Source organism: Stenotrophomonas sp. YJH_SMC_123 (assembly GCF_059368215.1).
In genome coordinates, this window is record NZ_JCAFRM010000005.1 from 227,683 (window position 1) to 281,708 (window position 54,026).

Here is a 54,026-nt window from a genome sequence, read left to right on the forward strand (position 1 = left end):
CCTGCGGCACCTCGCTGGACAGCATCATCACTGTCGCCAACAAGATCGCGCTGGGCCAGATCGAATCGGGCATCGGCGGCGGTTCGGACACCACCTCCGACGTGCCGATCGTCTACGGCAAGAAGCTGCGCGCGCGCCTGCTGGCCGCCAACCGCGCCAAGAGCACTGGCGACAAGATCCGCGCGCTCACTTCCGGCTTCAAGTTCTCCGAGCTCAAGCCCGAGTTCCCGGGCGTGGCCGAGCCGCGCACCGGCAAGAGCATGGGCGACCACTGCGAGGACATGGCCAAGGAATGGAACATCTCGCGCGACTCGCAGGATGAGTGGGCGGTGTCCTCGCACAAGAAGCTGGCCGCCGCCTATGAGCGTGGCTTCTTCAACGACCTGATCGCACCGTTCCGTGGCGTCGAGCGTGACAACATCCTGCGCCCGGATACCTCGCTGGAAAAGCTGGCCACGCTGAAGCCGGCGTTCGACAGGGTTTCCGGCCGTGGCACGCTGACCGCCGCCAATTCCACCCCGCTGACCGACGGTGCCGCTGCGGTACTGCTGGCCAGCGAAGAGTGGGCGCGCGCGCACGGCCATGAGCCGCAGGCCTACCTGCGCGACGCGCATGTCTCTGCGGTGGACTTCGTGCATGGCGAAGGCCTGCTTATGGCGCCGACCATCGCGGTGCCGGAGATGCTCAAGCGTAATGGCCTGACCCTGCAGGACTTCGACATCTACGAGATCCACGAAGCCTTCGCCGCGCAGGTGCTGTGCACCCTGCGTGCGTGGGAGAGCGAGGATTACTGCCGCAACCGCCTGGGGCTGGACGCACCGCTGGGCCGCATCGACCCGGACAAGATCAACCTGCTGGGTTCGTCGCTGGCCACCGGTCATCCGTTCGCCGCCACCGGCGCCCGCGTCATCGCCACCGCCGCCAAGCAGCTGGCCGAACGCGGCGGTGGTCGCGCGCTGGTGTCGATCTGCACCGCCGGCGGCATGGGCGTGGTGGCGATCGTCGAACGCTGATCGCTGCGACCGCGCGCCAACCAAGGTTGGCGACTACCAGAAATGCGTGCTGGATCTGCTGTGGTAGATGCCGACCTTGGTCGGCCGTGAAACGGCATCGCTCGGAAAGGCCACGCGCCAACCAGGGTTGGCGACTAACGGGTCCCGCACATGAAAACGCCGCCCATTGGGCGGCGTTTTTTGCTCCTGTGGGTGCCGACCGTTGGTCGGCCTATTTCAGCAGCGGTCACGGCAACCGCGGATTACCGAATTCGTCGCGCTCTTCGTTGGCGTCATACACCGGCGGCTGCACCGCGAGCGGCTGTTCTTCCACCGTGGCACGCAGTGGCGTCTCGCCGCCGCGCACCAGCGCCACGCTGTCCTCGCCGCGCTGCAGGCGCAGCGCATTGGCCAGGCACTGCGCGGCCAGCGCGTGTTCGCCACGCTGGGCGAACAGTTCACCCAGCGCTTCCCACGCCGGTGCACCGGCGCCCGCGGCGATGGCCTCGTGCAGGAACGCATCGGCGGCCTCCCACTGCTGCTGGGCCAGGGCCACGCGGCCCTGCGCCAGGCGCAACGCGGCCGAGCCGTCATGCACGTTGCGCCAACGTGCGAGGTTGGCCTGGCGGGTAGCCAGGCGCTCGGCCGGCAGACGGCCATACAGCGCCACCAGTTCGTCATCCCAGCGCTGGTCCAGGGCCTGTTCCAGCGCCAGCAGCGCCGGCTCGTCCCAGTCCAGCGCCACCGCGCGGCTGGCATAGGCGCCAACCACGTCCGGAGTCGGTCGCAGTGCCTTCGGCGTGGCTTCCCACTGCGCGGCCAGTGCGTTGACGTCGGCCGCTTCCAGCAGCGCTTGTGCAGCCAGGCGTGCTTCCAGTTCACTGCTGGCCTCGGCCGGCAGCACCTTGCTCTGGCGCAGTGCACCCAGCTGGCCATACGCCTCGTGGGCGCGGCCGGCCTGTGCCAGTGCCTCGGTGCGCAGCCACAGGCCACGTGGCGGCAGCGGCTGGATCGCCGCTACGTCCAATGCGTTGATCGCATCCACCGGCAGATCGCGCGCCAGCAGCTGTTCGGCGCGCAGCAGCGCCTGCAGGGTGGCATCACTTTCGCCCAGGCGCTGCAGCAGCGCCTCGCCAGCCGGGCCGTCGGCACGTGCCTGCGCGCTGCGCACGGCGTTGGCCAGCGCCACCGCGCTCACTTCCGGATCCTTGGCGGCACCGTCCAGCAGTTTCTCGGCACGCTGCCACTGGCCGTGCTCATAGGCCTGCAGGCCGTCGATCAGGCGCACCCGGCCCTGTTTGCGGCGGTAGCGGCCCCAGGCGCGGAACGGTGCGGCGATCAGGCTCCACAGCAGCCATAGCACCAGCACCGCGATCACTGCCAGCAGCGCCACCTTCGGCAGGTTGCTGTGGTAGTCGTAGCCGCCGTAGCGCAGGGTCACTTCGCCGAAGCGGTTCAGGTCATCGGCGCCGAGCCATTGCGCAGCGACCACGCCGATGGCCACGGCCAGCAACAGCACGACCAGGGATTGCAGGGGTTTCATGCGGGCTTACCTCCGGTCGGTCTGGGTGCGCAGTTGTTGCAGGGTGCTGCCAAGGACAGCGTCGTTGGCCTGCAGCGGCAGTTCGCGCAAGGCCTTCAGTTCAGCACGTTGCGCGCGCAGGGCTGGTGAATCCGGCCAGCGCCGCTGTGCCCAGTGCTCCACGCGGTCCAATGCGGTATTGCGCCCCGCGCGGTCGCCGCGCTCGATTGCCGCACGTGCCAATGTCAGTTCCAGCTGCAGCGCGTCGTCGGCATTGCGCTGTTCGGCGGCGGTCAGCGGGCCGTTCTGGCGGCTCGGGGTGATGTCCACGAACGGCGCCAGAGCTGCCTGCCACCAGGGTTTGGCGGTGCTGCTGCCGGTTGTGCCGGTGATCTGCGAAGGCAGGCCCTGCAGTGCCCTGCCCACAGCATCCAGACGCTGCAGCGACTGCACGCGTGGGCCGCTGCCGAGCGCATCCAGTGCCTCGTGCTCCTGCACCAGCGCCTGACGCAGGTTCAGGCCATCACTGTCGGGCAGTTCGGCCAGTGCCGTCGCGGCCTGGGCGTACAACCGGCGTGCGCCTTCCACATCGTCGGCGTAGTTCAGGCGCTGCGCGGCCTGGGTCAGCAGCAGTTCGGCCTCATCGCGCTGTACCGCCTGGCGGCCCTGGTTGGCGCTGTCGGCCAGCTTGGCCAGGTTCTCTTCCAGCAATGCGCTGCGCTGGGAAAGGCCCAGCATCTCGTCGCGCAGCACGCGGTTGGTGGCGGCCGCGTCCTGCAGGCGCTGGCTGGTCGCGCGCTGGTCACGACGCAGCGCATCCAGCGTGGCCTCCAGGCCCTTCAGCTGGACAGCCGTGGTCTGTGCCTGCGCTGCCTGTTCGTTCTGTTGCTGTTGCCAGACATACCAGCCGGCATAGCCGCCCACGCCGAGCACGACCACACCGGCCAGCGGCAGCAGCCAGCGCACGGGTCGACGGGGCGGGGAAACGGGCGGAGTGTCGTTCATCGGGCTTCCTTGTCGGCAACGTCGCCGGTCGGGGGCCGGCAGGCCGCGTTGTGCACAGCATCACTGTTGCCGACGACAGCGGCAAGCGTGACCCGCGTCCCTGTTCAGGTCGCTGCCGGGACGGTGAGCGTGGCGTGTGCGGCCGCCACCAGCTGCGCGCTGGTGGGGCCTGCCGCGCGCACGACATGCTGCAGGCCCAGTGCCCGGGCCTGTTCGCCGAGGCGATCACTGGCCACCACGGCAGTCGCGTGCGCCTGCAGACGCTGCTGCAAGGGCGGCGGAAGCTGCTGCCAGAAATGCTGCAGCGCTTCGCCACTGCTCACCGCCAGCATCCACGGCTGCGCTGAATGCGCCAATCGAGCCAGCGCACGGGGCGGCAGGTGCAGCAGGCGACGCTGGTAGATGTCGGCACGTTCGATTGTGGCGCCGGCCGCCTGCAGCCGCGCGGCAATCAGGCCACGCCCGCCGGGCGCGGTCACCAGGCCGATGCGCAGGCCCTGTACGTCAGCCAGCACCGGCAGCGCCAGCAGGCCTTCACTGTCCATCCGCTGCGGCGCATGCACCTCGGTGATGCCGTGTGCCCGCAATGCGCGCGCGGTGCCTTCGCCGACGGTCAGCCACGGGCTGCGCTGCGCCTCGGCCAGCGGCAGCAGGGTGGCGGCCGCGGTCACGGCGGCCGGGCTGGTGAACACCACCCGATCGCAGTTCAGCGCGCGTTGCAGCTGACGCACCACAGGCGTGCCATGCAGGCGCTGCAGGCGCCAGGGCGCCAGGGCCAGGACATCCCCGCCCAGCCCAGCAACGGCGCGGCGCAGCGCCACATTCTGGCCCCGCGGGCGCAGCGAGATCAGGGTCCAGCGCGCGCCGGAACGGGTGGCGCCAGTGGGTATCGTATGGTCGGCCATTGCCTGCATTATGCGGGCCCTTCGTTGTCGTGGTCGCTGCTCCGATGTCCGTTGATGCCCTGACTTCCTCGTTGGCCGCCCTGCAGGACGTGCTGGACTGCATGCCGGCGGTGCGCGCCATGCAGATCCAGCTCGACGGCTATGCCGATGGCGTGCTGCGCATCACCGCGCCGCTGGCCGCCAACGTCAACGACAAGGGCAACGCCTTCGGCGGCAGCCTGGCCTCGGTGCTGACCCTGTCCGGCTGGGCGCTGGTCAGCCTGCGCCTGCGCCTGGCCGGCCACGATGCCGAGGTCTACGTGGCCGACAGCAACCTGCGCTACCTGGCCCCGGTCTACGAAGACCTGCACGCCCACGCCGAAGCGGCCGAGGCCACCGGCTGGGATGCCTTCCTGAACACCTTCCGGCAGCGCCGCAAGGCCCGCATCAGCATCATCGCCACCCAGCCCGGCGCCGATGGCAAGCCCGCCGCCGAATTCAGCGGTCGCTTCGTTGCCTTCGCCAAAGGGTAGGATGGCAGGCTGACGTTCTGGGGAAACCACTGATGCGCCGCCTGATCCAGTTCCTGATCTGTTCCCTGCTGCTGGCCAGTGCCGTGGCCTCGGCCGACGACCTCAGCCGCAAGCAGCGCAAGCTGCTGGAAGAGACCCAGATCGCCTACGGGGCGACCATCCGCTGGGGCAGCATGGACGATGCCATCGGCTACCTCGACCCCAAGCTGCGCAAGGAAAAGCCGCCCACCGAGTTCGAGCTCAACCGTTACGCGCAGCTGCGCGTGTCGTCCTACCGCGAGCGCAGCAGTGCCTCACTGGACGGGGGACTGGTCGAGCGGCGGGTCGAAATCGGGGTGATCAACCAGAACACCCAGGCCGAGCGCACGGTGGTCGTGGTCGAGCGCTGGCGCTGGGACCCGGAAGCCAAGCGCTGGTGGCAGACCGCCGGCCTGCCGGACCTGTGGAAGGGGCAGTGACGGGCCGCGTCCGGCTTGTGCGACAATCGGCGCCCGCTTAATCGACCCGTGACCTGAGTGAATTACGAAGAGTTGCTGGCCTTTGCAGGCCGAAACCCGATGCTGTCCGCGGCCCTGGTCGGCCTGACCGTGGCCATCATCGTCACCGAGATCCGCCGCCTGTTCCGGGGCTTCAAGGGCATCAAGCCCGCCGAACTGACCCAGCTGATCAACGCGGGCGGCACGGTGGTGGTCGACCTGTCGGCCAGCGGTGACTTCGAGAAGGGCCACATTGCCGGCAGCCGCAACGCCCAGGCCAGTGCCTTCGGCCCGGACCACAAGCTGGTGGCCAACGCCAAGCAGTCGCCGGTGGTGCTGGTGTGCCGCAGCGGCAACGCCTCGGAAACCGCCGCCAAGGCGCTGAAGAAGGCCGGCTTCGAGAAGGTCTACGTGCTCGACGGCGGCATTCCCGCCTGGCAGCAGGCCGAGCTGCCGCTGGTCAAGGGCCGCAACTGATTGCCGCAGGTGGCGGATCCGGCCTTGTATGGGCCTGATCCCGCCCCCATCGCAGTAATTCGACCATCGTTTTCATTGCATTCATTGGAGTTACTGGAAATGTCCGAAGAGATCACCAACGGCGCTGCTGCGCCGGTCGATGCCGCCACCGGCCCCGCTTTCACCGTCGAGAAGATCTACGTCAAGGACGTCTCCTTCGAGTCGCCGAACGCCCCGACCATCTTCAATGACCAGGTGCAGCCGGAGCTGCAGCTGAACCTGAACCAGCAGGTGCAGCGCCTGGGTGAGAACGCCTTCGAAGTCGTGCTGGCCGTGACCCTGACCTGCCAGGCCGGTGAGCGCACCGCCTACGTGGCCGAAGTGAAGCAGGCCGGCGTGTTCGGCCTGGTCGGCCTGGACCCGCAGTCGATCGACGTGCTGCTTGGCACCCAGTGCCCGAACATCCTGTTCCCGTACGTGCGCCAGCTGATCAGCGACCTGATCCAGGCCGGCGGCTTCCCGCCGTTCTTCCTGCAGCCGATCAACTTCGAAGGCCTGTACGCAGAAACCCTGCGCCAGCGCCAGGAGCAGGGCGACGCACCGTCGCTGGCTGACTCCGAGCCGGCTGGCAACGCCTGATTCCTGCCGCGACGTCACGGATGAGCACTCCCGCTGACAAGATCGCCGTGCTGGGCGCCGGTTCCTGGGGAACCGCGCTGGCCAGCCTGCTCGCACGGCACGGTCATCCGACCGTGCTGTGGGGGCGCGACGCTGCCGTGGTCGAGGCCATCGACCAGCGCCACGAGAACCCGCGCTACCTGCCGGGCATCCCGCTGCCGGACAGCCTGCGTGCCACCACCGACCTGGCGTCGGCGGTGGAAGGCGCGGCCTGGATCCTGGTGGTGACCCCGTCGCATGCCTTCGGTGAAACCGTGCGTGCGCTGGCGCCGCTGCGTCCGGCCGGTGCCGGCGTGGCCTGGGCCACCAAGGGCTTCGAACCCGGTTCGGGCCGTTTCCTGCATGAAGTGGCGCGCGAAGTGCTGGGCGAGGACGTGCCGCTGGCCGTCGTCACCGGGCCATCGTTCGCCAAGGAAGTAACCCAGGGCCTGCCCACCGCGATCACCGTGCACGGCGACGTGCCCGAGTTCGCGCAGACGGTGGCCGAGGCGATGCATGGCCCGGCGTTCCGCGCCTACACCGGCGACGACATGGTCGGTGCCGAGCTGGGCGGTGCGATGAAGAACGTGCTGGCGGTGGCCACCGGCGTGGCCGATGGCATGCAGCTGGGCCTCAACGCCCGTGCCGGCCTGATCACCCGCGGTCTCAATGAAATGCTGCGCCTGGCTGCGGCGATCGGCGCCAAGCCGGAAACGCTGATGGGCCTGGCCGGCCTGGGCGATCTGGTGCTGACCTGCACCGGCGATCTGTCGCGCAACCGTCGCCTGGGCCTGGCCCTGGGCCGTGGCCAGACGCTGCAGGATGCCGTGCGCGAAATCGGCCAGGTGGTCGAGTCGGTGCAGACCGCCGACGAAGTGATGCGACAGGCACGCCGCCATGGCATCGACCTGCCGATCTCCGACGGCGTGCGTGCCGTGCTGCACGGCGAGCAGACTCCGGAAGAAGGCCTGCGCGCACTGCTGGCGCGGGAACAGAAACCGGAATACCCGGACACGCTGTTCAAGTGAATCGAAAAACCCCGGCCACGTGCCGGGGTTTTTTATGTGCGCGAGCCATCCACGCATGGCGTGGATCTACTGCCGAACCCGCTTCTGGTAGCTGCCAACCTTGGTCGGCGCCCGACGGCGGCAATCACCGCGCCCGTGGCGGCGCGCTGGTGTTGTCCATGTCCGAGAAGATCAACCACGGCCCGTCGCCCACGCGCTTCAGCGTCAGCGTGAACTTGCCGGTGTCCCCCTCGTTGCTGCCGTAGCGATACGCACCAATGATGTAGCCCCTGTTGCCCTCCACCGAGTGAGCCAACGCCCGCAGCCGCAACGGACTGCCGCCCTGGCCGGCATACGCGGCCTCGATCGCAGTACGCCCGCGCACCGGCGGCTGGTTGCTCTGCAGTACAAGACCATCCTCGGCAAGCAGCGCAGCCAATGCCCTGGCATCAGCCGAGCGCCACGCCCGCTCGTAATCGCGTAGTACGCGCTCCAGCGGTGCGGGCAGGGCTGCGCCCGGGAGAGGCCGTGCAGGCTTCGCGTTTTCTGCATCGTGGGCAATTGCCGGCGATGCCAGCCGCAGGGCACTGCAGAAGATCTTGGCGAGTCGTGTACGGCGCATGCGTCCGGCTCCAGGCGATGACGGGACGCTACGAACGCATCCTGGCACGGTGCTGGTTAGAATCACGCGGCTGCCGATTTGCTGGATGCAGCGCAGATCAGACAAGGACAGGGAATGAAGATTCGAATCACAGGGATGGCACTGACGGTCGCATTGCTGGCCGCCTGCGGGCAGGCACCGGCACCCGATGCAGCACCAGCCGCACCAGCACCGGCCACAGAAGCACCTGCGGCCACGGCAACGGTGGGCGAGAAGGCGCCATCCATCGAAGGTGGCGTGGATCCCTCGGTGTGGGACAACGAAGGCGAACCGGAAGACCCGAGTGCCGGCGGCGAACTCACCTGCGCGGACAACCCGCTGGCGACGCATTTCTTCACCCTGGTGGGCGGCAATACCGTGGACGACTGCGGCCGCAAGGACCCGAAGGTGCTGGCCGCGTTCAACGCCCTGATGAAGAACACAGCCGCAGCCGAATCCGCTGACAGGGAGATTCCATCGCTGCGCGAACGCCTGTTGAGCGGGCCCAGCGGTCCTGGTGAGCTGCTGGTGCTGCAGGGCGAGCCGTGGTGGTTCTATACCGCCTGCCAGGCCCACGACTGCCCCGGCACCGCGTTGGCGATGCTGTATTCGCCGACGGAGGCGAAGATGGTCGGCCGTCTTACCGCGCGCTGTCGTGTGTGGTGGCTGGGCGAGCCGACGGCGGAACAACGTGCGCAGATTGAACAACGCCAGCCACTGCAGGATGCCGCGTTGAAGGAAGACAGCGCGCTCTGCGAGTGATGTGGTGCCCGCCTCATCCTTCCGGCTGCATGCGCGCGCTGGCCTGTGCGTTCATGGTCAGGCACGCCAGGATCAGCCCTTCCATCACCCGGTCGCCCACGTACTCGGCCTCCGTGCCGTTCTGACGCACGCGCTCGGCCGCCAGCAGCAGCTCCAGCGTCACGCGTTGGCCGGCCAGTGCACAGTCCGCATCGGCCAGCGCCATGCAGCGGCCCGGCATCTGGTGACGCTCTGGCCAGGGCTGGCCGTCGGCGGCCGCGCCTTTGCCGATGCGGTGAAGCGTGGCGATGAAGGCATTCGGATCGGTCGCAGCCGCGTGCTCTGGCGGCCCGGATGAGCGATGCGGATGCAGGCGTGGGAAGTCCGGTGATGTCATGGCAGTGCCCCGTGCAGGACAGACGGTAGCCGCCACGCAAAGGTGGCGGGCGGAGACGTGGCTCGAAAACCGGGACAGTGCGTACAAGGCCGGCAGGCACAAGGCCTCCACGCTCCGCCCGCCATAGTCGGCAGACGAATTGCCCGCCGGCGCCACACTGGGTGACGCCGACGGGCAGGCGCATACAACGTACGCATTGCCACGGGTTTTCGAGGCCCGGCCACCTTTTTCCGGTGGCACGCCATCTGTACCGCCGTCGCTGCGAAACGCCAATCAGACGAGTTGCAAACAGCGTTTGATCGAAGACGCTTTCAGCATTCTTGCATGCTGTTAAGTCGTCGCAGACGCAGGCGCCGCAACGGCCGTAGCAGCATGGGGAATATGCGACATGGTTCGAACTTGATGACAGGGATATGGGTACCCCACCAAGCCGATGACGACAGTGCGGAGCGAAGAACGTAAATCGAACTCGCCCCACTCTGGTTGTCAGCGCTCTTGGGGTCTTTCGTACCAGGCCTGAGTACGGTTGACGATGCGCACCACGGACAGCATGACCGGCACCTCGATCAGCACGCCCACCACCGTCGCCAGCGCCGCCCCGGAATGCACGCCGAACAGTCCCACCGCAGTCGCCACCGCCAGTTCGAAGAAGTTGCTGGCACCAATAAGCGCTGACGGGCCGGCCACGCAATGTGCCACGCCCAGCCGACGGTTGAGCAGGTAGGCCAGGCCCGAGGTGAAATAGACCTGGATCAGGATCGGCAGGGCAATCAGCGCGATCACCAGCGGTTGCTTCACGATCTGCTGGCCCTGGAACCCGAACAGCACCACCAGCGTCAGCAGCAGCGCGGACAGGGACAGCGGCCCCAACCTTCGAAGCGTGAGTTGCAGGCCCGCCTCGCCGCTGCGCAAAAGGATCCAGTGCCGCAGCAGTGCAGCAGCCAGCACCGGCACCACGATGTAGAGACCAACGGACAGCAACAGCGTATCCCACGGTACGGTGATCGCCGACAGGCCGAGCAGCAGTGCAACCACCGGCGCGTAGGCAACCACCATGATCGCGTCGTTCAACGCCACCTGGCTCAGGGTGAAGTTGGCATCACCGCGGCACAGGTTGCTCCACACGAACACCATGGCGGTGCAGGGTGCGGCTGCCAGCAGGATCAGCCCGGCGATGTAGCTGTCGATCTGTGCTGCGGGCAACCAGTCGGCGAAGGCATGGCGCAGGAACAGCCAGCCCAGCAGCGCCATCGAGAACGGCTTCACGGCCCAGTTGATGAACAGTGTTACCCCGATGCCCTTCCAGTGTTGCTGCAACTGGCGCATCGCGCGGAAGTCGACCTTCAGCAGCATCGGGATGATCATCAGCCAGATCAGCACCGCAACCGGCAGATTGACCTTGGCCACTTCGGCGGACGCCAGCACCGCGAAGGCACCGGGCAGGACGTGGCCCAGCAGCGTGCCCATCGCAATGCACAGCACAACCCACAGGGTCAGGTGTCGCTCGAACAGGCTCATGGCAGTGGCACCGCTACTGCGCGCCGTCGGCCGGCAACAGCTGGCCGATCTGGTCCAGCGCGTGCTGCAGCGCTTCGCGTTCGGACCACACCGATTCGGGCAGTGCGAGCAGCGCACGCAGGCGGGTTTTCACGATGGCATGGGCCAGCGCGAAGGCTGCGGCCTTGTCGGCATCGCTGCCTGCCACGGCGGCCGGATCGGGCAGGCCCCAATGGCTGCGGATGAAGTCACCGAACACCACTGGGCAAGCTTCGGCAGCGGCCGCATCACACACGGTGATGACCAGGTCCATGGGCGCTGCATCCACGAACTCGTCCCATGATTTGCTGCGCAGCCCTTCAACGGGCATTCCTTCGGCATGCAGTTGTGCCAGCGCGAACGGATTGACCTGGCCGGTGGGCTGGCTGCCCGCACTGAATGCCCTGAAGCGATCGCTGTCCCAGGCGCGCAGGGTGGCTTCAGCCAGCACGCTGCGCGCGCTGTTGCCGGTGCAGAGGAACAGGACATTGCGGGTCATGTGGCAATCGCTTCGATGGGGTGGGTCGTGTGCGGTATCAGCACTTGCAGGCGGGTTCGGCGGGGACGCACTGGTTGCTGGGTGAGCCCGCGCAACAGTTGTGCGTGAGGTACTCGATCAAGCCGTTCATGGCATCGAAGTTGGCGCGGTAGCAGACGTTGCGGCCCTGGTTCTCGCTCTCCACCAGCCCGGCCTGCACCAGCTCCTTCAGGTGGAAGCTGAGCGTGGCTGGGGGCACCTGCAGGGCCGTAGCGATGTCGCCCGCCATGCGCCCTGCCGGGCCGGCCTCCACCAGCAGGCGGAAGGCAGCCAGCCGGGTGGCATGACCGAGGGCGGTCAGGGCGGAGATTGCATTCGATGTTTCCATGTTTCTAGAATAATCGAATGAATGAGCCTATCACAAGCCTGGACCTGCCCAACCTGGTGGAATCGTCATTGCCCCAGCCCAATCATCACCAGCTCGCCGCGGCAGATCTGGGGCCGCCACGCATTCTCCTGCTCTACGGCTCGTTGCGGCCCCAGTCGTTCAGCCGCAAGCTGGCGCTGGAAGCCGAGCGGCTGCTGCGCCACCTGGGGTGCGAAACCCGGGTGTTCGACCCGCATGCGCTGCCGATGCTGGACAGCGTGGACCCGCACCACCCTGAAGTGCAGCGACTGCGCGAATGGTCGCAGTGGTCGGAAGGCCAGGTATGGGTCAGCCCCGAGCGGCATGGCACGGTCACCGGCGTGTTCAAGAACCAGATCGACTGGTTGCCGCTGGAAGATGGCAGCGTGCGGCCCACGCAGGGCAGGACGCTGGCGGTGATGCAGGTGAGCGGCGGCTCGCAGTCGTTCAACACGGTCAACGCGTTGCGCGTGCTTGGTCGTTGGATGCGCATGCTGACCATCCCCAACCAGTCGTCGGTGGCCAAGGCCTGGCAGGAATTCGATGACGACGGCCGGATGAAGCCCTCGCCGTACTACGATCGGGTGGTGGATGTGATGGAAGAGCTGGTGAAGTTCACCCTGCTGACGCGGGGCCGGTCGGACTACCTGGTAGACCGTTACAGCGAGCGGAAGGGCGACGCCCACGCCGCGGCATTGGCGCGGGCTGCAGAGGCTACGGCTTCCTAATCCTCATTGGTGCCGATGTGAGGCACGCTCACCCAAGCAGCCTCTTCACCCTTGAAGCTGCAAGGCGGATGATCACCACATAGGCCAGCAACATGCCGGTGCCGATGCCCATTACTTCGATTTCCCAGTTGCGGCGGTAGGGAGAAGGGCCCATGAAGGCCCACGCCAGAAGCACCGCCGCAATCAGCAAGGCGCTGCGATTGGCCTTCGAAATGAGCGCATCTTCGGTCGCGTGCCCCATGTTCGGATCCCAGGAACCGAGCAGCCACCCCAAGCCACGCAGGTAGTCGCGCGCCACGAAGAACAGGAAGACGAATACGCCTCCCATCGTGCTCAGCAGAAACTGGAAGAGTGGGTCCACCGGCGGCCTCATGGACGAGGCAGACATTGCCTCGCAGGATCGTCTACGGGCGCAGTATGCCAGCGTGCCGGGCCTCGGGGGCACCACGCCTCACACGCAGGCGACTCTCCATGAGCAGACTGTGCATCGCAGCCGCCCGGCGGGCGGCATGTGCCCACAACGCCCAGGGCGGACGCACAAACGCACTACTCGCCAGCGTGCTGTGCGGTCTTCTTTTGGTTGCCATCTGTGACGGCACGGCTCTGCGCGAACTCCGGGAACGTCTTCGCGATCGAATCCTTGTCCGGCAGGATGTAGAACACGCCGCCCTTCTCGAACGTGGACTGCACGATCTGCTCGTAGAACGCGGGCGAGACATTGATGCAGCCGTGGGTGACGCGGTTGTCGTCCGGCGAGGGCGATGCCAACCGCTCGGCGCGCTTTTCCTTCGGGCTGCCCGGCGGCAGCGGGTGCATCGACACGGCGGAATCGTAGTCCACCCACAGCACGCGTCCGGCATCGTCGGACGGGCCGTAACCGCCAATGAAGCGGCCGGCAGGCGTGGTGCGGTCGTGGCCGGGAATCGCGCTCAGTGCGAGCTTGGCGACGCCCGGTGCGGAATGGTCGCCGATCGCCGACCCAAACAGCGCCGGTGCGGCGCCGCGCAGCTTGCCGTCACCGCCGAAGACCAGAACCTGCGCCGCCGCCTTGTCCATGACCGCAAACGGATAGCCCTGGTTGTCCTTGCTGGCGACCACCCAGCCGGCCAGCTCGATCACTGTCTCGGACACGCTCTGGTCGGGCGGAAGTTCATCAACGGCGGCGACCGATGGTGCAGGTGCGTCCTTGTCCCTGGCGTTGGCTACGCCGCTGCACGCAACGGCCAGTGCCATGGCCAGGGAGGCATGGAGGGCGCGGCGTGCAGGGGAGGGGGAAGTACGAATGGGACGGCTCCTTGCAATGCAATCGTGGGTGGAAGGATGCCAGTGGCCGGCGAAGGCCACTGGGTCCCCGATACACCCGATACAGAGGTGGATCAATTCAAAAGGTGAGGGAGCGATTACCCGCGCGGCTTGCGGCCGGCAGGTGCCCTTTCAAGCTGCTGCACGCGACCTTCGATCTGGTCCAGGCGCTGATTGGCCTGCTGTGCGGACTGGTTGGCGGACTCCGCGCTCTGCGCAGCGCCCTGCACCTTGACGTCGAGCTGATCGAGACGCGAGTTGATGGTGGCAAACTCGTTCTTGTATGACGCGCAGGCGCCAAGGCTGACGGTGGCGATGAGCGCTACAGCAAGTGCGCGGGCCGTCTTCATGTGTTGCGGGTTCAGGTTCATTGCACTCCCTCCTTCGTCTGGGGAAGCTGGAATATAGCGGCGTTTGTTCCCGCCGCTACCAAGCGCTTTCAGCTGGAATTTGAATACGTGGAAGCACTGTGAAGCCGGCCCCTGACCCAACATTAACAAGCGGGATCAGGCGAGCTGATCTACGTCGGCGGCGTGCCTTGTGCCTGTTCAAGGTCGCCAATTCATCAGTATGAAGCGGCTCTCACAGCACTTGCGTTTCCATGCCTTTGGAAGCAGTGCAGGCAGGCGTCCATCCACTCGCCTCGAACACGGTCGCGGCGGTGTCGGGCCGCACATCCAGCAGCGTGGCGATGGCCCTGGTCCTGTCTGGCGCGCGGGAAACATAGCTGCGCGCGATGCGGTAGCCGACCCAGTATCCGAGATCTCCACGTCGTGCTTCATCGCCGGGGCCGTTGTACAGCCACTTCGAAAGATCGGTGCCCCCACTGTCCTGTACGAACGCGCGCTCCAGCGCACATTCGCGGCCCTGGGCCCAGCGACGCAGATGCGCGTTGGCCGGTTGCCCCGAGATCAGTTCACCCACGTACTCGGCGCCGCCTTCAAGCAACGTCTGATAGAGCAGGGTGGGCTGCGCGACATCGACGCTCGCACCGGGCTGTTGCACGTGCACGTACTCATGGGCGATCAGGTGCACGAAACGATCGCCGACGTCAGGCTGCATCCAGTCGGCGTTGCACAGTGCTTCCAGTCCGATCACCACACCATCTTCGGTGGTGACGCCGCCGCTGTTACCCCGCCCGACCAGCACGGTGACCGGAGGAAAACGTGCAGTGGGGAGCAGCGTGCCCAACCGATCGAGTGCGTCGGCAACCCGCGCGCGGATCGCCGGCAATGCCGCTGCACAGGTCCGCGCCCTGGCGAACAACGCCGGCTTGTCCTGGATGGCCCTGGCCAAACGCTCCATTGATCCGATGCGGCTGTCGGTGAAGCTGCGCAATGCCTCCGTGCCGGTGTCCAGATAGCCGCGCTGCAGGTCTTCGGCACTTGGTTTTCCTCCAGTGGCATCCAGCACGCTGAAGAAACGCGTGACATCGTCTGTCTGTACCACGATGCGTGCAGAAGGTTGGGCGCGCTCGGCGGCGTTGGCTGGCAGCTGCATCATCGGAAGGGCGACGAGCAGCAGCACCCGCACCGCGCGGCGCGCATGGGGCGGAAACAGCAGTGACGCGACGGACGCGTGCGGCATGTGGAGTTCCCTGAACGCCAGCCTTATTTATACACCAGTCAGTTCAATATTCAGGGTCGATTAGACCCCCTAACGGATAATTCACACCTGTCGACCGCCTCCTCTCTCTCCCCCTCCCGGGAGGCGGCCGACGAAACCAAAATAATTAAAGGTGTGTCCCGATGAACAAGAATTCGCTGCTCGCCCTGGGTCTCCTGGCTGCCCTGCCGTTCGCTGCATCGGCAACCGACGGCCTGTCGTACAACTACGTTGAAGGCGGCTACGTGAACACCGATGCCAAGGGCGGCGACGCCGATGGCTGGAAGGTCAAGGGTTCCGTGGCGGTGCACCCGAACTTCCACATCTTCGGCGACTACAGCGCGCAGGAGACCGACAAGTTCAAGAATGACGTCGACCAGTGGCGCATCGGTGCCGGCTACAACTACGGCATCGCACCGAACACCGACCTGGTGGCCCGCGTTGCGTACCAGAAGTTCGACATGAAGCATGGCCTGGACTTCAACGGCTATTCGACCGAAGTCGGCGTGCGCACCGCGTTCAACCCGTACGTGGAAGGCTACGTGATGGCCGGCTACGAGGACTACACCAAGAAGCACGGCATCAACCCGGACGGCGAGTTCTACGGCCGTGTCGGCGCCACCGCCAAGTTCAACCAGAACTGGGGCCTGAGCGGCGAAGTGAAGCTGGCCAAGGCCGGCGACCGCGAGTGGTTCGTGGGCCCGCGCTTCACCTGGTAACAAACGCCTGTCGTTAGTGCGTGTTGTGCTGGCGTGTGACTCTCTCTCTCTCTCCCACACGCCAACCGAAGCCCGGCCTCGCGCCGGGCTTCACTTTTATGGGCCCCGTGGCGCCACAATGCGGCATGGGCGACCCTTCCTCTCTTGCAGGCACCGGCACGACCTACCAGGAACATCTGACGCCTGCGCCGCTGCGCGGCCACTTTGGCCAGCTGTGGCAGAGCCAGCTTCCTGCCGATGCCGATGGGCACATCACCGTATTGCCCGATGGCTGCGTGGATATCCTCTGGCGCGACGGTGCGCTGTTCGTCGTCGGCCCGGACCGTGTGGCCGCGCACCCGGCGCTGGCACCCGGTGCGCAGGTGCTGGGCGCACGCTTCCGCCCCGGCCAGGCATTGGCCGCGCTGGGCCTGCCTTTGGCCGGGATCATCGGCCAGGCCGTGCCACTGGCTGATCTGAAGGGCGCGTGGGCGAACAAGGCGGCGGCCTCCATCGGCGACACCGCGCCTGCACAGCGCCTGCAGCGAATGGCGCACTGCCTGCAACAGCACATGGGTGCGGCCGCGCTCGATACGCCGGCGCAGCGCGCCCATGTCCTGTTCCAAGCGCTCGCCGCGGGTAATGCCACGCTGGATACGCTGGCGGCGCAGTTGGGCCTGAGCCCGCGCAGCCTGCGGCGTTTCAGCCAGTCGCAGTTCGGCTACGGCGCCAAGACGCTGGAGCGGATCCTGCGGCTGCAACGTTTCCTGCGCCAGAGTCGCGCGCTGCCACAGCATTCGTTGGCGATGCTGGCCGCTGATGCCGGCTATGCCGACCAGGCCCATCTCAGCCGCGAGGCGCGCGAGCTGACTGGCATGACCGCCAGCGAGCTGCGCCTGGAGTGGGGACAATGATGGCCGTTTTGTTCAAGACCGCCGTGCCGCGCTGACCGAAGCTGGGGTTCCAATCACGGAGCAACCTCATGAGCCACGAAGCTACCCACGAAGCCGAACGCCGCATCGACAACATCGAATTCAACGTCGCCGACATCGCCCGCAGCAAACGCTTCTACGGCGAGGTGTTCGGCTGGCAGTTCACCGACTATGGTCCGTCCTACACCGAGTTCGACGATGGCCGGCTGAAGGGCGGCTTCGTGTCTGACGCGCCGTTGCGTGCTCACGGAGGACCGCTGGTAATCCTGTACTGCGCGGACCTGGCCGACGCACAGCAGCGCGTGGTCGCCGCCGGTGGCGAAGTGGTGCAGGCGGTGTTCGCCTTCCCCGGGGGCCGCCGCTTCCACTTCCGCGATCTGGATGGCTACGAACTGGCGGTCTGGAGTGATGTGGACTGAGGTCTTCGTACCTTCGCCGGTGGACGGAACGAGAACCGCTCCGTCCCCGGTCTGGCGGTTCCGCTATGATCGCCGGCACATCGCCACCGGCGATGCACCCGTCTGAAGCCAGCAGGAACTGCCGTGAATTCCCAGCCCGCACCGATCACCGCCCTTAACCACTCGCTCGACAACGAGCCGCAGCAGATCACTGCGCCGCTCACCCATTCGGCGGCGTTCCTGGTGCTGAAGGTGAAGGATGACGAGGCGTCGATCGTCAAGGCGCGCGAGGTGCTGGCCAGCACCGATGACCTGATCAAGAACACCGCCATCCGCGAGATCGAGCGCACCTTCACCTGCAACGTGGCCATCGGCCATCGCGTGTGGCAGCCGCTGGTGGGCACCACGCCGCCGCGCGAGCTGCAGCCGTTCCGCGAGATCAAGGGCGCGACCCACACTGCCGTGTCCACGCCGGGCGACCTGCTGTACCACATCCGCGCACGCACCATGGACCTGATCGTGGCGTTCGAGCGCAACCTGCTGATGGCGTTCGGCGATGCGGTGGAAGCAGTCGATGACGTGGCCGGCTTCCGCTATTTCGATGGCCGCGACCTGCTCGACTTCGTCGACGGCACCGCCAATCCGGAAGGACTGTCGCTGCCCGAAGCCACGATTGTTGGTGACGAGGATCCGGACCACGCAGGTGGCAGCTACGTGGTGGTGCAGAAGTACCTGCACAACCTCGATGCGTGGCGCGCGCAGAAGACCGAGGCGCAGGAGGCGATCATCGGCCGCACCAAGCACGACAACATCGAGCTGGACGACGCGCCGGCCGATGCGCAGAAATCGCACAAGACGCTATGCACCATCGAGGATGCCGACGGCGAGCACGAGATCCTGCGCGACAACATGCCGTTCGCCAACCCTGGCCGCGGCGAGTACGGCACCTACTTCATCGGCTACACGCGCCGCCTGTGGGTGATCGAGAAGATGCTCGAGCGCATGTTCATCGGTAATCCTGCACCGCTGCACGACCGCATCCTCGACTTCTCCACCGCCACCACCGGCGTGACCTTCTTCGCGCCCTCGCGCAAAGTGCTGGCCGACCTGGGCGAGTGATCAACGCACGCGTATGCATCTGGAGGACGTATGTCTGTCTTGAGAGCCCCATTCCTGGCGGCATTGTTCATGGGCATCGCCGGCTGCTCGACAGCACCTGGTCTGCTTGAACAAGCACCCGAGTCATTTGCTTCTTCGAAATCGGTACAGCAGGTCACCGTCTGCCTGTCCCAGACGTGGACACAACGCAACAAGGTCGTGCGCGTGCTGCCCACTGAATCCGGGCAGCGCATTGTCATCGACAACCCTGTGAACCATGGGGTGATTGCCATTGTCGAGCTTGCCCCTGTCCCGGCTGGTACGTCTGCACGCTACTGGAAGGGTGCAGGTCTCACCGGCTGGACACGTGATGATCTGAAGGCCTGCCTGGACTGATCGAAGGCAATCCCTCGCAATCGGGCAAGCTCGACGCGCGGCGCCATCATGGCCCGCCATCCGCCTGTCATCTAGGGCGCCGACCATGGCGCGCTGGATGGGAGCGCAGGAGGCAGGTGATGGCCATGGCAGGGAACAGGACCGGCATGCGCCGCTGGTGGCGGCGTCTGGCCACGGTGTTCGGCGCGTTGGCACTGGGGAGTGCCAGCGTTTCCGCGCAGGAAGCCCCTGCGCACTGGATGGCCTACGCCGCCGCCGTGGGTGGCCAGCTGCAGCAGCGCCTGCAGCAGGAACAGGACCCGCAGGCGCAGCGTGTGCTGGCGTGGTTGCAGGCGCACCCTGACACACCGGCACCGCTGCCGGTGAGCGTGTGGATCGCGGCGGATGGCCGTATTTCGAAACTGGAATTCGACAGTCTGGGCGATGCCCAGGTCGACGCCGACCTGCGCGCGACGCTGCAGGCCGCGCCGTTGCAGGCGGCACCGCCGGCCGACATGCGCCAACCGATGCGATTGGGCCTGTTGCTGGAGCCGAAGTAGATCCATGCCATGCGTGGATGTGGTGAGTAGATGCCGACCTTGGTCGGCAGGCGCGCCAACCCAGGTTGGCGACTACCGGTAGCCCGGCCACGCATGGCGTGGCTCTATCGCGTTGCCACCTGCGGTTCACGCGCGGCGGCGCTCCATGCGCGCAGCCCGAACACGGCCAGGCCGAGGAAGAACACGTACAGTGCCGCGGTCACGTGCAGCGACTTGAACAGGTACGCACCCACATAGACCACGTCCACCGCGATCCACACCCACCAGCAGGCCACGTGGCGGCGTGCCTGCCACCACTGGCCGACCAGGCTCAGCGCGGTCAGCATCGCGTCCAGCCAGGGCAGCGCGGCATCGGTGAAGGTGTGCATGGCCGCACCCAGCGCCACGCCACCGCACAGGCCGAAGGCCAGGTCGCGCAGCAGCGTGCCGCGTGCCAGTGGCACGATGCGGATGCTGTCCTCATCGGCGGCGTGCTGCCGCCAGTTGAGCCAGCCATAGACCAGGAAGCCACCGAAGGCGACCTGCAGCAGGGTGTCCGAGTACAGCTTGGCCTCGGCGAACACCAGGCCATACAGCGCCACCGACAGCAGGCCCACCGGCCATGCCGACAGCCGGCGCCTGGCCATCAGCCAGACGCCGAGGATGCTGCACAGCGCGGCGGTCCACTCGAGCATCACGCCGCTCACAGCGCGAACGTCACCGACAGGCGGGCCTGTCGCGGTGCACCGGGGAACAGGTAGTAGTCACCGCCGCTGCTGCCGGTATCGCGCCAGTAGAAGCGGTTGAATACGTTGTCCACCGACAGGTTCCAGGTCACCGCGCGTTCGTGCAGGCGATGCTGGAAGCGCAGGCCGGCATCGAACACCGAGTAGTCCGGCGCGCGCACGCCACCGTCGGCGCGTGCCACGTTGGCACCGGCATAGCGCCAGCCACCGGTCACGTCCAGGCCCTGCACGAACGGCAACGCGTAGGCCACGTGCACGCTGGCGCGCACCTTCGGCACGTTCACCAGCTGATGGCCCTCATAGGCCGGCGTGCCGGTGTCGCGCGCCCGGGCCTGCAGCATGCTGGCGCTGGCCACGATCTGCAGTGCGTCGGTCAGCTGGCCGTTGGCGGTCAGCTCCAGGCCGGTGTGGGTCTGCGTGCCTTCCTCGACGAAGGTGTAGCCGACGTCGCTGCTGTCGGGCCTGGCGTACTGGTACGGCTGCGAGATGCGGAACACGGCTGCGCCCAGGGTCAGCGCCTCGACCGGCACGTACTTCACGCCTACTTCCAGCTGGCGCGACTGCACCGACGGCAGGAAAGTGTCGGCATTGCTGGTCCAGAACGGCGCTTCCTGGCCCAGCGAAATGCCGCGCACGTAGCTGGCATAGGCGTTGAGCTGATCGGTGGCCTTCCACACCACCGCGGTCTGCGGCAGGAACCGCGACAGGCGGCTGTGCCGCTGCGGAACGCCACGCTTGTCGTAGGCACGCTCGTCCAGGCGCACGAAGCGGCCACCGGCCAACCACTGCCAGTCATCGCCAAAGCTCATCCGGTCCAGCGCGAAGAACGCGGTCTGCCGGCTGTCCAGGCGTCGTGCGGAGGGGCCGGGCATCTTCGGCGACGGCGCGAACACGGGCACCTGCGGGTCGTGGATGTTGCTGGTGCCGACGTACTCGTTGACGCTCGGGCGCTTGTCCACGGTGCGGCGGAAGTAGTCGGCACCGAGGGTCAGCTGATGGCCGACGCTGCCGGTCTCGAAGCGGCCACGCAGCTCGGCACGGGCCTGCTGGTTGCGGCGGGTGTCGTCCGGGCTGCGGTAGTCGTAGACATCGTAGTCGCCGTTGGGTGCGAAGTAGTTGCCTGGCACGCTGCCATCGGCGCACTGCACGGCGTAGTAGCAACCGTAGGCGAAGGCGACGTTGTCATCGATCACCGAGCGGCTGTGGCCGACCGAGACGCGCGACTGCCAGGCATCGTTGAAGTCGTAGGTATGCAGCGCGGTGATGTTGGTGCTGGCGATATCTACCGGGCGCTGCCACGGCTGGTAGCCGAGCAGGTGCTCGCGGTCGACACCGCGCGGCAGGTCACGCGCGCCCAGCAGCTGGTAGCCGGACACCGAGCGCTGCGAGCTGGTCTGGTAGTTGGCATCTACTTCCAGCTTGCCGCGCTCGCCGATCAGCCAGTCGGCGGCCAGCGAGTAGAAGTTGCGGCGGCCATCGGCGTGCGCGACGTAGGAATTGCTGGAGTCCCATGCGGCATTCAGGCGCAGGCCGAAACGCGGGGTGATCCAGTGGCCGACATCGACGGCGACGTAGCGTGAGCCTTCCGAATCGGTGCCGAGCGTGGCGGTGCGTACTTCAGCCGGGCGCTTGCCGATGTAGTTGATGATCCCGCCCGGCGCCATCACCCCTGCCGCCAGGCCGGCTTCACCCTTGAGGATCTCGACCGACTGCACGTTCTCCAGCGCCAAGCGTTGCTCGCCGGCGATGGACAGCCCGTTGAAGCGGTAGCCGGTGGCGGCGTCCAGCGCGAAGCCGCGGATGGCGATGTTCTGGTAGTAGCCCACAGGTGCATACGCATCACCCAGCGAGGCATCGTTGCTGGCCAGCTCGGACAGCGAACGTACCTGGCGACGTTCGAGATAGTCGCGCTCGAGCACGTTCACCGAAGCCGGCGTGTCCTTCCACGAACCGCCGCCGAAGGCATTCACGCGCGAGGTATCGGCCTTCGGCTTGCCGGCCTCCACGCGCACCGCCGCCAGTTCGGTCGGCGAGCGTTCGGCACCAGTGGCAGCCGCATCGGTGGTGGCCTCGGCCTCGCTGGCATGCAGCGGCAGCGCGGCGCAGAGGGCGAGTGAGAGCAGGGTGGGGCGCAGGCAGCGGTTCATTCGGTTCGTCTTCGGACAACAAGGGAGACGAAGCGACGGCGCGCAGGTGCACCGGCCCATGATGGGGGTGTGGCTGCGGCTCAAAGCTCCCTACGCCGGTGCAAACCGGATCAGGTTCCAAGGGACTCTCTCAGCCTGGCAGATCCAGGCACCCCCGCTTCAGGTGACCATTTCACTACAAATGGTACGGATTTGCGAGCGCCAGCCGGGGTCAGATCCCTTTCCTGCGGAAAGGGATCTGACCGCAACGCTGCGTCAACCGGATCACGCGACGGCGTGCAGGGCCTGCAGCAGTGCCCGCCCCGGCGCGCTGTGGAACCACGCCGGATGGCCCAGCATGAAGGGCTGCCAGGCCACGTCGGCATTCGCGGTTGAGCGGGTGACACCTTCGAAGTACTCCACTTCGGACAGTGCGAAGTCGAAATGGACCATTGGCAGCAGGTCGGCCAGCAGGTGCACGCGTGCCGCCGACAACGGCAGCACCTCGCGGTAGCCGTCGAGCAGGGCCAGCGCGATATCGATGCGCACTGCCTCCATGCCGCGCTCCAGTTCCAGCCACGCCACTGCGTTGCGCTCGATCGCGGTGGCGAGGTCGAACAGCGCGCTGGTGGGCGACGCCAGGCCGAAATCCAGCACGGTGCTGACCTCGCCGTTGCGCCACAGCAGGTTGGAGACATGCCAGTCGTTGTGCGCCCACAGCCGGGGCTCGGCGCGCAGGCGCTCGGCCAGGCCGGCGTGCCACGGCAGCACGTCGCGCTGCAGCTGTGCTTCCCATGGAATGCGCGCGAGATAGCGTGCCAGCCCGGGACGTTCATCCAGTCCTGCCTTGATGGCGGCGATCGGATCGTCGGCACGGATCAGGTCGTCGCGCGCCACCAGCAGATGGGTGCTGCGCTGGGGCGCGTGGTAGCTGGCGGCGGCACGGTGCAGCTGTGCGAGCGTGCGCCCTGCTTCGCGGGCCTGCGCGACATCGGTCAACAGCGACCACGACACCGCGTCGCGATACAGGTCGTCGCCCACGCCGACATCGTGCAGTTCAAACGTCCATTCGCCGTGTTCGACCGCAGTGTGGCCATCGGTGGCCGGCAGCACCTGCACCACTGGCACGCCGGCGGCGGCGAGATGGGCGATGAAGTGGTGTTCTTCTTCCAGACAGGCCGCGCTGCGCACGCTGTGGTGGTGGCGCTTGATGAATACCGGTGCGCGCGTGCCATTGACGATGGCGGCGGCAGACAGCGGCCGCGGGCTGTGCCAGCGGGGTTGGCTGTGCCCGCCCAGCTGCGGGTAACGCGTACTCAGCCACGCGATGTCCGCCGCGCTGATCGGTGGCCAGTCGGCAGCGACCTCGTCGTTGTTGAGGCCCTGCACGCGGTGGGAGGAAGACGTCATGCCACAGTCCGACCGGGAAAGTCACATCCAAGGCTGCGCATTCAACGCCATGCGCGTGGCCAACGCAAACGGGCGGGTCATCGACCCGCCCGTCTCCGCGTCATCGGTATGTCGGCGCTGCTTACCAGCCGCGATGGCGGCCGCGGTCGTGGTAGTAGCGGTTGTCGTAGTAGCGCTCACGCTGCCAGCGGCGGTCATCGCCACGGTCGTAGTAGCCACTGCGGTAGTAGCCACGATCGTAACGGCGATCGTAGCGGTCGTCGTAACGGCGATTGTCGTAGTAACGGCGGTCGCGGCGGTCGGAGGTGGTCAGGTTGCCGATCGCGCCGCCGGCCACGGCACCGCCGACGGTGGCCGCAGGGTCGCCGTTGGACAGCAGGTTGCCGGCCACGCCACCGACCACGGCGCCGACCAGGGTGCGCTTGTCCTTCCTCGACATCGCGCTGGCATCGCTGACCACGGCGACACCGGCAACCAGTGCCAGGGCCATCGCCAGACCACGGAAGCTGAGTGTGGAAGTACTGAGCATGTTCGGTTCTCCTGTGAGGTGCATGCCACGCTGGGCAGGGAGGGCGCGGGGCGCCCCGGCTGCCGTGGAGACCACGCTGGCGTTCCGACATTGCCGGAACATTGCCTGGCCTACCGGGCGGCTTGCGCATTCATCTAGCGGCAGGCGGCATGAAGCAAGGCTGAAAGTGGCTTTTACCGCTCAGCTGGCAGAAAGGGAAAGGGCCGCGCATGGCGCGGCCCCTCCCGGTCTGCAAGGCGCTGCGGGCTCAGACGCCCATGGCCTTCTGCGCCTGGCGGGTCTGTTCCTGCTGCGCGTCCTGCTGCTGGTGCAGCACGTTCGGCGCGCCCTGCACCGCGCCGCTGCTGAGCGCCATGCTCTGCTCGCTGGCGGTGCGGGTTTCCACCGCAACGCGGCTGGCCGCCGGGTCACCGACCGTGCCCTGCACGGCGAACAGGCGCTCACCGTTCGGGCTGGGCACCACCGCGTCGATGCGCTGCAGGCCGGCGGCATGCGCCTCCCTGGTCAGGGCCGCTGCGGCGCTTTCCAGCGCGTGGCGGTCCTTGAAGGTGCCCGCCGGCATCCGCTCCAGGCCTTCGGTGGCCTGCAGGTACATCGGATTGCGCGGGTGCCGCTCGTCGTTCAGCAGCGGGCGCTCGCGGGCCTCCTTGATCGCATCCAGCGTCTTTGCACCGACGATGCCGTCGGCAACCAGCCCGTTGTCCTTCTGCAGCTGGCGTACCGCCGCTTCGGTATTGCGGCCGAAGCGGCCGTCCTCGGCCAGCGGCTTGCCGTCGGCCCCGGCATAGCCGAGGTGGCCCAGCTGCTCCTGCACCTTGCGCACGCCCTCGCTGTGCGCGCCCGGCTTGTACAGCTCGGCGTGCGGGGCGGCAGCGGCCTTGTGTTCGGCCGCAGGCTTGCCCTGGGTCTGCTCATGCGATTGGGTGCGGCTTTCCAGCAGGTCGCGCGCCTTGGACAACGGGTCCGACGCGAACAGCTTCCAGTGCGGGTGGTCCTTCACCTGCTTGAGGTAATCCTCCACCGGCATGGTGTGCACGCCCTTGCTGCCGGTGGACTGGCTGATCAGCAGCTTGTCGGTATTCGGGTCGCGCACCACCATCACGATGTGGTCGATGCCATTCCAGTGCTCGTGGCGGGTCCTGGCCGTATCCAGGCCGATGACCATGCCTTCCTTCAGCGCACCGGGCTTGAGGATGGCGTCGCGCTCGAGCAGCACGCCGGACTGTTCGACGGCCTTGTGCACGATGCCGCCGGAACCGAGGTTGCCCAGGTCGATGCGGTCGGCCTTGCTGAAGACAGCGTGCCCGGCCTTCTGGTTGATCTCGTCCATGGTCCGGTTCTGCAGGGTGCCGACCCAGCCGGAGCAATCGATGTAGCCCTGGTCCACGTTCTTGCCGGTCTTGCCCGGCACGTACAGCGCGTGGCCCGGGATGTTGATGGCGTACTTCACATCGTCGTACTTCACGCCAGCGTCGTACGCGGCGTGCAGTTCGATGCCCGGCTTCGGCGCAGCAGGAGCCGTTGCGGTCGCCGCCAGCGTGGCCGCAGCGGCGCCCACTGCGGCGGCCTGCGCAGGTGTGCCTGGAGCCTGGGCCTGGCCCGGTGCCACGGTCTGCGGCGTGATGTGCTTTTCCGGGATGCTGATCGCTGCGTACTTGTGGATGTAGTAGCTGGAGAAGGTCCGCGCCAGGTCGCCGTCGTTCATGCCACGCATTTCGGCCAGGGTGTGGCCGGTCAGCGCCTTGGCATCGGACCCGATCTGGTTGAGCACGTTGCGGCGCATGTTGATCTCTTCGCCATGGCCGTTGCGGACCACGCCGAAGGTGCCGGTGGCGATCGCGGTCTGCACCGAGCCATAGCCGGCGCTGCCCTGCTGGTGGGCCAGGTACAGGTCCAGGCCGGTCGGCGTGTCGCCGCCGGACAGGTACGGGTGGCCGGTGCGCTCATTGCGGCGCGCCATCGAGCCCAGGTTGTCCTGGTACATCTGCGCGGCGGCTTCGGTGTTGCGGGTCGGGTCGAATTCGTGGCCGGTCAGGTGGTATTGGCGGGCCGAGCCGGGCACGAACTGGAACAGGCCCTTGGCGCCGGTCGAGGTGTTGTGGGCGCGCTCGTTGAAGGTGCCGCCGGTCTCGATGTGCGCGAAGCGCATGAAGTCATCGACCGGGATGCCCTTCTGCCGGGCGACCTGCTCGACGATGTCCAGGACTTCCTTTTTGCTGTAGTCATGCTGTGCCATGACGTTTTCCTCGGGGTTGATGGAGCGGCCGATGCCGCGAATCGCCAACCGGACTCATCCGTGAGTCAAGAACATGTCGGTCAACAGGTAACCCGCCTGCGGCGGATGGAAATCAGGGCGCGATGTACTGCTGGGCCTTGCTGTCGAAGCGGTAGTGCACGGTGTCGCCGGCACCCAGCGCGCGGGTCTTGCCCGGGGCTTCGATGGTGGTGCCCTTGAAGGTCACGGTCAGCTGCGGCAGGCCGTTGCCATCGGCCACGAAGGCCAGTTCGCCATCGCTGTCGGTGCACGGCATCACGTTGCCGTCGTCGCAGGCCGCGCTGTTGTCTTCGCCGGTGCGCACCGAGCCGACGTAGCGCCAGACCTTGCTGTCCAGGTCGTCCTCGCTGCGCTTGGGGTTGAACAGCAGCAGGGCGTAGCCGCTGCTGCTGATGCCGCGGTCGAAGCTGCTGGTCGGCACCGCCAGCAGCAGGCGGCCGTCGGCGGTGCGGTGTTCGATCGGCTTGCGCCGGGTATCGACGTCGTCGGCCTTGTCGTAGGCGCCGAGCGCACCGATGGTCCATTCCTGGCCGCGGAACTTCCACGGCTTCTTCGCGTCGCCGCCGGCCAGTACGAAGGTGGCCTCGGCCAGATTGGCGCGGTCGTCGGGGCCGGCCGGCTGCTGTTCGCCCGGCTTGCCGTAATGCTCGCGGGTATCCCAGGAAAAGCCGGTGTAGTAGGTGGTGCCGTCCAGGGTGAAGCGGTGGCCGAACCAGAAGGTCGCCACGCTGCCGTTCTGGACCTCATAGGACGTCGCACCGTCGCCATCCACCTGGTAGATGAAATACATCACGGTCGGCGCGTCGGGCGGGGTGACGGCGGCATCGGGGGAGGGGTTCTGCATCGGGGCAACATCCTGTCGGGGCGCTTTGGCAGCCTGCGCAGGCGCAGGCCGGGAGGACGAGGGGGCCGGATCGGCGGCGCTGCAGGCGGCAGCGGAAAGAGAGACGAGCAGGCATGCCGCGAATGCGCGCAGGGGCCGCAACGGCAGGGTCCAACGTAGCTCGGGGGGGGACTGCATGCGCCTCTCCATGGTCAGCGTTGCCGGGCCAGACGGCCGGCAGGAAGCCGCACCCCATCCACCACGGACGGGAGCGAGGACATGAGCCGGTCGATTCCTTCGACCTCGCATTGAGAACTCATGCCTGCCCATCTTGGCACAGATCCGCAGGCCGTCAAAGAGGGGGGCGGCAGCCGGGTCTGTGATGTGAAGTGCGTCTCAGATCTTGCCGTCACGCAGGTAGTCGAACAATTCGGCGTCGCCCTTCAGCCCCAGCTTGAGCATGGCGTCGCCCTTCTGCCGGCTGATGGTGCTGACGCTCTTGTGCAGCTGCAGCGAAATCTCCTTCACCGTCATGCCGGTGCCGAGCAGTCGCAGCACCTCCACTTCGCGTGGTGACAACGGCTTGCCGTCGCCCTCGCGCATGCGCCAGCTGCCGGCCGCGTCCACCCGCTCGCGCAGGCTGCGGCTGATGTAGGGCTGGCCGCGGTACACCGACTGGATGGCCTGCGGCAGCTCGTCCATTGACGAACTCTTGTCGACCAGACCGAGCACGCCACTGTCGAGCACCATGCGCAGGATCGCCAGGTTGCTGGAGACGCTGAGCATCAGCACCGGCAGGTCCGGATGCCGGCGGCGGATCATGCCGATCATGGCGAAGCCATCGGCCTGCGGGCTGCCCGGCATGGAGTAGTCGGTGACCAGCAGGTCACAGGGCTGGTTGGCGAGCAGGGTCATCAGCGCCTGCGCGCTGTCGGCCTCGCCGACCACGCGGCCCACGCCGCTCGACTCGATGACGGCGCGGGTACCGATGCGGACCACCGGGTGATCGTCTGCGATGATGATGCGCAAGCTCATGCTCTAGTATGGCCATCGGGCACGCCGGGCCGCGACCATCGCGGTCCCTGGCAGGATTCTAGGAGATCGACGCAGATGCGTAGGTGGGCTGTTCGCGGGCTGCTCCTGCTGCTGGCGGTGCTGGCCCTGCCCGTGGCCCAGGCACAGCCGGCCCCTGGGCTGCTGCCGCTCAGCCCGTTGCAGCGCGAATACCTGGTGGCGCATCCGACCATCGTTGTCGGGCAGTATGACAGCGGTTGGCCGCCCTTCGAGTCCCTCCGTGACGGCCAGCAGGTCGGTCTGGGACCGGACTACCTGTCGCATCTTGCACGCCAGCTCGGCATGAAGGTCGAGGCGCGCCGCTATCCGGACTGGACATCCGTGCTGGATGCGGCATGTCGTGGCGAGATCGACGTGGTGATGAATGTCGGCCTCAGTGCCGACCGCACCCGCTGCATGGTCTATACCGCGGCCTACAGCGAAGCGCCGCTGGCCCTGGTGGGCCGGCCGGACGACCTGCGTGCCTCCGACATGCCCGACCTGGAGGGTCTGCGGGTGGTGATCGAGCAGGATTTCCTGACCGGTCCGCAGGTGCGCGCCCGATTCCCGCGTGCCCGCCAGCTTGTCGTAAACGACACGTTGAGCGCATTGCAAATGGTCAGAGACGACAAGGCCGACGTCTACATCGGCAATGCCTTTGTCGCCACCGAGCTGATTGCCAGCCGGCGCCTGCAGGGCGTGGCGCTGTTGCGGCCCAGCGACCTGCCCCCTGAACGGCTGCACTTCGGCATTCCCAACAGCAAGCAACCCCTGGCTGAAGCCCTGGACCTGGCGCTGGCGGCCACCAGCCAGGCCCAGCGTGATGCCCTCGCACAACGATGGCTGCCACCGCCGCACTGGTCGGCATCGGCGCAGCTGGCGCTGAGCCAGGCCGAGAAGCGCGTGCTGGAGCAGCCGTTGAAGATCGGTTTCGCCCCGAATGCCGCGCCACTGTCGTTCACCGGCGAGGATGGCCGGCCCAGCGGGCTGGCCAGCGAATACCTGCAGCGCCTGATGCAGGCCGGTGCCAACCTGCAGGTCGAGGACAGCCACGACTGGTACGAGGTGCGCGAGAAGGCCCGCCGCGGTGAGCTGCAGGCGGTGATGGGCATTCCTGTCGATTCACGGTACCTGGGCCCGGACTGGGTGTTCAGCCAGCCCTTCATCAGCGTGCCGAACGTGATCGTGGTCAGGAGCGATGGCGAGTCGCTGCTGGGCCTGGCTGACCTGCAGGGCAAGCGCGTGCTGCTGTCCGACCCGGAGCGTGTGCGCGGCTACGTGCTGCAGCAGGCACCGCAGGCGCGGATCATCGCTGCACGCAGCGCCGAACAGTCGCTGCAGCGCCTGCTCGCTGGCGACGCCGATGCGTACATCGGCAACCTTGCCGTGGTCGATCACCTGCTGCGCAGCCGTTTCCCGGGGCGGCTGCAGGTGGCGGCACCGGCCGGCTTCAACGACCAGCTGGTGCTGGCTGTGGACCGCCGCCACGCGGCACTGGCTACCACCTTCGATCGCCTGCTGCTGCAGATGACCCCACGCAAGCGCGAGGCCCTGCGCAATGCCTGGCTGGGGGTGGAGTACCGCAACGGTGTCGACTGGAACAAGGTGCTGCGGTGGGGCGTGCCGGTGCTGCTGGTGCTGCTGACCGCGCTGCTGGTACATGGCGTTGGCCATTGGCGGCTGCGCCGCGAGGTGGCAGGACGTCGCCAGCTGGAGCAGCGTCTGGCCGAGGTGACCGACAACCTGCCTGCAGTGGTCTATCAGGCGCGTCGCGACGCCGATGGCGCGCTCAGCTTCCCGTTCATCGCCGGTGACCTGCCTGCGTTGTTCGGCATTACACGGCAGCAGGCCGAACAGGATGCGAGGGTGTTGCTGGAACGCATCGAGGAAGAGGACCGCGCGCACATCCTGCACTCCATCGAGCAGGCCGCGCGCCAGTTCGCCCCATTGATCCTGGAGTTCCGCCTGCGCAGCGATGGGGAGGGCGTGCGCTGGGTGCGCAGCCAGGCCCACCCCTATGCCGCCGAAGAGGGCGCGGTGATCTGGAGCGGTTACTGGGTGGACGTGAGCGAAGCGCGGATGCAGGCCGATGCCCTGGCGGCGGCGAAGGCGGACGCCGAGCAGGCCGCCGAGGCCAAATCGCGCTTCCTGGCCACGATGAGCCATGAGATCCGCACGCCGATGAGTGGCGTGCTGGGGATGCTGGAGGTGCTGGCGCACTCACCGCTGGACAGCGAACAGCAGCGCATCCTCGGCGTTATCGAGGATTCGGCCCAGATGCTGCGGCAGATCCTCGATGACATCCTCGATTACTCGCGGCTGGAAGCAGGGGCGTTGCGCCTGGAACCGGTGCCGCAACCGCTGCGGCCCCTGCTGGAGAGCGTGTGCCGCCTGCTGTCGGCCCAGGCCAGCGCGCGTGGCCTGGCGCTGCACGTGCAGATCGATCCCGAGCTGGCGCCGGCCCACGAAGTGGACGGCGTGCGGCTGCGCCAGATCGTGTTCAACCTGCTCAGCAATGCCATCAAGTTCACCGCACAGGGCGAGGTGCGCCTGCAGCTGGAGGTGCTGGGGCCGACCAGCGAAGACGGCGTGCAACCGCTGTGCCTGAGCGTTACCGACACCGGCATCGGCATCGCACCGGAACAACTGCAGCACCTGTTCGCGCCCTTTACGCAGGCCGGTGCCTACATCCAGCGTGACCACGGCGGCACTGGCCTGGGCTTGAGCATCTGCCAGCGACTGGTGCAGATGATGCAGGGCGAATTGACCCTGCACAGCACGCTGGGCGAAGGAACCCGCGCCGAAGTGCGGGTATCGCTGGTGGAGGCCGGCAGCGAGGACGCGGCGGCACTGCTGGCCGAGCAGGACCAGTCCGCGCTGCTGCCCGCCGCGCTGCGCCAGGCGCGGGTGCTGGTGATCGAGGACCACCCGACCAACCAGGCGATGATGGCGTGGCGGCTGCAGCAGCTGGGCGTGCCCCATGTGCTGCTGGGCGATGGCCAGCAGGCGCTGGATCGCCTGTCGTCGGAGAGCTTCGACCTGGTGATCACCGACTGCCGCATGCCGGTACTCGATGGATTTGGCTTCACCCGCCTGCTGCGCGAACGCGAGGGCCGTACCGGCCAGCCGCGGCTGACGGTGCTGGCGCTGACCGCCAGCGTGCTGGACGACGATGCGCGCCGCTGCCGCGAGGCCGGCATGGACGAGGTACTGGCCAAGCCGCTGTCGCTGGCCACGCTGCGTGCGGCGCTGCTGCGCTGGCTGCCGCAGGCCCAGGGCCAGTCGTTCGAGGTGCCGGTGCCGGAGGTTGCCGCCGACGACGGTGAAGCATTGCCTGATCTGGCCACCCTGCAGCAGCGCTTCGGCTCGCGCGTGGTGGCCGAGCAGCTGCGCGACAGCCTGTTGCAGGCCAGCGAGGGTGACCTGGCCGCCGTGCAGCGCGCCGTGCAGGCTGGCGACCGCCAGGCTGCGGCGCTGCACCTGCATCGCCAGGCCGGCGGGCTCGGGGCGATCGGGGCCACGGCACTGGCCCAGCAGGCCAATGCCCTGGTCGAGCGCCTGCAGGATGCGGCAGAGGCCGATACGGCGCCGTTGTTCGCCACCGTAACGACGTTCGTGGCGCGGCTGCAGCAACAGCTGCAGCGCCTGGCTCACTGAGCCGACTGCTGCTGCAGGTAGGCGATCACCAGGGCGCGGCGTTCTGCGCTGGGGAAGGCGTTGTACATGCGGGTGCCCGGCACCAGGTGCGTGGGTGACTGCAGGAAGGTATCCAGCGTCTGTGCGGTCCAGGTGATGTCGGCGCGGCGCATGCCGTCGGAATACCCATAGTCGGGCAGGCTGCCGGCGCGGCGGCCGATCACGCCGTGCAGGTTGGGTCCGAAGCGGTGGATGCCACCGGGCTGCACGGTGTGGCAGCCGGCACACAGTTCGAACGCGCGCTGCATGGCCTGCTGCCGGGCCTGTTCGGGCGTGGCCGGCACCGCGGGCGGGCGCTGGCAGGCCGTGGCAAGCAGGGCCACGGCAACGGCGGTGAGCAGGCGGCAGGCACGCATGGGTGGGCAGGATAGCGGTGCGGTGGAGCGGTCGGGCTGCGACACACGGTCGCAGCCCGGGGCGATCACATGCCCGAGTAGTTCGGGCCGCCGCCGCCCTGCGGGGTCACCCAGACGATGTTCTGGGTCGGATCCTTGATGTCGCAGGTCTTGCAGTGCACGCAGTTCTGCGCGTTGATCTGCAGGCGCGCGTTGTCGGCTTCGCCAACGAACTCGTACACACCGGCCGGGCAATAGCGGGCTTCCGGGCCTGCGTACTCGGCCAGGTTCACCTTCACCGGAATGCTGGGGTCCTTCAGCGTCAGGTGGCTGGGCTGGTTCTCGTCGTGGTTGGTGCTGCTCAGGAACACCGAGCTGAGGCGGTCGAAGGTCAGCACCCCATCCGGCTTCGGGTAGGCGATGCGGGTGTGCTTGGCGGCCGGTTCCAGGCAGGCATGATCCGGCTGCGTGCGGTGCAGGGTCCACGGCGGGTTGCGCACGCCCAGCTTCGGCAGCAGCCACTGCTCGACGCCGGTCATCAGCGTGGCCACGGTCTGGCCCTTCTTGAACCACTGCTTGAAGTTCTTGGCCTGCTGCAGTTCGGTGAACAGCCAGCTGGCTTCGAACGCCTTCGGGTAGGCGCTCAGTTCATCGTGCTGGCGGTCGGCGGCCAGCGCGTCGAACGCGGCGTCGGCGCACAGCATGCCGGTCTTGATCGCGGCATGGCTGCCCTTGATGCGGCTGGCGTTGAGGTAGCCGGCCTCGCAGCCGACCAGTGCACCGCCCGGGAACACCGTCTTCGGCAGCGACAGCAGGCCACCGGCGGTGATCGCACGCGCGCCGTAACCGATGCGGGTACCGCCTTCCAGATGCTTGCGGATGGACGGATGGGTCTTGAAGCGCTGGAACTCTTCGAATGGGCTCAGCCACGGGTTCCTGTAGTCCAGGCCTACCACGTAGCCGATGGCGACCTTGCCGCCGTCGGCGTGGTACAGGAACGCGCCGCCGTAGGTGTCGCTGTCCAGCGGCCAGCCGGCGGCGTGAACCACCAGACCCGGCTCATGCCGGGACGGGTCGATCTGCCACAGCTCCTTGATGCCGATGCCGTAGGCCTGCGGGTCCTTGCCTTCGTCCAGCGTGTAACGCGCGATCAACTGGCGGCCGAGATGGCCGCGCGCGCCTTCGGCGAAGATCGTGTATTTCGCCTGCAGCGCCATGCCGCGCTCGAACGCCGGGCCGATGCTGCCATCCTTCTCGATACCCATGTCGCCGGTGGCCACGCCGATCACTTCACCGTTGTCGCCGTACAGCACCTCGGCTGCGGCGAAGCCGGGGAAGATCGCCACTTCCAGCGCCTCGGCCTGCTGCGCCAGCCAGCGGGTCACTTCGCCCAGGCTGATGATGTAGTTGCCTTCGTTGTGGAAGCACTCCGGCAGCAGCACGTTGGGCGTGCTGCGCGCGCCGGTTTCGCTGAGGAACAGGAATTCGTCACGGGTGACCTTCTGCTTCAGCGGTGCGCCGCGCTCGGCCCAGTCCGGGAACAGCTCGGTCAGCGCGCGCGGATCCATCACCGCACCAGACAGCACGTGCGCGCCTGGTTCGGACCCCTTCTCCAGCACGCACACCGACAACTCGCGGCCGGCTTCGATCGCGCGCTGGCGCAGGCGGATCGCGGTGGCCAGGCCGGCGGGGCCGGCGCCGACGATCACCACGTCGAATTCCATTACTTCACGCGGGGGCAGGGCGTTGGCTTCAGCGCTCATCGATTGCATGACTCGTGGGTAGGGCCGGCATCGGGGCCACCGGCGGTGCCTGGGAATCGCGCGTGCAGCCACGAGCGAAACGGTTGTTTGAATGTGTCAGGGTACCGGGCCGCGCGTGATCGAGCTAGATCGCCGATGTTCACGTCACGATTGCTGCGGTGCAGCGTAAGGCTGCGGCCCGGGTGGGTGCCGACCCTGGTCGGCACGCTCTGCCCGGATGACCGACAATGGCCGGGTCCTGACTGCGCGTGAGTGCCATGGCTTTGCATCCGTACGATCTGTTCGATGTCCGTTCCCTGCTCAATGAGGAAGAGCGCGCGGTGCAGGAGAGCGTCGCCCGCTTCACCAACGAGCGCGTGCTGCCGATCATCGGCGATGCCTTCGACCAGGCCCGTTTCCCCTCTGAACTGGTGCCGGAGATCGCCTCGCTGGGCCTGCTGGGCGCCACCCTGCCGGCCGAATACGGCGGCGGTGATCTGGGTGCGGTCAGCTACGGCCTGATCTGCCAGGAGCTGGAGCGAGGTGATTCAGGCCTGCGCAGCTTCGTCTCGGTGCAGAGCTCGCTGTGCATGTACCCGATCTACGCTTACGGCAGCGAGGAGCAGCGCCAGCAGTGGCTGCCGGCGATGGCACGCGGCGAGCTGATCGGCTGCTTTGGCCTGACCGAGGCGCATGGCGGTTCCGATCCGGCCAGCATGAAGACCCGCGCGGTGCGCGACGGCAGCGACTGGCGCATCAGCGGCAGCAAGATGTGGATCACCAGCGGCCCGGTGGCCGACCTGGCCATCGTCTGGGCGCAGACCGAGGACGGCATCCAGGGCTTCGTGCTGGAGAAGGGCATGGCCGGCTTCACCACGCAGGAGATCAAGCACAAGATGAGCCTGCGCGCGTCGCTGACCGGCGCGCTGTTCTTCGATGACGTGCGCGTGCCCGACAGCCACCGCCTGCCGAACGTGAAGGGCCTGAAGGGGCCGCTGGGCTGCTTGACCCAGGCCCGCTACGGCATCAGCTGGGGCCCGATCGGCGCGGCCATTGCCTGCCTGGATGAAGCGCTGGGCTATGCCAAGGAGCGCGTGCTGTTCGGCCGCCCGCTGGCGGCCACCCAGAGCGCGCAGATCAAGCTGGCCGAAATGGCCCGCCGCATCACCACCGCGCAGCTGCTGGCGCTGCAGCTGGGCCGCCTGAAGGAAGCCGGGCAGCTGCAGCCGCAGCAGGTCAGCCTGGCCAAATGGAACAACTGCCGCATGGCGATCGACATCGCCCGCGAATGTCGCGATCTGCTGGGTGGGGCCGGCATCACCACCGAACACGTGGCGATCCGGCATGCACTGAACCTGGAATCGGTGATCACCTATGAAGGCACCGAGACCGTGCACCAGCTGGTGATCGGCCGCGAACTGACCGGCATCAACGCGTTCTGAAACCTGGTCCGGTGGGTGCCAACCTTGGTTGGCACATCTTTCCAGAAGTTTCTGCAGCCGCCTTGACCTGTCTTTGGTAGGTGCCAACCTTGGTTGGCACACTCCTTCGGCACGCGACCGGGGAACAGTGCGGACCAAGGTCCGCACCCACCAGAAGCAGGTCACACCCACCAGCAGCGATCCACAGCCACCCCGGAGCGGTTTACGCGCCGCCGGCAAACCCGTGCTGCCGCCACGCCTCGTACATCACCACGGCAACGGTGTTGGAAAGATTGAGGCTGCGGTTGCCCGGCCGCATCGGCAGGCGCAGGCGGCGGCCATCCGGCAGCGCATCGAGCACGTCCTGCGGCAGGCCACGGCTTTCCGGGCCGAACAGGAAGGCATCGCCATCTTCGAACGCCACGCTGTCGTAGCGGACGCTGGCACGCGTACTCAGGGCGAACAACCGCTTCGGTGCGATCCGCGCCAGCGCGGTGTCCAGGTCGGGGTGCACCTGCAGGCGCGAGTACTCGTGGTAGTCCAGGCCGGCGCGCTTGAGCTGCTTGTCTTCCAGTGCGAAGCCGAGCGGCTCGACCAGGTGCAGCTGCGAGCCGGTGTTGGCGCAGAGCCGGATTACATTGCCCGTGTTGGGCGGGATTTCCGGTTGGAACAGGATTACGTGGAACTGGGGCGCGGCATTCATCGGCGCAGTGTACCTGCGACGGCGGCCGCCTCTACGGCGCACGCCCTGCGCTGGGCAGGGCGGCACCGCTTACGGGCGCAGCAGGACCTGGGCGGTTTCGGTGGCCAGGGCCTGCAGGTCTGCAGCGCTCGGACGCACCTGCAGGGCCGGCAGGTTGACGATCACCTGGTTGGCGACGCTGGTGGCAGCGGCAGCCAGGGTGGCGGCGTAGCGCTGGGCTTCCAGTTCGGCGGCCAGGGCGACGCGCTGTTCCAGGCTCGGGCGCACTTCCACCGAGGCCAGGGTGGTGATCGGCATCGCGGCGGCGACCGGGGCGGCGACGTAGCCGTTGCGCTCGGCCAGCTGGTCGGCGCTCGGGCGCACTTCCACGGTGGCCAGGGTCGGGATGCCGCTGGCCTGTTCCCAGGCCTGCTGGGCCAGCTGGTCGGCGGCCGGGCGAACCTGCACGGTGGCCAGGGTCTTGATGGATTCGGAGGCCTGCACCGACGAAACAACCGCGGTGCCGGCGATCAGGGCGATGGCGATGGCAATGGTCTTGGCGTTCATGACGGGGCCTGTTTAGTGTTGGTGATAAGTGGTGTGGTAGTAAGGTAGTACACCAATTCTGGGGATGCAAGAAGAATTTTCGATTTCCTGCATTTGTTCAGTCTTCAGTCAGCTTGCGTCTGAAGCCCTTCCTGGCGCAGGAAGGGCCAAGCAATCCCCGTGCCAACTTTTATTCATTGATTTACAAGGGTTTTTTATCAATCGAAAAGTGTCCGGTGGGCGGACACCTGTCCATTCGATGTGCCGCGGACACTGTCCGGACGCCTTCAGCCGGCACATGTGACGGTTCACGCCCCCCGGCTGGGGCCGGGCCGGATGGCCTTCAGGGCAAACACCCCCAGTGACTGGCGACCGATTCCTGCCGTTGCCTGCGCAGGCTAGGATCGGGGTTCACCTATGTGACCAAGGATCCGGATATGTCTCTCGCCCTTCGCCCGCGCGCCGCATTGCTGGCCGTCGCCCTCAGCACCGCCCTGGGCACGCTTGCGCCCACCTCCGCGCTTGCCGCCAGGCCGACGGCACCGGCCAAGGTCGATATCCCGTACGAGCAGTTCACCCTGCCCAACGGCCTGCGCGTGATCGTGCATACCGATCGCAAGGCGCCGATCGTCGCGGTCAACGTCTGGTACCACGTGGGCAGCAAGGATGAGCCGGCCGGCCGCACCGGCTTCGCGCACCTGTTCGAGCACCTGATGTTCCAGGGCAGCGAGAACCACGACGGCGAATTCTTCGAACCGTTCAAGCAGGTCGGTGCCACCAACCAGAACGGCACCACCAACACCGACCGCACCAACTACTTCGAGAACGTGCCGACCACCGCGCTGGACATGGCGCTGTGGATGGAGTCGGACCGCATGGGCCATCTGGTCGGTGCGATCGACCAGGCTGCGCTGGACGAGCAGCGCGGCGTGGTGCAGAACGAGAAGCGCCAGGGCGAGAACCAGCCCTACGGCCAGGCCTGGGACCAGATCAACAAGGCGCTGTATCCGGTTGGCCACCCGTACCACCACGGCGTGATCGGCTCGATGAACGATCTCAACGCGGCCTCGCTGGATGACGTGAAGACCTGGTTCCGCACCTGGTATGGCCCGAACAACGCGGTGCTGGTGCTGGCCGGCGACATCGATCTGGCCACCGCCAAGGAGAAGGTCGCCAGGTACTTCGGCAGCATCCCCGCTGGCCCGACCATGGCGCAGCCGGCGGTGAACGTGGCCAAGCGCAGTGCCGATACCCGCGAGACGATGACCGACAAGGTGCCGCAGGCGCGCATCTACCGCGCCTGGAACGTGCCGCAGGTCGGCACCGCCGACATCGACCAGTTGCAGCTGTTCTCCGAAGTGCTGGGCGGCGCCAAGTCCTCACGCCTGAGCCAGCGCCTGCAGCACCAGGACAAGCTGGTGGACAGCATCGGCTCGGGCCTGTCGACCTCGCAGCTGGGCTCCAACTTCGTGATCGTGGCGACCGTCAAGCAGGGCCAGGACCCGGCCAAGGTCGAGAAGATCATCGACGAGGAACTGGACCGCCTGATCAAGCAGGGCCCGACCGCGGCCGAGCTGGAGCGCGCCAAGACCGGCGCCCGTGCCGGCTTCATCCGTGGCATCGAGCGCATCGGTGGCTTCGGCGGCAAGGCCGATGCGCTGGCCGAGTGCGCGGTGTTCACCGGCGACCCGGGTTGCTTCCGCACCTCGCTGGCCAACATCGAGAAGGCCAGTGCCGCCGATCTGAGCCGCCTGGGCGCAGAGTGGCTGGACAAGGGCAGCCACACCCTGGTGATCGCACCGGGTGAGCGCGTGGCGTTGAAGGAAGAACCGAGCCAGACGCCGAAGCCGTTCACCGTGCCGGCGGTGGACCCGAAGTACAGCACCCTGCCGGAACAGGTGGACCGCAAGGCCGGCGTGCCGCAGACCCGCGAGTTCCCGCAGCTGAAGTTCCCGGCACTGCAGCGCGCCACGCTGAAGAACGGCACCCAGGTGATCCTGGCCGAACGCCACGAGATTCCGGTGGTGCAGTTCAGCTACCAGTTCCCGGGCGGCTTCAGCGCCGACCAGGGTCGCAAGCCCGGCACCGCCAACTTCACCATGAGCCTGATGACCGAAGGCGCCGGCAAGCTCGGTTCGCTGGCCTTCGCCGACGCCGCCGACGCACTGGGCGCCAGCCTGGATGCCTCGGCCGGCCTGGACTCGATGAGCGTGGACCTGTCGGCGCTGAAGGAAAACCTGGCACCGTCGCTGGCGTTGTACCGCGACCTGCTGCGCGAACCGCGTTTCGAGCAGGGCGAGATCGACCGGGTCAAGGCGACCTGGATCGCCGGCATCCAGCAGGAGAAGGTGAACCCGGGTGCAGTGGCCATGCGCGTGCTGCCGCCGCTGCTGTACGGCAAGGGCCACCCGTACGCCATCCCGTTCACCGGCAGCGGCGACGAGGCGGCGATCAACGGCCTGACCCGCGAAGATCTGGTTGATTTCCACCACGACTGGCTGCGCCCGCAGAATGGCACCCTGATCGTGGTCGGTGACACCACCCTGGCCGAGATCGTGCCGCTGCTGGACAAGCAGCTGGGCGACTGGAAGGCGACCGGCGAGGCGCCGCAGGTGAAGGCGGCCACCGATGTCGCGCTGCCGAAGGGCCCGCGCGTGTTCCTGATCGACCAGCCGGGTGCGGTGCAGGCCAACCTGTTCGCCGGCCAAGTGGTGGCGCCGTCCGGCGCCGCCAGTTCGACCCGCTTCGACATTGCCAACGGCGTGATCGGCGGCGACTTCACCTCGCGCCTGAACATGAACCTGCGCGAGGACAAGCACTGGTCGTACGGCGCGCGCAGCAGCGCGACCAGTTCGGTGGGCCAGCGCCCGTGGATGGCCAGTGCGCCGGTGCAGATCGACAAGACCGGCCCGGCACTGGCGGAAATGCGCAAGGAGATCGCCGCATTCGCCGACGGCAGCAAGCCGGCCACTGCTGCCGAAGTCAACCGCATCCGCAACATCCAGACCCTCAGCCTGCCCGGTGCCTACGAGACCGCCAGTGCCGTGGCCGCGACCATCGGTTCGATCGTGCAGTTCAAGCGCCCGGACGACTATGTGCTGCGTCGCAAGGCCGAGATCGAAGCGATGACCCCGGCGCAGGTGCAGCAGGCCGCTGCCGAGATCAAGCCGCAGGCCCTGACCTGGGTGGTGGTGGGCGATCTCAAGCAGACCGAAGCGGCCGTGCGCGCGCTGAACCTGGGCGAGGTGACGGTGATCGACGCCGAGGGCAACCCGGTCAAGAAATAAGGCACGAACCGGCCCGCCTGTGGCGGGCCGGCTCCCCCGGTAGTGCCGGCCGCTGGCCGGCAACCCCTTAAGGGGTCGGAGCCCCCTGCGGGGGATCCGACCCCTCCGCCGACCTGGGGTCGGATCCCCCGCAGGAGGCTCTGACCCCGGCCCCGGCTACCCCCGATTCAGGCTGTTCAGGCAGAATCGCCCCATACCCTTCCAGGATCTGCCCATGCGCGTTCTGCTGCTTTCCTCTCTGCTGCTCACCGTCACTGCCTGTACCTGGGTGCCGATCGAACCGGCCGGCAAGGCGACCCGCGTGTTGCCGGCAGGTCCGGTTCCGGCCGGCTGCATCGCCAAGGGCGAGGTGGTGGTCACCGTGAAGAGCAAGGTCGGCTTCTACAACCGCAACCCGCTGCGCGTGCAGGAAGAGCTGGAAACCCTGGCCCGCAACGAGGCCCCGAGTGCCGGCGCCAACGCCGTACAGGCCGCCGCCGCGCCCGCCGATGGCAGCCAGCGGTTCGCCGCGTTCCAGTGCCCGCCGCGCTGAACGCTTCACCATACGGCCAAGCCTGAATTCGTAAAGATGCGGTGAAGGCCCCGGGGGTTATAGAATAGCGCCCCCTTTTGCCTGAGCCTTGGCGCTAACCTCGATGCTCTTCAAGAATGTCTCGATCGCCGGCCTGGCACACGTTGATGCGCCGCATACGCTGACGACCAAGGAAATCAACGAGCGGCTGCAGCCGACGTTGGATCGCCTCGGTATCCGCACCGACGTGCTCGGCGATATCGCCGGCATCCATGCCCGCCGCCTGTGGGACAACGGCGTGCTGGCGTCCGATGCCGCCACCATGGCCGGCCGCAAGGCGCTGGAAGACGCAGGCATCGATGCGACGCAGGTCGGCCTGCTGGTCAACACCTCGGTCAGCCGCGACTACCTGGAGCCGTCCACCGCCTCGATCGTGTCGGGCAACCTCGGCGTCAGCGACGAGTGCATGACCTTCGACGTCGCCAATGCCTGCTTGGCCTTCATCAACGGCATGGATATCGCGGCGCGCATGATCGAGCGTGGCGACATCGACTACGCGCTGGTGGTGGATGGCGAGACCGCCAACCTGGTGTACGAGAAGACCCTGGAGCGCATGACCGCCCCGGACGTCACCGCCGACGACTTCCGCAACGAGCTGGCCGCCCTGACCACCGGTTCGGGCGCCGCCGCGATGGTGATGGCGCGCTCGGAACTGGTGCCGGATGCACCCCGCTACAAGGGTGGCGTGACCCGTTCGGCCACCGAGTGGAACCAGCTGTGCCTGGGCAATCTGGACCGCATGGTCACCGATACCCGCCTGCTGCTGATCGAAGGCATCAAGCTGGCCCAGAAGACCTTCACCGCCGCCAAGATCGCCTTGGGCTGGGCCGTGGAAGAGCTGGACCAGTTCGTGATCCACCAGGTCAGCCAGCCGCACACCGCTGCGTTCATCAAGAACTTCGGCATCGACCCGAAGAAGGTCATGACCATCTTCGGCGAGCACGGCAACATCGGCCCGGCCTCGGTGCCGATCGTGCTGAGCAAGCTCAAGCAGCTGGGCAAGCTGAAGAAGGGCGATCGCATTGCACTTCTGGGCATTGGTTCCGGCCTGAACTGCTCGATGGCTGAAGTGGTCTGGTAAGCAGCCCGCTGCCCGACCTCCTGTAGAGCCGAGCCATGCTCGGCTCACGCGCGCAGCGCGGCTCTTCCGCAGCGGACCGGAGAGCAGCCGAGCATCGGTTCGGCTCCACATTGCGCCGCGACTCTCCCTAGGTGCTCCGCATGCGCGATCTTCCCGGTTACCCCGCCCACCCGCAGCGCTTCGAGGTTCGCCCCGGCCTGTCGATGAACTATCTCGACGAAGGCCCGCGCGATGGCGAAGTGGTGGTGATGGTGCATGGCAACCCGTCGTGGAGCTATTACTGGCGCACGCTGGTGGCCGGCCTGTCGGACACATACCGCTGCATCGTGCCGGACCACATCGGCATGGGCCTGTCGGACAAGCCCGATGACAGCCGCTACGAGTACACGCTGCAGTCGCGCGTTGATGACCTCGATGCGCTGCTCAAGCATTTGGGCATCACCGGCCCGGTGACCCTGGCGGTGCACGACTGGGGCGGCATGATCGGTTTCGGCTGGGCGCTGTCGCACCACGACCAGGTCAAGCGCCTGGTGGTGCTCAACACCGCTGCGTTCCCGATGCCGGCGGCGAAGAAGATGCCGTGGCAGATCGCGCTGGGCCGCCACTGGAAGATCGGCGAGTGGATCATCCGCAGCTTCAACGCGTTCTCGTCCGGTGCCTCGTGGCTGGGCGTGGAGCGGAAGATGCCGGCCGACGTGCGCCGCGCCTACGTGTCGCCGTACAACAGCTGGGCCAACCGGATCAGCACCATCCGTTTCATGCAGGACATCCCGCTGTCGCCGGCCGACAAGGCCTGGTCGCTGCTGGAGCGGGCCGGCAAGGCGCTGCCGTCGTTCGCCGACCGACCGGCCTTCCTCGGCTGGGGCCTGCGCGACTTCGTGTTCGACCACCACTTCCTGAAGGGCTTCCAGGCCGCGTTGCCGCAGGCCCAGGTGCATGCCTTCGAGGACGCCGGGCACTACGTGCTGGAAGACAAGCACGAAGTGCTGGTGCCGGAGATCCGCGCGTTCCTGGACGCCAACCCGATCTGATCGGTGTGCCGACCAACGGTCGGCACCCACCCCTTCCTCTTCCGGTGGGTGCCGACCGTTGGTCGGCACACCCGAAGGGTTCATGAGGTTGCCGGCCAGCGGCCGGCACTACTACGCCGCGACCGGTGCCTGCGGCGGTGAGGACGGGCTGTTGCCGTTGTCGTCCGGGTGATCGTCGTCATTGTCGGCGTCATCGCGCCAGCGCCAGTCGGCCAGCGTCAGCGGGTCCAGGCCGTAGGCGATGCGTGCCTTGTCGCACTGCGGGCTGGCCTTGCCGTACTCCCACGATGCATCCACCTCACGGCACACGCTGGGCCGGTTGGGGTGGATGGTGCAGCGTGAGTACACGCCGATCTGCGCGTCCAGCGCCACGCAGCGCACCGGCTTGGAGTGGGTGCCGCGCATGCACAGGCGGTGCGGGTCCAGCACCTCGGTCAGCTGGTGCGGCACGCCGCCGGGGGTGACCTCGTCCGATTCCATCCAGTGGAAGGCCACGCGGTATTGGGTGCAGCAGGCGCCGCAGGTCATGCAGGGATGTTGCATGGGCAAGCCGCCTCGGGCGGCAGTCGGAATCAGGAACGAGGGTGCGGATTTTCCACGAAGTGGGCCGCCGCGCAAGAAATTCCGTAAGCGGCGACAATGAACGGATGAACCGACCCTGCAACATTGCCGCGCGCCTGCCTGAACTGGCGCGTGAACGCCCTGACCAGATCGCCATCCGCTGCCCGGGCCGCCGGGGCGCCGGCAACGGCATGGCCGCCTACGATGTCACCCTGGATTACCGCCAGTTGGACGCCCGCAGTGATGCCATGGCCGCCGGCCTGGCCGGCTATGGGATCGGCCGTGGAGTGCGCACGGTGGTGATGGTGCGGCCGTCGCCGGAGTTCTTCCTGCTGATGTTCGCGTTGTTCAAGCTGGGCGCGGTGCCGGTGCTGGTCGATCCGGGCATCGACAAGCGCGCGCTGAAACAGTGCCTGGACGAGGCGCAGCCGCAGGCCTTCATCGGCATTCCGTTGGCGCACGTGGCGCGGCTGGCGCTGCGCTGGGCGCCGTCGGCGACCCGCCTGGTCACCGTTGGCCGCCGCCTCGGCTGGGGCGGTACCAGCCTGGCTGCGCTGGAGCGCGCCGGCGCCAAGGGCGGGGCGATGCTGGCCGATACCGATGGCGAGGACATGGCGGCGATCCTGTTCACCAGCGGCTCCACCGGTGTGCCCAAGGGCGTGGTCTACCGCCACCGCCACTTCGTGGGCCAGATCCAGCTGCTGGGCAGCGCGTTCGGCATGGAAGCGGGCGGCGTGGACCTGCCGACCTTCCCGCCCTTTGCCTTGTTCGACCCGGCGCTGGGCCTGACCTCGGTGATCCCGGACATGGACCCGACCCGGCCGGCGCAGGCCGATCCGGCACGCCTGCACGATGCCATCCAGCGCTTCGGCGTGACCCAGCTGTTCGGCTCGCCGGCATTGATGCGGGTGCTGGCCCGGCATGGCCGACCGTTGCCGACGGTGACCCGGGTGACCTCGGCCGGTGCGCCGGTGCCGCCGGACGTGGTCGCCACCATCCGCAGCCTGCTGCCCGCCGATGCGCAGTTCTGGACCCCGTACGGCGCCACCGAGTGCCTGCCGGTGGCGGTGGTCGAGGGGCGTGAGCTGGAGCGTACCCGCGCGGCCACCGAGGCCGGCGCCGGCACCTGCGTGGGCAGCGTGGTGGCCCCGAACGAAGTGCGCATCATCGCCATCGATGACGCGCCGCTGGCCGACTGGTCGCAGGCGCGCGTGCTGGCGGTTGGCGAAGTGGGAGAAATCACGGTGGCTGGCCCGACCGCCACCGACAGCTACTTCAACCGCCCGCAGGCCACGGCCGCAGCGAAGATCCGCGAGACGCTGGCCGATGGCAGCACCCGCATCGTCCATCGCATGGGTGACGTGGGCTACTTCGATGCGCAGGGCCGGCTGTGGTTCTGCGGGCGCAAGACCCATCGCGTGGAAACCGCACAAGGGCCGCTGTACACCGAACAGGTCGAGCCGGTGTTCAATACCGTGCCCGGCGTGGCACGCACGGCACTGGTCGGCGTTGGCCCGGCGGGTGCGCAGGTACCGGTGCTGTGCGTGGAACTGCAGCGTGGCCAGAGCGACAGCCCGGCGCTGCAGGAAGCGCTGCGTGCGCATGCCGCAGCGCGCACCCCTGAGGCCGGCCTGCAGCACTTCCTGATGCATCCCGCGTTCCCCGTCGATATCCGTCACAACGCCAAGATCGGCCGCGAGAAGCTCGCCGTCTGGGCCAGCGCCGAACTGGAGAAGCGCGCATGAAGATCCTGGTCACCGGTGGTGGTGGTTTCCTTGGCCAGGCGCTGTGCCGCGGGCTGGTCGAACGTGGCCACCAGGTGCTGGCGTTCAACCGCAGCCACTACCCGGAACTGCAGGCCATGGGCGTGGGCCAGATCCGCGGCGATCTGGCCGATGCGCAGGCAGTGCTGCACGCGGTGGCCGGCGTCGATGCGGTGTTCCACAACGGCGCCAAGGCCGGCGCCTGGGGCAGCTATGACAGCTACCACCAGGCCAACGTGGTCGGCACCGACAATGTCATTGCGGCATGCCGCGCGCACGGCATCAACCGGCTGGTCTACACCTCAACGCCCAGCGTGACCCACCGCGCCACGCATCCGGTGGAAGGCCTGGGGGCTGACGAGGTGCCGTACGGCGAGGACTTCCAGGCACCGTATGCGGCGACCAAGGCGATCGCCGAACAGCGCGTGCTGGCCGCCAACGATGTATCGCTGGCGACGGTGGCACTGCGCCCGCGCCTGATCTGGGGCCCGGGTGACCAGCAGCTGGTGCCACGCCTGGCCGAGCGTGCACGTCAGGGTCGCCTGCGCTTGGTCGGCGACGGCAACAACAAGGTCGATACCACCTACATCGACAACGCCGCGCTCGCGCATTTCCTCGCTTTCGAGGCATTGGCGCCGGGTGCCGCGTGTGCGGGCAAGGCCTACTTCATTTCCAACGGCGAACCGCTGCCCATGCGCGAGCTGGTCAACCGGCTGCTGGCCGCTGTTGGCGCGCCGACGGTGGACAAGGCGATCAGTTTCAAGACCGCCTATCGCATCGGCGCGGTCTGCGAACGGCTGTGGCCGCTGCTGCGCCTGCGTGGCGAGCCGCCGCTCACCCGCTTCCTGGCCGAGCAGCTGTGCACGCCGCACTGGTACAGCATGGAGCCGGCCCGCCGCGATTTCGGCTATGTGCCGCAGGTCAGCATCGAAGAAGGGCTGCGCAGGCTGAAGGCTTCATCTGCTGCATAGATCGCCGTCACTGGTTGCACACCGCAGGATCGGGAGGATGGACCCACGCCATCCAAGGCTCGACCACCCGCGAGGAGCGCCATGCTGCATTACGCCATCATTTTCTTTGTCATCGCCATCATCGCCGCCGTTCTGGGCTTTTCCGGCATTGCCGGCGCCGCAACGAACATCGCCTGGATCCTGTTCGTGGTGTTCCTGATCCTTGCGGTGATCTCGATGTTCCGCAAGCGCGGCTAGCCGGTAGTGCCGGCCGCTGGCCGGCATCGCTTTCCGCAGAGTCGAGCCATGCTCGGCTCTGCGGGCGATCACAACGCTACGCGGCGCTGTGCAATCCGCGATCGGCTTCGTGACGCTCCAGTGCCAGTTCGATCAGGCGCGTAATCAACGTCGTGTAATCGACTCCGCTGGCACCCCACAATTTCGGGTACATGCTGATGCGGGTGAAGCCCGGCAGCGTGTTGACCTCGTTGATGACGATCCCGCCGCCGGCAGTAAGGAATACGTCCACGCGCGCCATGCCGGCACACTCCAGCGCCTGGTAGGCCTGCAGTGCGATCTGCTGGATGCGCGCCTGGGTTGCGGCATCGATATCCGCAGGTACCACCACCTCGGCGCCAGTTTCGTTGATGTACTTGGTGTCGTAGGCGTAGAACTCGTCGTGCACCACCACCTCGCCGCACAGGCTGGCCTGCGGGTGCGCGTTGCCCAGTACCGCGCACTCGATCTCGCGGCCGACCACCGCCGATTCCACCAGCACCTTGTGGTCGTAGCGCAGCGCCAATGCCAGTGCGTCGGCGAAGCCCGCTGCGTCCTTGACCTTGCTCACGCCCACCGACGAACCCTGGTTGGCCGGCTTCACGAACAGCGGCAGACCGAGCTGTGCGATCACCGCATCGACATCGACCGTTGCCGCCTGGTGGCGACGGATGCACAGCCACGGTGCCACCTGCAGGCCAGCGTCGCGCAACAGGCGCTTGGTCACGTCCTTGTCCATCGCCACTGCCGAACCCAGTACCGGCGAGCCGACGAAGGGCAGGTTGGCCATGCGCAGCAGGCCCTGCAGCGCACCGTCTTCGCCCAGCGGCCCATGCACGATCGGCAGCACCACATCGATCTGGCCCAGCGCGCTGGCCGGATCGGACGGCTGCAGCTGTGCCTGTTCCGCACCCGGGCGCACCGCCAGCGACTGGCCCGAGCGATGCAGCGCGATGCGCGACGGATCATCGGCGTTGATCAGGAAGGTGTCCGGCTGGTTCAGATGCCACTGGCCCTGCTTGTCGATGCCGACCAGCACCGGCTCGAAGCGCTCGCGATCAAGCGCATCGAGGATGTTCTTCGCCGACTGCAGTGAAACCTCGTGCTCGGAGGATTTGCCCCCGAAGATGATGCCGACCCGGGTCCGTGCCATGGGAATGCGATGTCCTGTGCGTTGCGTGGCCGTACAGCATGAACCTTCCATAGCCACCCAGGTGAGGCACAGATGAATCACCGGGCTGCCGGCTCGGGTAGCGGCCAACCATGGTTGGCCCACTGACATCCAGCGCCGACCAAGGTCGGCATCTACCAACGCCAGATCCCATCAGCATTGGGGTCAGAGCCCGTTGCGCAGCAACGGGACCCACCCCGCCATCCCACGGGTCGCCAGCTTTTGATGTTGATCTTGCCGGCCAGCGACCGGCACTACCGCGGGTGCCGGGCGGCAGCCCGGCGCAAGCCCCCCACCCACGCAGGTAGAATGCGCACATGGCTCTTTCCCTGCTCAAGTCCCTCAAGCCGGTCGCTGGCCGCGCCCTGCAGATTGCCCTGAACCGCGCGCTGGCGCTGGATCCGGATACCCGCCATGCACTGGCCAGCCTCGATGGCCGGCACATCGACCTGACCCTGGAAGCGCCGTCGCTGGCGATGCGCATCAGCGTCGACGGCGACCAGTTGCGGGTCGGCCCGGTGGATGCGCAGGAAGCCGACCTGGCCGTGCGCAGCAGCCTGGCCGGCGTGCTGGCGCAGCTGCCGCTGCTGGCCAACGCACGGCGCGGCGAGTCCAACAACAAGGGCCGTGTACGCGTGGCCGGTGACGCCGAACTGGCGCGACGCCTGCAGCAGCTGGCCAAGGGCTTCGACCCGGACTGGCAGCAGCCGTTCGTCAGCGTGTTCGGCGAGGTACTGGGCGTGCAGGTGGCCAACACCCTGCGCAGCGCCCTGCAGCACGCGCGCCAGGGTGCGATCGACCTGGCCCACAGCGCTGCCGAGTTCATCACCGAGGAATCGCGCGACGTGGTACCGCGCGCCGAACTGGATGCCTTCCACGATGATGTGGACGTACTGCGTGATGACGTCGAGCGCCTTGGCGCGCGCGTCCAGCGCCTGCGGGGTGCCGCATGAAGGCCGTGCTGCGGGCAAGCCGCATCGGCCGGGTGATCCTGCGCTACCGCCTGGACGACCTGCTGCACGGCACGCCGGCTGAGCGCTGGCTGCGCCTGGCCAAACCGTTCGTGCCGCGTGCTTCGGCCGACATCGCTGTACAGTCGCGCGGTGCGCGCCTGCGCCTGGCGCTGCAGGATCTCGGTCCGATCTTCGTCAAGTTCGGCCAGATCCTGTCCACCCGCCGCGACCTGGTGCCGCCGGACGTGGCCAACGAACTGACCCTGCTGCAGGACCGGGTCAAGCCGTTCGACGGCGATACCGCGCGCCGCATCGTCGAGGAAGCACTCGGCCTGCCGGTCAGCGAGGCATTCGCCAGCTTCGATACCGAACCGCTGGCCTCGGCCTCGATCGCACAGGTGCATGCGGCCACGCTGGCCGATGGCCGCCAGGTGGTGGTCAAGGTGCTGCGCCCGGGCATCGAGAAGCAGATCGACGCCGACATCGCCCTGCTCAACTCGCTGGCCGCCCTGGTCGAGCGTACCCATCCGCGTGCCGACAAGATCCGTCCGCGCGAAGTGGTGGCCGAAGTCGAGAACACCCTGGCCGCTGAGCTGGACCTGCAGCGCGAAGGCGCCAATGCCAGCGTGCTGCGCCGCTTCTGGGAAAACAGCGACGACCTGTACGTGCCGGAAGTGATCTGGAGCCACACCGCCGAGCGCGCGCTGACCCTGGAGCGCGTGTGGGGCATTCCGTCCGATGACATCGCTGCACTGGACAAGGCCGGCATCGACCGCAAGGCGCTGGCCGCCAAGGGCGTGCGGGTGTTCTACACCCAGGTGTTCCGCGACAACTTCTTCCATGCCGATGCGCACGCCGGCAACATCTGGGTCGATACCGATCCGTCGCGTCGCGCCAACCCGCGCTTCATCGCGCTGGACTTCGGCATCATGGGCCAGCTGTCGCAGGAAGATCAGTACTACCTGGCCGAGAACTTCATGGCCATCTTCAACCGCGATTATCGCCGCATCGCCGAACTGCACGTGCAGGCGCGCTGGATGCCGGACAACGTGCGCATCGATGATCTGGAAGCGGCCGTGCGTTCGGTGTGCGAGCCGTACTTCACCCGCCCGCTGTCGCAGATCTCGCTGGCTGAAGTGCTGATGAAGCTGTTCCGCGTGGCGCAGCGCTACCAGCTGACCCTGCAGCCGCAGCTGATCCTGCTGCAGAAGACCCTGCTGAACATCGAAGGTGTCGGGCGCCAGCTGGATCCGCAGATCGACATCTGGGCGGTGGCCAAGCCGGTGCTGGCGAAGATCCTGCGCGAGCGCTACAGCCCGCGTCGGGTCGTGCGCGAGATCGGCAAGCGCTTGCCGGAAATCATGACCCACGCGCCGGACATGCCGCGCCTGGTACATGCCTGGCTGACCCAGCAGGTGGAGGGCCGCCATGAGCTGGCGATGCGCTCGCGCGATCTGGTCGCGCTCGATGCCAGCGTGCAGCGCCTGCAGAAACGCGCGGTCGGTGCGATCACCGGCGTCGGCCTGCTGGCCATCGCCGCACTGGTGTACGTGCTGCAGCCGCCAGGCTGGTACTGGGGCGACCTGCCGATGTGGAGCTGGGTGTCCGGTGCCGTCGGCGCGCTGGCGCTGGCGCGCGCGTGGTGGCGCTGAAGCCTGTTGATCGAGGGTCGGCGGCATCACGCGCCGCCGACCGCCACGGCTCTACCAGTGGTAGCCCAGGCCCAGGTGCGACTGCACGCTCTGGAAGCGGTCCAGGCGCGTCCTGTGCCAGGTCTTGCCAATGCCCATGTCCAGCACCAGATGCTCCCCCAGCGGCTGGCTGCGGCGCAGGAAGGCACGACGTGCATCGTGTTCGCGCAGCAGCAGCGGATCGGAATCGGCGGTGTAGCCGGACGTACCGCTGCCCAGCCACAGCTGGGTCGAACCACCGCCCTGCGCATCCTTCAGGCGCAGTGACAGCGTGGTGCCATGGCCGTCGGGCCCATTGGACTGGCGATGCCGCTCGTGGCGCAGTGAGGTGGTCACGCGCGGGAAGTAGTGCGAGGCACCTACCGACCAGCCACTCACGTATGCGCCGGCATGGTACTGGGCGTACTTGCCGCCCACGCTCAGCACGGTCTGCGGTGCCACCTTCCACTGGAAGTCCTGGTTGAGCTGGCGGTTGACGAATACCGGGTCATCGTTGGAGGCGGTGAAGGCGGTGCGGGTCGAAAAGCGTTGACTCCAGCGCTGGTGCAGGGAGCCCTGCACCCGATTGCCGCTGAAGCGCTTGCTGCCGTAGTCGCGTTCACCATGGGCCAGGCCCAGATGCCAGCGGCTGTCACCGCTGCGACCGGCCACATCCACGGTCTGTACGTCGCGCTTGCCAAAGCCATCGGTGTAGTCGGCATGATCCAGCTGCACCGAGACCCGGTCGATGCCGGCATGGGCGCTGGACACAGCCAGCAGCAGGGCGCACGGTAGTGCGCCACGGATGATCAATCGCATGGGGTTACTCCAGGGGTTGGGAATGCAGCGACTGCAGCAGCCGGTAGCGACCGGGCGGCAGGTTTCGTTCCACGGTGATGCGCGGGCCGAACTGGCTGCCCGGGGCGACGATGCGACCGGGCAGGATGATCACGCCGACGCCCAGCGCGGCACCTTCGCCGATCCAGGCGCCGAGCTTGTCGCGCTGGCTGTCGATGACGGTGTCGCCGATGTGGACGGTGACCGTTGCGCCATCCAGGCGATGATTGCTGGTACGCACCAGCGCGCCCAGGTAGGCACGGGCGTCGACGCGGCTGTCGGCGATGAAGCACTGCGGGCCGATGCAGGCGCCGTCGCCGATCAGTGCGTTCTTCAGTTCACTGGCAAAGCCGATGCGCACACCGTCACCGATGTGCAGCGGACCGCGCAGCAGTGCGTTGTTGCCGATCAGGCAGTCGCGGCCGATCGATACCGGCCCGTGCAGCTGGGCGCCGTCGCAGATGCGGCTGCCAGCGCCGATCCGTACCTCGCCCCGCACGATCGCACGCGGCGAAACCTGGGCGCTGGAATCGACGTGGGGTGGCAGCGTCGATAGCGCGTCGGCCATGGCGGCGAGGTCATTCCACCACATGCGGATACCTGGTCGGCTTGTCGCGTGCCGGCTCGCGGCCGGTAAACAGCCCGGCCACGCCATGCATCAGCCAGATCGCATAGGCGAGCAGCACGTACAGCATCGAGAACGCGGCGGCAGGGACCAGCGACGCGCGGCGGTGGTGGATCGCACTGATCACCGCCAGCAACATGACGATGCCGATCCAGAACAACGGCATCACCGACAGGGCGAGGCCACCCGGCCCATGCAGCTGGGCCGCACCGAACCAGACCTGCAGCGTCAGCACGATGCCGGCAAGGGCAAGCAGCATCATCGGCAGGATGCTGAACACGCCGAAGCGGGTCAGCAGCAGGCCGCGATGCAGGCGCATGCATACCGCATAGCCGACGATCCAGCGTCGCCAGCGCCGCCATTCCTCCACCAGCGTGTTGCATTCCTGCGGGTAGACCACGCAGCGCACGCTCTGGCGGACACGGTAGCCCTGCGCGACCAGCGACCAGGACATATCCAGGTCTTCGACGCGGGTGCGGTCGGAGAAACCGACCTTGCGCAGCACCGAGGTGCGGAACAGGCCACACGAGCCGGAGACGATGAACGGTGCGCCGCCCAGCCACTGCTGGAAGCTGCGCTTGATGACGATCATCGGCAGCTTCAGGCTGGCGCGCACATGCGGCAGGAAGCCGGCACCCTGCAGGCTGGACGAGGGTACGCCACCGACCGCATCGGCACCGCGCTCGATCTCGTCCAGCAGGTGGCCCAGGCCATGGCCGCGCGGATCGATGTGGGTGTCGGCGTCGGTCAGGAACACCTGCTCGGCGGTGGCGTGCCGCAGGCCATGCATCAGCGCGCCGCCCTTGCCGGTGTTGGCCTGGTGCACGGCCACGAGGCGCCCTGGCCAGCGCGCCTGCAGCGCATCGAGTACCTGGGCGGTGTTGTCGGTGGAACCGTCATTCACGCAGATCACCCGTGCCACGTAGGGGTTCTGCAGCAGGCCGGTCAACGAGCGCTCCAGGCACGGCGCTTCGTTGTAGGCCGGCACGATCGCATCGATGCTGTACAGGCGCGTGCTGGGGCGACGCGAGGCCTGCACGCACACACGCGCCAGGATGAAGGCACACATGGCCAGGAACAGCAGCGTTTTCATCACAGCACCAGCCGGTAGGGCACGAAGCCCTCACTGGGGCCGATGCCGATCTGCTGGCCGCGGAACTGCGCGTGGCAGCGCAGGTGGTCCTCCTGCATGTAGTGGCGATCGCCCTGGCTGGCATGCTCGCGCAATGCGTGGATCTTCAGGTCCAGTTGTGCGCTGATGTCCTCGAACACCTGCGGTGCGAACTGCGGCAGGGTGCTGGGGCTCTCGTAGCAGAGGATCTGCGGGATGCTGCGGCAGGCGATGATTGACGCTTCATGGACGGTGCGATGGTCCTGGTGGTGGTCTTCGCCGCACATCGTGTAGACGCGATGCGGTGCGATCTGCGCGCAGGCCTGCTCGATCACCGCGACGATGTCGTTGCGGCAGGCAGGAAAGCGCGTATCCGGGAAATCCTGCTGGATCACCTCGGTCACACCCAGGCGGCGCAACGCGCGGTGGGATTCGTCGCTGCGGTCGATGCCGGCATGGCAGCCACGGCCACCACGGCTGAGCACCAGCGCATGGATGCGTGCACCGTCGCGGGCCAGCTTGGCCAGGCTGCCGCCGCAACCGAGTTCGATGTCGTCGGGGTGGGCGCCGATTGCCAGAATGTCGAGAACCATGGCCGTGTCCTTGCGGAAACCAATGAGGGCCGCGGGCCGGTGGACCATCCCGCGTGAAGAAGGCGGGAACTATCGCAACCTCATCGGAGTACAGGCTTAAGAGAAGTACGAAATGTGGCCGGACAGGCCACAATGCTCACCCTTGCTGTGGCAAATGAAAGAAGCAATGACGATGCAGCTTTCGGAATTGAAGAACGAACTGGCACGCTTCGGTGCTGAAAACGACGCGCATGAAACCGAGCGCGCCCGGCGCATGCTCAACATCACGCCGGACACCGGTGAATTCCTGTCGGTGCTGGTGCGTTTCGGCAATGCGCGCCGGGTGCTGGAGATCGGCACCTCCAACGGTTATTCCACGCTGTGGATTGCCGAAGCCGCAGCCGCCATCGACGGACACGTGACCACACTGGAATACGCCGCGGACAAGGTGGCGATGGCGCGTGACGCCTTCGCGCGCAGTGGCCTTGCCGATCGCATCACGCTGGTCCACGGCGATGCCGGGCAGTGGCTGGCACAGGCCGCCGATGCCAGCATTGACCTGCTGTTCCTCGATTCGGACCGCGAACAGTACGCCGGCTGGTGGCCGCAGCTGCGCCGTGTGCTGCGGCGGGGGGGCCTGCTGGTGGTGGACAACGCCACCTCGCACGCCGCGCAGATGGAACCGTTGCGCGCGTTGCTGGATGCCGATCAGGACTTCGGCACCAGCCTGGTGCCGGTGGGCAACGGCGAGCTTCTGGCCGTGCGCAACGCTTGACCG

55 protein-coding genes and 1 riboswitch (1 of these 56 running past the window's edge) are annotated in these 54,026 nt (G+C 67.3%); of the genes, 26 read left to right on the plus strand and 29 right to left on the minus strand.

The genetic code is table 11. The features are described 5' to 3' along the window. A protein-coding gene (locus AC5P5W_RS13485; protein WP_197574343.1) for an acetyl-CoA C-acetyltransferase crosses the window boundary here: on the plus strand, positions 1 to 1,013 show its 3' portion. The gene continues 283 nt to the left of window position 1, outside the view; 1,013 of the gene's 1,296 nt are visible here — the last part of the coding sequence; its start codon lies off the left edge, out of view; the stop codon is at positions 1,011 to 1,013. 226 nt (positions 1,014 to 1,239) lie between these two features. Here AC5P5W_RS13485 and AC5P5W_RS13490 read toward each other — a convergent pair whose 3' ends face one another. The 3 genes from AC5P5W_RS13490 to AC5P5W_RS13500 all read right to left on the minus strand — a co-directional run bounded on the left by AC5P5W_RS13490 (position 1,240) and on the right by AC5P5W_RS13500 (position 4,433). Continuing rightward, the gene (locus AC5P5W_RS13490; RefSeq protein WP_049418860.1) at positions 1,240 to 2,535 is read right to left on the minus strand and encodes a heme biosynthesis HemY N-terminal domain-containing protein; all 1,296 of its coding nucleotides are present in this window, start codon (positions 2,533 to 2,535) and stop codon (positions 1,240 to 1,242) included. Between the two features lie 6 nt (positions 2,536 to 2,541). After that, positions 2,542 to 3,519, minus strand: coding sequence for a uroporphyrinogen-III C-methyltransferase (locus AC5P5W_RS13495; RefSeq protein WP_495221208.1), 978 nt, complete (start codon positions 3,517 to 3,519; stop codon positions 2,542 to 2,544). Between the two features lie 104 nt (positions 3,520 to 3,623). Next, complete coding sequence (locus AC5P5W_RS13500) at positions 3,624 to 4,433, minus strand: uroporphyrinogen-III synthase (protein ID WP_111206059.1); 810 nt, start codon at positions 4,431 to 4,433, stop codon at positions 3,624 to 3,626. Positions 4,434 to 4,468: 35 nt separating this feature from the next. Between AC5P5W_RS13500 and AC5P5W_RS13505 the strand changes: the two genes are divergently transcribed. The 5 genes from AC5P5W_RS13505 (at position 4,469) to AC5P5W_RS13525 (ending at position 7,553) form a co-directional block, all read left to right on the plus strand. Next, positions 4,469 to 4,936, plus strand: a complete 468-nt coding sequence (locus AC5P5W_RS13505; protein ID WP_005407593.1) for a YiiD C-terminal domain-containing protein — start codon at positions 4,469 to 4,471, stop codon at positions 4,934 to 4,936. A gap of 32 nt (positions 4,937 to 4,968) precedes the next feature. Beyond that, positions 4,969 to 5,394: a hypothetical protein gene (locus tag AC5P5W_RS13510; protein WP_014035526.1), complete on the plus strand. Its 426-nt coding sequence runs from the start codon at positions 4,969 to 4,971 to the stop codon at positions 5,392 to 5,394. A gap of 57 nt (positions 5,395 to 5,451) precedes the next feature. Continuing rightward, positions 5,452 to 5,889, plus strand: a complete 438-nt coding sequence (locus AC5P5W_RS13515) for a rhodanese-like domain-containing protein (RefSeq protein ID WP_014645505.1) — start codon at positions 5,452 to 5,454, stop codon at positions 5,887 to 5,889. 99 nt (positions 5,890 to 5,988) lie between these two features. Then, the gene (secB, locus tag AC5P5W_RS13520; protein WP_005407596.1) at positions 5,989 to 6,507 is read left to right on the plus strand and encodes a protein-export chaperone SecB; all 519 of its coding nucleotides are present in this window, start codon (positions 5,989 to 5,991) and stop codon (positions 6,505 to 6,507) included. A gap of 20 nt (positions 6,508 to 6,527) precedes the next feature. Continuing rightward, on the plus strand, positions 6,528 to 7,553 hold the full coding sequence (locus AC5P5W_RS13525; RefSeq protein ID WP_005420929.1) for an NAD(P)H-dependent glycerol-3-phosphate dehydrogenase: 1,026 nt from the start codon (positions 6,528 to 6,530) through the stop codon (positions 7,551 to 7,553). A gap of 124 nt (positions 7,554 to 7,677) precedes the next feature. Here the strand turns inward: AC5P5W_RS13525 and AC5P5W_RS13530 are convergent, their stop codons facing one another. After that, entirely contained in the window at positions 7,678 to 8,154 is a 477-nt protein-coding gene (locus AC5P5W_RS13530) for a DUF4440 domain-containing protein (RefSeq protein WP_049441734.1), read from the minus strand. A gap of 114 nt (positions 8,155 to 8,268) precedes the next feature. On the opposite strand from AC5P5W_RS13530, the gene AC5P5W_RS13535 reads away from it, so the two are divergent. Next, the gene (locus AC5P5W_RS13535) at positions 8,269 to 8,934 is read left to right on the plus strand and encodes an Ivy family c-type lysozyme inhibitor (protein WP_197574344.1); all 666 of its coding nucleotides are present in this window, start codon (positions 8,269 to 8,271) and stop codon (positions 8,932 to 8,934) included. A gap of 13 nt (positions 8,935 to 8,947) precedes the next feature. Here the strand turns inward: AC5P5W_RS13535 and AC5P5W_RS13540 are convergent, their stop codons facing one another. From AC5P5W_RS13540 to AC5P5W_RS13555, 4 genes are all read right to left on the minus strand, one after another. Beyond that, complete coding sequence (locus AC5P5W_RS13540; protein WP_197574345.1) at positions 8,948 to 9,310, minus strand: hypothetical protein; 363 nt, start codon at positions 9,308 to 9,310, stop codon at positions 8,948 to 8,950. Positions 9,311 to 9,796: 486 nt separating this feature from the next. Continuing rightward, positions 9,797 to 10,828, minus strand: a complete 1,032-nt coding sequence (gene arsB / locus AC5P5W_RS13545) for an ACR3 family arsenite efflux transporter (protein ID WP_126411586.1) — start codon at positions 10,826 to 10,828, stop codon at positions 9,797 to 9,799. Positions 10,829 to 10,841: 13 nt separating this feature from the next. After that, positions 10,842 to 11,345, minus strand: a complete 504-nt coding sequence (locus tag AC5P5W_RS13550; RefSeq protein WP_126411587.1) for an arsenate reductase ArsC — start codon at positions 11,343 to 11,345, stop codon at positions 10,842 to 10,844. Between the two features lie 37 nt (positions 11,346 to 11,382). Next, positions 11,383 to 11,712 carry an ArsR/SmtB family transcription factor gene (locus AC5P5W_RS13555; RefSeq protein WP_014645511.1) on the minus strand — a complete coding sequence of 110 codons (330 nt, stop codon included), beginning with the start codon at positions 11,710 to 11,712 and terminating at the stop codon, positions 11,383 to 11,385. Positions 11,713 to 11,729: 17 nt separating this feature from the next. On the opposite strand from AC5P5W_RS13555, the gene arsH reads away from it, so the two are divergent. Further along, complete coding sequence (arsH, locus tag AC5P5W_RS13560; protein ID WP_049441739.1) at positions 11,730 to 12,458, plus strand: arsenical resistance protein ArsH; 729 nt, start codon at positions 11,730 to 11,732, stop codon at positions 12,456 to 12,458. 28 nt (positions 12,459 to 12,486) lie between these two features. Here arsH and AC5P5W_RS13565 read toward each other — a convergent pair whose 3' ends face one another. From AC5P5W_RS13565 to AC5P5W_RS13580, 4 genes are all read right to left on the minus strand, one after another. Further along, the gene (locus tag AC5P5W_RS13565) at positions 12,487 to 12,819 is read right to left on the minus strand and encodes a hypothetical protein (protein ID WP_227864434.1); all 333 of its coding nucleotides are present in this window, start codon (positions 12,817 to 12,819) and stop codon (positions 12,487 to 12,489) included. A gap of 185 nt (positions 12,820 to 13,004) precedes the next feature. Next, positions 13,005 to 13,691 (minus strand): L,D-transpeptidase, encoded by a 687-nt coding sequence (locus AC5P5W_RS13570; RefSeq protein WP_014645514.1) that lies wholly within the window; start codon positions 13,689 to 13,691, stop codon positions 13,005 to 13,007. A 167-nt stretch (positions 13,692 to 13,858) separates the two neighbouring features. Further along, complete coding sequence (locus AC5P5W_RS13575) at positions 13,859 to 14,131, minus strand: hypothetical protein (protein ID WP_010487149.1); 273 nt, start codon at positions 14,129 to 14,131, stop codon at positions 13,859 to 13,861. 211 nt (positions 14,132 to 14,342) lie between these two features. Then, positions 14,343 to 15,347, minus strand: coding sequence for a DUF2268 domain-containing putative Zn-dependent protease (locus AC5P5W_RS13580; protein WP_495221209.1), 1,005 nt, complete (start codon positions 15,345 to 15,347; stop codon positions 14,343 to 14,345). A gap of 161 nt (positions 15,348 to 15,508) precedes the next feature. On the opposite strand from AC5P5W_RS13580, the gene AC5P5W_RS13585 reads away from it, so the two are divergent. The 6 genes from AC5P5W_RS13585 to AC5P5W_RS13610 all read left to right on the plus strand — a co-directional run bounded on the left by AC5P5W_RS13585 (position 15,509) and on the right by AC5P5W_RS13610 (position 19,426). Then, positions 15,509 to 16,084, plus strand: a complete 576-nt coding sequence (locus AC5P5W_RS13585) for an OmpO family porin (protein WP_005411880.1) — start codon at positions 15,509 to 15,511, stop codon at positions 16,082 to 16,084. Positions 16,085 to 16,209: 125 nt separating this feature from the next. Continuing rightward, on the plus strand, positions 16,210 to 16,977 hold the full coding sequence (locus tag AC5P5W_RS13590) for a helix-turn-helix transcriptional regulator (RefSeq protein ID WP_046427864.1): 768 nt from the start codon (positions 16,210 to 16,212) through the stop codon (positions 16,975 to 16,977). A 68-nt stretch (positions 16,978 to 17,045) separates the two neighbouring features. Beyond that, the gene (locus AC5P5W_RS13595; RefSeq protein ID WP_032959386.1) at positions 17,046 to 17,414 is read left to right on the plus strand and encodes a VOC family protein; all 369 of its coding nucleotides are present in this window, start codon (positions 17,046 to 17,048) and stop codon (positions 17,412 to 17,414) included. Positions 17,415 to 17,537: 123 nt separating this feature from the next. Then, positions 17,538 to 18,512: a Dyp-type peroxidase gene (locus AC5P5W_RS13600; RefSeq protein WP_111206052.1), complete on the plus strand. Its 975-nt coding sequence runs from the start codon at positions 17,538 to 17,540 to the stop codon at positions 18,510 to 18,512. A 69-nt stretch (positions 18,513 to 18,581) separates the two neighbouring features. Beyond that, positions 18,582 to 18,887 (plus strand): hypothetical protein, encoded by a 306-nt coding sequence (locus tag AC5P5W_RS13605; protein WP_126411590.1) that lies wholly within the window; start codon positions 18,582 to 18,584, stop codon positions 18,885 to 18,887. Between the two features lie 119 nt (positions 18,888 to 19,006). Next, positions 19,007 to 19,426, plus strand: coding sequence for a hypothetical protein (locus AC5P5W_RS13610; protein WP_111206051.1), 420 nt, complete (start codon positions 19,007 to 19,009; stop codon positions 19,424 to 19,426). A gap of 104 nt (positions 19,427 to 19,530) precedes the next feature. Here AC5P5W_RS13610 and pnuC read toward each other — a convergent pair whose 3' ends face one another. The 7 genes from pnuC to AC5P5W_RS13645 all read right to left on the minus strand — a co-directional run bounded on the left by pnuC (position 19,531) and on the right by AC5P5W_RS13645 (position 28,349). Beyond that, positions 19,531 to 20,100, minus strand: a complete 570-nt coding sequence (gene pnuC, locus AC5P5W_RS13615; protein ID WP_495221210.1) for a nicotinamide riboside transporter PnuC — start codon at positions 20,098 to 20,100, stop codon at positions 19,531 to 19,533. An 8-nt stretch (positions 20,101 to 20,108) separates the two neighbouring features. Next, positions 20,109 to 22,298 (minus strand): TonB-dependent receptor, encoded by a 2,190-nt coding sequence (locus tag AC5P5W_RS13620; protein WP_111206050.1) that lies wholly within the window; start codon positions 22,296 to 22,298, stop codon positions 20,109 to 20,111. 70 nt (positions 22,299 to 22,368) lie between these two features. Beyond that, positions 22,369 to 22,464, minus strand: a riboswitch (TPP riboswitch). Between the two features lie 98 nt (positions 22,465 to 22,562). Next, positions 22,563 to 23,687, minus strand: a complete 1,125-nt coding sequence (locus AC5P5W_RS13625; protein ID WP_197574347.1) for a phosphotransferase enzyme family protein — start codon at positions 23,685 to 23,687, stop codon at positions 22,563 to 22,565. 121 nt (positions 23,688 to 23,808) lie between these two features. Then, the gene (locus AC5P5W_RS13630) at positions 23,809 to 24,216 is read right to left on the minus strand and encodes a glycine zipper 2TM domain-containing protein (protein WP_014645533.1); all 408 of its coding nucleotides are present in this window, start codon (positions 24,214 to 24,216) and stop codon (positions 23,809 to 23,811) included. Positions 24,217 to 24,463: 247 nt separating this feature from the next. Continuing rightward, complete coding sequence (locus AC5P5W_RS13635) at positions 24,464 to 26,452, minus strand: peptidoglycan-binding protein (RefSeq protein WP_053494689.1); 1,989 nt, start codon at positions 26,450 to 26,452, stop codon at positions 24,464 to 24,466. A 112-nt stretch (positions 26,453 to 26,564) separates the two neighbouring features. After that, positions 26,565 to 27,335, minus strand: a complete 771-nt coding sequence (locus tag AC5P5W_RS13640) for a hypothetical protein (protein ID WP_014645535.1) — start codon at positions 27,333 to 27,335, stop codon at positions 26,565 to 26,567. Positions 27,336 to 27,710: 375 nt separating this feature from the next. Beyond that, positions 27,711 to 28,349, minus strand: coding sequence for a response regulator (locus tag AC5P5W_RS13645; protein WP_014035550.1), 639 nt, complete (start codon positions 28,347 to 28,349; stop codon positions 27,711 to 27,713). A 75-nt stretch (positions 28,350 to 28,424) separates the two neighbouring features. Between AC5P5W_RS13645 and AC5P5W_RS13650 the strand changes: the two genes are divergently transcribed. Beyond that, a complete protein-coding gene (locus tag AC5P5W_RS13650) occupies positions 28,425 to 32,024 on the plus strand; it encodes an ATP-binding protein (RefSeq protein ID WP_046427896.1) in 3,600 nt (1,199 codons plus the stop codon). On the opposite strand, the gene AC5P5W_RS13655 is transcribed toward AC5P5W_RS13650, so the two are convergent. Next, complete coding sequence (locus AC5P5W_RS13655; protein WP_014645538.1) at positions 32,018 to 32,419, minus strand: c-type cytochrome; 402 nt, start codon at positions 32,417 to 32,419, stop codon at positions 32,018 to 32,020. The two genes, AC5P5W_RS13650 and AC5P5W_RS13655, sit on opposite strands and share 7 nt — an antisense overlap. 65 nt (positions 32,420 to 32,484) lie before the next feature. Next, positions 32,485 to 34,161 (minus strand): 4Fe-4S dicluster domain-containing protein, encoded by a 1,677-nt coding sequence (locus AC5P5W_RS13660; RefSeq protein ID WP_197574833.1) that lies wholly within the window; start codon positions 34,159 to 34,161, stop codon positions 32,485 to 32,487. Between the two features lie 257 nt (positions 34,162 to 34,418). Here AC5P5W_RS13660 and AC5P5W_RS13665 point away from each other — a divergent pair, with 257 nt between their 5' ends. Then, entirely contained in the window at positions 34,419 to 35,582 is a 1,164-nt protein-coding gene (locus tag AC5P5W_RS13665) for an acyl-CoA dehydrogenase family protein (protein WP_032962241.1), read from the plus strand. A gap of 202 nt (positions 35,583 to 35,784) precedes the next feature. Here AC5P5W_RS13665 and AC5P5W_RS13670 read toward each other — a convergent pair whose 3' ends face one another. After that, the gene (locus AC5P5W_RS13670; RefSeq protein ID WP_197574835.1) at positions 35,785 to 36,264 is read right to left on the minus strand and encodes a tRNA (cytidine(34)-2'-O)-methyltransferase; all 480 of its coding nucleotides are present in this window, start codon (positions 36,262 to 36,264) and stop codon (positions 35,785 to 35,787) included. Positions 36,265 to 36,333: 69 nt separating this feature from the next. Beyond that, positions 36,334 to 36,810, minus strand: a complete 477-nt coding sequence (locus tag AC5P5W_RS13675; protein ID WP_014645542.1) for an XAC0231 family protein — start codon at positions 36,808 to 36,810, stop codon at positions 36,334 to 36,336. A 416-nt stretch (positions 36,811 to 37,226) separates the two neighbouring features. On the opposite strand from AC5P5W_RS13675, the gene AC5P5W_RS13680 reads away from it, so the two are divergent. From AC5P5W_RS13680 to AC5P5W_RS13695, 4 genes are all read left to right on the plus strand, one after another. Next, entirely contained in the window at positions 37,227 to 40,076 is a 2,850-nt protein-coding gene (locus AC5P5W_RS13680; protein ID WP_197574838.1) for an insulinase family protein, read from the plus strand. A gap of 214 nt (positions 40,077 to 40,290) precedes the next feature. Then, complete coding sequence (locus tag AC5P5W_RS13685; RefSeq protein ID WP_005407628.1) at positions 40,291 to 40,608, plus strand: DUF4156 domain-containing protein; 318 nt, start codon at positions 40,291 to 40,293, stop codon at positions 40,606 to 40,608. 103 nt (positions 40,609 to 40,711) lie between these two features. Then, positions 40,712 to 41,728, plus strand: a complete 1,017-nt coding sequence (locus AC5P5W_RS13690) for a 3-oxoacyl-ACP synthase III (RefSeq protein WP_014035559.1) — start codon at positions 40,712 to 40,714, stop codon at positions 41,726 to 41,728. A gap of 140 nt (positions 41,729 to 41,868) precedes the next feature. Beyond that, the gene (locus tag AC5P5W_RS13695) at positions 41,869 to 42,759 is read left to right on the plus strand and encodes an alpha/beta fold hydrolase (RefSeq protein ID WP_072167325.1); all 891 of its coding nucleotides are present in this window, start codon (positions 41,869 to 41,871) and stop codon (positions 42,757 to 42,759) included. A 111-nt stretch (positions 42,760 to 42,870) separates the two neighbouring features. On the opposite strand, the gene AC5P5W_RS13700 is transcribed toward AC5P5W_RS13695, so the two are convergent. Beyond that, complete coding sequence (locus AC5P5W_RS13700) at positions 42,871 to 43,302, minus strand: YkgJ family cysteine cluster protein (RefSeq protein ID WP_029380125.1); 432 nt, start codon at positions 43,300 to 43,302, stop codon at positions 42,871 to 42,873. A gap of 104 nt (positions 43,303 to 43,406) precedes the next feature. Between AC5P5W_RS13700 and oleC the strand changes: the two genes are divergently transcribed. The 3 genes from oleC to AC5P5W_RS13715 all read left to right on the plus strand — a co-directional run bounded on the left by oleC (position 43,407) and on the right by AC5P5W_RS13715 (position 46,291). Continuing rightward, the gene (gene oleC, locus AC5P5W_RS13705; protein ID WP_041862955.1) at positions 43,407 to 45,065 is read left to right on the plus strand and encodes an olefin beta-lactone synthetase; all 1,659 of its coding nucleotides are present in this window, start codon (positions 43,407 to 43,409) and stop codon (positions 45,063 to 45,065) included. After that, positions 45,062 to 46,054 (plus strand): 2-alkyl-3-oxoalkanoate reductase, encoded by a 993-nt coding sequence (gene oleD / locus AC5P5W_RS13710; RefSeq protein WP_014645546.1) that lies wholly within the window; start codon positions 45,062 to 45,064, stop codon positions 46,052 to 46,054. Before oleC ends, oleD begins: the two co-directional genes overlap by 4 nt. Positions 46,055 to 46,135: 81 nt before the next feature. After that, a complete protein-coding gene (locus AC5P5W_RS13715) occupies positions 46,136 to 46,291 on the plus strand; it encodes a DUF1328 domain-containing protein (protein ID WP_005407633.1) in 156 nt (51 codons plus the stop codon). 76 nt (positions 46,292 to 46,367) lie between these two features. Here the strand turns inward: AC5P5W_RS13715 and ddlA are convergent, their stop codons facing one another. Beyond that, positions 46,368 to 47,462 carry a D-alanine--D-alanine ligase gene (gene ddlA, locus AC5P5W_RS13720; protein ID WP_053494686.1) on the minus strand — a complete coding sequence of 365 codons (1,095 nt, stop codon included), beginning with the start codon at positions 47,460 to 47,462 and terminating at the stop codon, positions 46,368 to 46,370. Between the two features lie 335 nt (positions 47,463 to 47,797). On the opposite strand from ddlA, the gene AC5P5W_RS13725 reads away from it, so the two are divergent. Both AC5P5W_RS13725 and ubiB read left to right on the plus strand, forming a co-directional pair. Then, on the plus strand, positions 47,798 to 48,433 hold the full coding sequence (locus AC5P5W_RS13725) for a ubiquinone biosynthesis accessory factor UbiJ (protein WP_005420772.1): 636 nt from the start codon (positions 47,798 to 47,800) through the stop codon (positions 48,431 to 48,433). Further along, the gene (gene ubiB / locus AC5P5W_RS13730; protein ID WP_014645548.1) at positions 48,430 to 50,085 is read left to right on the plus strand and encodes a ubiquinone biosynthesis regulatory protein kinase UbiB; all 1,656 of its coding nucleotides are present in this window, start codon (positions 48,430 to 48,432) and stop codon (positions 50,083 to 50,085) included. The genes AC5P5W_RS13725 and ubiB overlap by 4 nt, the downstream gene beginning before the upstream one ends. Before the next feature lie 51 nt (positions 50,086 to 50,136). Here ubiB and AC5P5W_RS13735 read toward each other — a convergent pair whose 3' ends face one another. From AC5P5W_RS13735 to AC5P5W_RS13750, 4 genes are read right to left on the minus strand one after another with little or no spacing between them, the layout of a single operon-like run. Beyond that, the gene (locus AC5P5W_RS13735) at positions 50,137 to 50,922 is read right to left on the minus strand and encodes a YaiO family outer membrane beta-barrel protein (protein ID WP_032962225.1); all 786 of its coding nucleotides are present in this window, start codon (positions 50,920 to 50,922) and stop codon (positions 50,137 to 50,139) included. A gap of 4 nt (positions 50,923 to 50,926) precedes the next feature. Then, entirely contained in the window at positions 50,927 to 51,532 is a 606-nt protein-coding gene (locus tag AC5P5W_RS13740) for an LbetaH domain-containing protein (RefSeq protein WP_032962223.1), read from the minus strand. After that, a complete protein-coding gene (locus AC5P5W_RS13745; RefSeq protein WP_197575411.1) occupies positions 51,519 to 52,658 on the minus strand; it encodes a glycosyltransferase family 2 protein in 1,140 nt (379 codons plus the stop codon). The genes AC5P5W_RS13740 and AC5P5W_RS13745 overlap by 14 nt, the downstream gene beginning before the upstream one ends. Further along, the gene (locus AC5P5W_RS13750) at positions 52,658 to 53,269 is read right to left on the minus strand and encodes a PIG-L deacetylase family protein (protein WP_014645552.1); all 612 of its coding nucleotides are present in this window, start codon (positions 53,267 to 53,269) and stop codon (positions 52,658 to 52,660) included. The genes AC5P5W_RS13745 and AC5P5W_RS13750 overlap by 1 nt, the downstream gene beginning before the upstream one ends. 166 nt (positions 53,270 to 53,435) lie before the next feature. Here AC5P5W_RS13750 and AC5P5W_RS13755 point away from each other — a divergent pair, with 166 nt between their 5' ends. After that, positions 53,436 to 54,023 (plus strand): O-methyltransferase, encoded by a 588-nt coding sequence (locus tag AC5P5W_RS13755; protein ID WP_111206828.1) that lies wholly within the window; start codon positions 53,436 to 53,438, stop codon positions 54,021 to 54,023. Positions 54,024 to 54,026: the final 3 nt, after the last annotated feature.

Bases quoted from the DNA above. Each gene is read 5' to 3' on its own strand.
- oleC (WP_041862955.1), top strand. From the start codon at position 43,407: ATGAACCGACCCTGCAACATTGCCGCGCGCCTGCCTGAACTGGCGCGT.
- AC5P5W_RS13690 (WP_014035559.1), top strand. From the start codon at position 40,712: ATGCTCTTCAAGAATGTCTCGATCGCCGGCCTGGCACACGTTGATGCG.
- AC5P5W_RS13525 (WP_005420929.1), top strand. From the start codon at position 6,528: ATGAGCACTCCCGCTGACAAGATCGCCGTGCTGGGCGCCGGTTCCTGG.
- ubiB (WP_014645548.1), top strand. From the start codon at position 48,430: ATGAAGGCCGTGCTGCGGGCAAGCCGCATCGGCCGGGTGATCCTGCGC.
- AC5P5W_RS13510 (WP_014035526.1), top strand. From the start codon at position 4,969: ATGCGCCGCCTGATCCAGTTCCTGATCTGTTCCCTGCTGCTGGCCAGT.
- AC5P5W_RS13530 (WP_049441734.1), bottom strand. From the start codon at position 8,154: ATGCGCCGTACACGACTCGCCAAGATCTTCTGCAGTGCCCTGCGGCTG.
- AC5P5W_RS13745 (WP_197575411.1), bottom strand. From the start codon at position 52,658: ATGAAAACGCTGCTGTTCCTGGCCATGTGTGCCTTCATCCTGGCGCGT.
- AC5P5W_RS13620 (WP_111206050.1), bottom strand. From the start codon at position 22,298: ATGAACCGCTGCCTGCGCCCCACCCTGCTCTCACTCGCCCTCTGCGCC.
- ddlA (WP_053494686.1), bottom strand. From the start codon at position 47,462: ATGGCACGGACCCGGGTCGGCATCATCTTCGGGGGCAAATCCTCCGAG.
- AC5P5W_RS13500 (WP_111206059.1), bottom strand. From the start codon at position 4,433: ATGCAGGCAATGGCCGACCATACGATACCCACTGGCGCCACCCGTTCC.
- AC5P5W_RS13575 (WP_010487149.1), bottom strand. From the start codon at position 14,131: ATGAACCTGAACCCGCAACACATGAAGACGGCCCGCGCACTTGCTGTA.
- AC5P5W_RS13665 (WP_032962241.1), top strand. From the start codon at position 34,419: ATGGCTTTGCATCCGTACGATCTGTTCGATGTCCGTTCCCTGCTCAAT.
- AC5P5W_RS13595 (WP_032959386.1), top strand. From the start codon at position 17,046: ATGAGCCACGAAGCTACCCACGAAGCCGAACGCCGCATCGACAACATC.
- AC5P5W_RS13605 (WP_126411590.1), top strand. From the start codon at position 18,582: ATGGGCATCGCCGGCTGCTCGACAGCACCTGGTCTGCTTGAACAAGCA.
- AC5P5W_RS13675 (WP_014645542.1), bottom strand. From the start codon at position 36,810: ATGAACGCCAAGACCATTGCCATCGCCATCGCCCTGATCGCCGGCACC.
- arsB (WP_126411586.1), bottom strand. From the start codon at position 10,828: ATGAGCCTGTTCGAGCGACACCTGACCCTGTGGGTTGTGCTGTGCATT.
- arsH (WP_049441739.1), top strand. From the start codon at position 11,730: ATGAATGAGCCTATCACAAGCCTGGACCTGCCCAACCTGGTGGAATCG.
- AC5P5W_RS13550 (WP_126411587.1), bottom strand. From the start codon at position 11,345: ATGACCCGCAATGTCCTGTTCCTCTGCACCGGCAACAGCGCGCGCAGC.
- AC5P5W_RS13695 (WP_072167325.1), top strand. From the start codon at position 41,869: ATGCGCGATCTTCCCGGTTACCCCGCCCACCCGCAGCGCTTCGAGGTT.
- AC5P5W_RS13670 (WP_197574835.1), bottom strand. From the start codon at position 36,264: ATGAATGCCGCGCCCCAGTTCCACGTAATCCTGTTCCAACCGGAAATC.
- AC5P5W_RS13725 (WP_005420772.1), top strand. From the start codon at position 47,798: ATGGCTCTTTCCCTGCTCAAGTCCCTCAAGCCGGTCGCTGGCCGCGCC.
- secB (WP_005407596.1), top strand. From the start codon at position 5,989: ATGTCCGAAGAGATCACCAACGGCGCTGCTGCGCCGGTCGATGCCGCC.
- AC5P5W_RS13630 (WP_014645533.1), bottom strand. From the start codon at position 24,216: ATGCTCAGTACTTCCACACTCAGCTTCCGTGGTCTGGCGATGGCCCTG.
- AC5P5W_RS13535 (WP_197574344.1), top strand. From the start codon at position 8,269: ATGAAGATTCGAATCACAGGGATGGCACTGACGGTCGCATTGCTGGCC.
- AC5P5W_RS13650 (WP_046427896.1), top strand. From the start codon at position 28,425: ATGCGTAGGTGGGCTGTTCGCGGGCTGCTCCTGCTGCTGGCGGTGCTG.
- AC5P5W_RS13580 (WP_495221209.1), bottom strand. From the start codon at position 15,347: ATGCCGCACGCGTCCGTCGCGTCACTGCTGTTTCCGCCCCATGCGCGC.
- AC5P5W_RS13685 (WP_005407628.1), top strand. From the start codon at position 40,291: ATGCGCGTTCTGCTGCTTTCCTCTCTGCTGCTCACCGTCACTGCCTGT.
- AC5P5W_RS13635 (WP_053494689.1), bottom strand. From the start codon at position 26,452: ATGGCACAGCATGACTACAGCAAAAAGGAAGTCCTGGACATCGTCGAG.
- AC5P5W_RS13740 (WP_032962223.1), bottom strand. From the start codon at position 51,532: ATGTGGTGGAATGACCTCGCCGCCATGGCCGACGCGCTATCGACGCTG.
- AC5P5W_RS13570 (WP_014645514.1), bottom strand. From the start codon at position 13,691: ATGGCACTGGCCGTTGCGTGCAGCGGCGTAGCCAACGCCAGGGACAAG.
- AC5P5W_RS13755 (WP_111206828.1), top strand. From the start codon at position 53,436: ATGACGATGCAGCTTTCGGAATTGAAGAACGAACTGGCACGCTTCGGT.
- AC5P5W_RS13700 (WP_029380125.1), bottom strand. From the start codon at position 43,302: ATGCAACATCCCTGCATGACCTGCGGCGCCTGCTGCACCCAATACCGC.
- AC5P5W_RS13645 (WP_014035550.1), bottom strand. From the start codon at position 28,349: ATGAGCTTGCGCATCATCATCGCAGACGATCACCCGGTGGTCCGCATC.
- pnuC (WP_495221210.1), bottom strand. From the start codon at position 20,100: ATGCTCGAGTGGACCGCCGCGCTGTGCAGCATCCTCGGCGTCTGGCTG.
- AC5P5W_RS13660 (WP_197574833.1), bottom strand. From the start codon at position 34,161: ATGAGCGCTGAAGCCAACGCCCTGCCCCCGCGTGAAGTAATGGAATTC.
- oleD (WP_014645546.1), top strand. From the start codon at position 45,062: ATGAAGATCCTGGTCACCGGTGGTGGTGGTTTCCTTGGCCAGGCGCTG.
- AC5P5W_RS13610 (WP_111206051.1), top strand. From the start codon at position 19,007: ATGGCCATGGCAGGGAACAGGACCGGCATGCGCCGCTGGTGGCGGCGT.
- AC5P5W_RS13590 (WP_046427864.1), top strand. From the start codon at position 16,210: ATGGGCGACCCTTCCTCTCTTGCAGGCACCGGCACGACCTACCAGGAA.
- AC5P5W_RS13495 (WP_495221208.1), bottom strand. From the start codon at position 3,519: ATGAACGACACTCCGCCCGTTTCCCCGCCCCGTCGACCCGTGCGCTGG.
- AC5P5W_RS13750 (WP_014645552.1), bottom strand. From the start codon at position 53,269: ATGGTTCTCGACATTCTGGCAATCGGCGCCCACCCCGACGACATCGAA.
- AC5P5W_RS13555 (WP_014645511.1), bottom strand. From the start codon at position 11,712: ATGGAAACATCGAATGCAATCTCCGCCCTGACCGCCCTCGGTCATGCC.
- AC5P5W_RS13490 (WP_049418860.1), bottom strand. From the start codon at position 2,535: ATGAAACCCCTGCAATCCCTGGTCGTGCTGTTGCTGGCCGTGGCCATC.
- AC5P5W_RS13505 (WP_005407593.1), top strand. From the start codon at position 4,469: ATGTCCGTTGATGCCCTGACTTCCTCGTTGGCCGCCCTGCAGGACGTG.
- AC5P5W_RS13735 (WP_032962225.1), bottom strand. From the start codon at position 50,922: ATGCGATTGATCATCCGTGGCGCACTACCGTGCGCCCTGCTGCTGGCT.
- AC5P5W_RS13640 (WP_014645535.1), bottom strand. From the start codon at position 27,335: ATGCAGAACCCCTCCCCCGATGCCGCCGTCACCCCGCCCGACGCGCCG.
- AC5P5W_RS13715 (WP_005407633.1), top strand. From the start codon at position 46,136: ATGCTGCATTACGCCATCATTTTCTTTGTCATCGCCATCATCGCCGCC.
- AC5P5W_RS13680 (WP_197574838.1), top strand. From the start codon at position 37,227: ATGTCTCTCGCCCTTCGCCCGCGCGCCGCATTGCTGGCCGTCGCCCTC.
- AC5P5W_RS13655 (WP_014645538.1), bottom strand. From the start codon at position 32,419: ATGCGTGCCTGCCGCCTGCTCACCGCCGTTGCCGTGGCCCTGCTTGCC.
- AC5P5W_RS13625 (WP_197574347.1), bottom strand. From the start codon at position 23,687: ATGACGTCTTCCTCCCACCGCGTGCAGGGCCTCAACAACGACGAGGTC.
- AC5P5W_RS13585 (WP_005411880.1), top strand. From the start codon at position 15,509: ATGAACAAGAATTCGCTGCTCGCCCTGGGTCTCCTGGCTGCCCTGCCG.
- AC5P5W_RS13540 (WP_197574345.1), bottom strand. From the start codon at position 9,310: ATGACATCACCGGACTTCCCACGCCTGCATCCGCATCGCTCATCCGGG.